The 57,671-nt window shown below is 42.6% G+C and carries 48 protein-coding genes and 3 other annotated features (2 of these 51 running past the window's edge); of the genes, 10 read left to right on the top strand and 38 right to left on the bottom strand.

Going from position 1 to position 57,671, the window contains the following annotated elements; translation table 11 throughout:
* The 12 genes from OTG27_RS18800 to kdgD form a co-directional block, all read right to left on the bottom strand.
* Positions 1 to 203: the start of a DinB family protein gene (locus OTG27_RS18800; RefSeq protein WP_063575346.1), read on the bottom strand. 253 nt of this gene lie to the left of the window's left edge; only the first 203 of its 456 coding nucleotides appear in the window; it begins with the start codon at positions 201 to 203; its stop codon lies beyond the left edge, outside the window.
* 1,122 nt (positions 204 to 1,325) lie between these two features.
* A complete protein-coding gene (locus OTG27_RS18795) occupies positions 1,326 to 1,976 on the bottom strand; it encodes a DsbA family oxidoreductase (RefSeq protein ID WP_098186289.1) in 651 nt (216 codons plus the stop codon).
* Between the two features lie 249 nt (positions 1,977 to 2,225).
* A complete protein-coding gene (locus tag OTG27_RS18790) occupies positions 2,226 to 5,261 on the bottom strand; it encodes an efflux RND transporter permease subunit (protein WP_268937737.1) in 3,036 nt (1,011 codons plus the stop codon).
* A 545-nt stretch (positions 5,262 to 5,806) separates the two neighbouring features.
* Positions 5,807 to 6,505: a polysaccharide deacetylase family protein gene (locus tag OTG27_RS18785; RefSeq protein WP_268937736.1), complete on the bottom strand. Its 699-nt coding sequence runs from the start codon at positions 6,503 to 6,505 to the stop codon at positions 5,807 to 5,809.
* Between the two features lie 101 nt (positions 6,506 to 6,606).
* Positions 6,607 to 7,053 (bottom strand): ASCH domain-containing protein, encoded by a 447-nt coding sequence (locus tag OTG27_RS18780; RefSeq protein ID WP_268937735.1) that lies wholly within the window; start codon positions 7,051 to 7,053, stop codon positions 6,607 to 6,609.
* A 111-nt stretch (positions 7,054 to 7,164) separates the two neighbouring features.
* Positions 7,165 to 7,485, bottom strand: a complete 321-nt coding sequence (locus OTG27_RS18775) for a hypothetical protein (protein WP_268937734.1) — start codon at positions 7,483 to 7,485, stop codon at positions 7,165 to 7,167.
* 123 nt (positions 7,486 to 7,608) lie between these two features.
* Positions 7,609 to 8,061 carry a GNAT family N-acetyltransferase gene (locus OTG27_RS18770; protein ID WP_063575340.1) on the bottom strand — a complete coding sequence of 151 codons (453 nt, stop codon included), beginning with the start codon at positions 8,059 to 8,061 and terminating at the stop codon, positions 7,609 to 7,611.
* Positions 8,062 to 8,235: 174 nt separating this feature from the next.
* Positions 8,236 to 9,771, bottom strand: a complete 1,536-nt coding sequence (garD, locus tag OTG27_RS18765; protein ID WP_191928657.1) for a galactarate dehydratase — start codon at positions 9,769 to 9,771, stop codon at positions 8,236 to 8,238.
* 143 nt (positions 9,772 to 9,914) lie between these two features.
* Positions 9,915 to 11,234: an MFS transporter gene (locus OTG27_RS18760; protein ID WP_187049943.1), complete on the bottom strand. Its 1,320-nt coding sequence runs from the start codon at positions 11,232 to 11,234 to the stop codon at positions 9,915 to 9,917.
* 217 nt (positions 11,235 to 11,451) lie between these two features.
* Positions 11,452 to 12,801 carry a glucarate dehydratase family protein gene (locus OTG27_RS18755; protein WP_268937733.1) on the bottom strand — a complete coding sequence of 450 codons (1,350 nt, stop codon included), beginning with the start codon at positions 12,799 to 12,801 and terminating at the stop codon, positions 11,452 to 11,454.
* 88 nt (positions 12,802 to 12,889) lie between these two features.
* Positions 12,890 to 14,353 carry an alpha-ketoglutaric semialdehyde dehydrogenase GucD gene (gene gucD / locus OTG27_RS18750; protein WP_268937732.1) on the bottom strand — a complete coding sequence of 488 codons (1,464 nt, stop codon included), beginning with the start codon at positions 14,351 to 14,353 and terminating at the stop codon, positions 12,890 to 12,892.
* A gap of 18 nt (positions 14,354 to 14,371) precedes the next feature.
* Complete coding sequence (kdgD, locus tag OTG27_RS18745) at positions 14,372 to 15,304, bottom strand: 5-dehydro-4-deoxyglucarate dehydratase (protein WP_268937731.1); 933 nt, start codon at positions 15,302 to 15,304, stop codon at positions 14,372 to 14,374.
* Positions 15,305 to 15,623: 319 nt separating this feature from the next.
* Between kdgD and OTG27_RS18740 the strand changes: the two genes are divergently transcribed.
* The 3 genes from OTG27_RS18740 (at position 15,624) to OTG27_RS18730 (ending at position 19,230) form a co-directional block, all read left to right on the top strand.
* Positions 15,624 to 16,985: an MFS transporter gene (locus OTG27_RS18740; RefSeq protein ID WP_063575335.1), complete on the top strand. Its 1,362-nt coding sequence runs from the start codon at positions 15,624 to 15,626 to the stop codon at positions 16,983 to 16,985.
* 33 nt (positions 16,986 to 17,018) lie between these two features.
* On the top strand, positions 17,019 to 18,377 hold the full coding sequence (gene gudD / locus OTG27_RS18735; RefSeq protein WP_268937730.1) for a glucarate dehydratase: 1,359 nt from the start codon (positions 17,019 to 17,021) through the stop codon (positions 18,375 to 18,377).
* Positions 18,378 to 18,528: 151 nt separating this feature from the next.
* The gene (locus tag OTG27_RS18730; protein ID WP_034309657.1) at positions 18,529 to 19,230 is read left to right on the top strand and encodes a FadR/GntR family transcriptional regulator; all 702 of its coding nucleotides are present in this window, start codon (positions 18,529 to 18,531) and stop codon (positions 19,228 to 19,230) included.
* 353 nt (positions 19,231 to 19,583) lie between these two features.
* On the opposite strand, the gene OTG27_RS18725 is transcribed toward OTG27_RS18730, so the two are convergent.
* The gene (locus OTG27_RS18725; RefSeq protein WP_034309660.1) at positions 19,584 to 20,342 is read right to left on the bottom strand and encodes an SDR family oxidoreductase; all 759 of its coding nucleotides are present in this window, start codon (positions 20,340 to 20,342) and stop codon (positions 19,584 to 19,586) included.
* 190 nt (positions 20,343 to 20,532) lie between these two features.
* Between OTG27_RS18725 and OTG27_RS18720 the strand changes: the two genes are divergently transcribed.
* Positions 20,533 to 21,147 (top strand): TetR/AcrR family transcriptional regulator, encoded by a 615-nt coding sequence (locus tag OTG27_RS18720; protein WP_268937729.1) that lies wholly within the window; start codon positions 20,533 to 20,535, stop codon positions 21,145 to 21,147.
* 30 nt (positions 21,148 to 21,177) lie between these two features.
* Here the strand turns inward: OTG27_RS18720 and OTG27_RS18715 are convergent, their stop codons facing one another.
* Both OTG27_RS18715 and OTG27_RS18710 read right to left on the bottom strand, forming a co-directional pair.
* A complete protein-coding gene (locus tag OTG27_RS18715; protein ID WP_268937728.1) occupies positions 21,178 to 21,879 on the bottom strand; it encodes an alpha/beta fold hydrolase in 702 nt (233 codons plus the stop codon).
* 248 nt (positions 21,880 to 22,127) lie between these two features.
* Positions 22,128 to 23,576, bottom strand: a complete 1,449-nt coding sequence (locus OTG27_RS18710) for a DHA2 family efflux MFS transporter permease subunit (RefSeq protein WP_096338160.1) — start codon at positions 23,574 to 23,576, stop codon at positions 22,128 to 22,130.
* A gap of 257 nt (positions 23,577 to 23,833) precedes the next feature.
* Here OTG27_RS18710 and OTG27_RS18705 point away from each other — a divergent pair, with 257 nt between their 5' ends.
* Complete coding sequence (locus OTG27_RS18705) at positions 23,834 to 24,727, top strand: TetR/AcrR family transcriptional regulator (protein ID WP_268937727.1); 894 nt, start codon at positions 23,834 to 23,836, stop codon at positions 24,725 to 24,727.
* Positions 24,728 to 24,870: 143 nt separating this feature from the next.
* The gene (locus tag OTG27_RS18700; RefSeq protein WP_268937726.1) at positions 24,871 to 26,544 is read left to right on the top strand and encodes a ribonuclease J; all 1,674 of its coding nucleotides are present in this window, start codon (positions 24,871 to 24,873) and stop codon (positions 26,542 to 26,544) included.
* Between the two features lie 46 nt (positions 26,545 to 26,590).
* Here OTG27_RS18700 and OTG27_RS18695 read toward each other — a convergent pair whose 3' ends face one another.
* The 4 genes from OTG27_RS18695 to asnA form a co-directional block, all read right to left on the bottom strand.
* Complete coding sequence (locus OTG27_RS18695) at positions 26,591 to 28,009, bottom strand: amino acid permease (RefSeq protein WP_095679120.1); 1,419 nt, start codon at positions 28,007 to 28,009, stop codon at positions 26,591 to 26,593.
* Positions 28,010 to 28,113: 104 nt separating this feature from the next.
* On the bottom strand, positions 28,114 to 28,746 hold the full coding sequence (locus OTG27_RS18690) for a LysE family transporter (protein WP_268937725.1): 633 nt from the start codon (positions 28,744 to 28,746) through the stop codon (positions 28,114 to 28,116).
* Between the two features lie 143 nt (positions 28,747 to 28,889).
* Positions 28,890 to 30,122: an MFS transporter gene (locus tag OTG27_RS18685; RefSeq protein ID WP_268937724.1), complete on the bottom strand. Its 1,233-nt coding sequence runs from the start codon at positions 30,120 to 30,122 to the stop codon at positions 28,890 to 28,892.
* A gap of 338 nt (positions 30,123 to 30,460) precedes the next feature.
* Positions 30,461 to 31,456 (bottom strand): aspartate--ammonia ligase, encoded by a 996-nt coding sequence (asnA, locus tag OTG27_RS18680; RefSeq protein ID WP_268937746.1) that lies wholly within the window; start codon positions 31,454 to 31,456, stop codon positions 30,461 to 30,463.
* Between the two features lie 233 nt (positions 31,457 to 31,689).
* On the opposite strand from asnA, the gene OTG27_RS18675 reads away from it, so the two are divergent.
* Both OTG27_RS18675 and OTG27_RS18670 read left to right on the top strand, forming a co-directional pair.
* Positions 31,690 to 32,316, top strand: coding sequence for a LysE family transporter (locus OTG27_RS18675; protein WP_098186220.1), 627 nt, complete (start codon positions 31,690 to 31,692; stop codon positions 32,314 to 32,316).
* A 222-nt stretch (positions 32,317 to 32,538) separates the two neighbouring features.
* Entirely contained in the window at positions 32,539 to 32,730 is a 192-nt protein-coding gene (locus tag OTG27_RS18670) for a hypothetical protein (RefSeq protein WP_268937723.1), read from the top strand.
* Here the strand turns inward: OTG27_RS18670 and thrS are convergent.
* From thrS to OTG27_RS18605, 13 genes are all read right to left on the bottom strand, one after another.
* Entirely contained in the window at positions 32,727 to 34,634 is a 1,908-nt protein-coding gene (thrS, locus tag OTG27_RS18665; RefSeq protein ID WP_374941274.1) for a threonine--tRNA ligase, read from the bottom strand. The genes OTG27_RS18670 and thrS overlap by 4 nt on opposite strands.
* Positions 34,635 to 34,693: 59 nt before the next feature.
* Positions 34,694 to 34,916, bottom strand: a binding site (T-box leader).
* Between the two features lie 31 nt (positions 34,917 to 34,947).
* Positions 34,948 to 35,170: a binding site (T-box leader), on the bottom strand.
* A gap of 31 nt (positions 35,171 to 35,201) precedes the next feature.
* Positions 35,202 to 35,423: a binding site (T-box leader), on the bottom strand.
* Positions 35,424 to 35,848: 425 nt separating this feature from the next.
* Complete coding sequence (locus OTG27_RS18660) at positions 35,849 to 36,448, bottom strand: DUF7010 family protein (RefSeq protein ID WP_268937721.1); 600 nt, start codon at positions 36,446 to 36,448, stop codon at positions 35,849 to 35,851.
* A gap of 292 nt (positions 36,449 to 36,740) precedes the next feature.
* On the bottom strand, positions 36,741 to 38,234 hold the full coding sequence (locus OTG27_RS18655) for an amino acid permease (RefSeq protein ID WP_082609300.1): 1,494 nt from the start codon (positions 38,232 to 38,234) through the stop codon (positions 36,741 to 36,743).
* A 121-nt stretch (positions 38,235 to 38,355) separates the two neighbouring features.
* Positions 38,356 to 39,681 carry a peptidase gene (locus OTG27_RS18650; protein WP_268937720.1) on the bottom strand — a complete coding sequence of 442 codons (1,326 nt, stop codon included), beginning with the start codon at positions 39,679 to 39,681 and terminating at the stop codon, positions 38,356 to 38,358.
* A gap of 11 nt (positions 39,682 to 39,692) precedes the next feature.
* Positions 39,693 to 40,874, bottom strand: a complete 1,182-nt coding sequence (locus tag OTG27_RS18645) for a thiolase family protein (RefSeq protein WP_268937719.1) — start codon at positions 40,872 to 40,874, stop codon at positions 39,693 to 39,695.
* A gap of 19 nt (positions 40,875 to 40,893) precedes the next feature.
* The gene (locus tag OTG27_RS18640) at positions 40,894 to 41,556 is read right to left on the bottom strand and encodes a 3-oxoacid CoA-transferase subunit B (protein ID WP_268937718.1); all 663 of its coding nucleotides are present in this window, start codon (positions 41,554 to 41,556) and stop codon (positions 40,894 to 40,896) included.
* Positions 41,541 to 42,239, bottom strand: coding sequence for a CoA transferase subunit A (locus tag OTG27_RS18635; RefSeq protein WP_307730120.1), 699 nt, complete (start codon positions 42,237 to 42,239; stop codon positions 41,541 to 41,543). The genes OTG27_RS18640 and OTG27_RS18635 overlap by 16 nt, the downstream gene beginning before the upstream one ends.
* A gap of 10 nt (positions 42,240 to 42,249) precedes the next feature.
* Complete coding sequence (locus OTG27_RS18630) at positions 42,250 to 43,617, bottom strand: aspartate aminotransferase family protein (protein WP_268937717.1); 1,368 nt, start codon at positions 43,615 to 43,617, stop codon at positions 42,250 to 42,252.
* 44 nt (positions 43,618 to 43,661) lie between these two features.
* A complete protein-coding gene (locus OTG27_RS18625; RefSeq protein ID WP_063575319.1) occupies positions 43,662 to 43,901 on the bottom strand; it encodes a ferredoxin in 240 nt (79 codons plus the stop codon).
* A 12-nt stretch (positions 43,902 to 43,913) separates the two neighbouring features.
* Complete coding sequence (ablB, locus tag OTG27_RS18620; protein ID WP_268937716.1) at positions 43,914 to 44,777, bottom strand: putative beta-lysine N-acetyltransferase; 864 nt, start codon at positions 44,775 to 44,777, stop codon at positions 43,914 to 43,916.
* A 65-nt stretch (positions 44,778 to 44,842) separates the two neighbouring features.
* Positions 44,843 to 45,109 (bottom strand): YokU family protein, encoded by a 267-nt coding sequence (locus OTG27_RS18615; RefSeq protein ID WP_048688594.1) that lies wholly within the window; start codon positions 45,107 to 45,109, stop codon positions 44,843 to 44,845.
* A gap of 2 nt (positions 45,110 to 45,111) precedes the next feature.
* Complete coding sequence (gene kamA / locus OTG27_RS18610; RefSeq protein WP_268937744.1) at positions 45,112 to 46,548, bottom strand: lysine 2,3-aminomutase; 1,437 nt, start codon at positions 46,546 to 46,548, stop codon at positions 45,112 to 45,114.
* A gap of 507 nt (positions 46,549 to 47,055) precedes the next feature.
* Positions 47,056 to 48,537 (bottom strand): sigma-54 interaction domain-containing protein, encoded by a 1,482-nt coding sequence (locus tag OTG27_RS18605; protein ID WP_268937715.1) that lies wholly within the window; start codon positions 48,535 to 48,537, stop codon positions 47,056 to 47,058.
* Positions 48,538 to 48,723: 186 nt separating this feature from the next.
* Here OTG27_RS18605 and OTG27_RS18600 point away from each other — a divergent pair, with 186 nt between their 5' ends.
* Complete coding sequence (locus OTG27_RS18600) at positions 48,724 to 49,209, top strand: GNAT family N-acetyltransferase (protein ID WP_268937714.1); 486 nt, start codon at positions 48,724 to 48,726, stop codon at positions 49,207 to 49,209.
* 239 nt (positions 49,210 to 49,448) lie between these two features.
* On the opposite strand, the gene OTG27_RS18595 is transcribed toward OTG27_RS18600, so the two are convergent.
* Entirely contained in the window at positions 49,449 to 50,438 is a 990-nt protein-coding gene (locus OTG27_RS18595; protein ID WP_268937713.1) for a LacI family DNA-binding transcriptional regulator, read from the bottom strand.
* A 138-nt stretch (positions 50,439 to 50,576) separates the two neighbouring features.
* Here OTG27_RS18595 and OTG27_RS18590 point away from each other — a divergent pair, with 138 nt between their 5' ends.
* Positions 50,577 to 51,425: an HAD-IIB family hydrolase gene (locus tag OTG27_RS18590; RefSeq protein WP_268937712.1), complete on the top strand. Its 849-nt coding sequence runs from the start codon at positions 50,577 to 50,579 to the stop codon at positions 51,423 to 51,425.
* Positions 51,426 to 51,506: 81 nt separating this feature from the next.
* Here the strand turns inward: OTG27_RS18590 and OTG27_RS18585 are convergent, their stop codons facing one another.
* The 5 genes from OTG27_RS18585 to OTG27_RS18565 all read right to left on the bottom strand — a co-directional run.
* Entirely contained in the window at positions 51,507 to 52,409 is a 903-nt protein-coding gene (locus tag OTG27_RS18585) for a peptidoglycan-binding protein (protein WP_268937711.1), read from the bottom strand.
* 945 nt (positions 52,410 to 53,354) lie between these two features.
* Positions 53,355 to 54,002: a 3-oxoacid CoA-transferase subunit B gene (locus OTG27_RS18580; RefSeq protein ID WP_191928637.1), complete on the bottom strand. Its 648-nt coding sequence runs from the start codon at positions 54,000 to 54,002 to the stop codon at positions 53,355 to 53,357.
* 16 nt (positions 54,003 to 54,018) lie between these two features.
* Entirely contained in the window at positions 54,019 to 54,714 is a 696-nt protein-coding gene (locus OTG27_RS18575) for a CoA transferase subunit A (protein WP_034309718.1), read from the bottom strand.
* 32 nt (positions 54,715 to 54,746) lie between these two features.
* Positions 54,747 to 56,132, bottom strand: a complete 1,386-nt coding sequence (locus OTG27_RS18570; RefSeq protein ID WP_268937710.1) for a GntP family permease — start codon at positions 56,130 to 56,132, stop codon at positions 54,747 to 54,749.
* A 619-nt stretch (positions 56,133 to 56,751) separates the two neighbouring features.
* Positions 56,752 to 57,671: the 3' portion of a sigma-54 interaction domain-containing protein gene (locus tag OTG27_RS18565; protein ID WP_268937709.1), read on the bottom strand. It continues 751 nt past the right edge of the window; only the last 920 of its 1,671 coding nucleotides appear in the window; its start codon lies off the right edge, out of view — the gene reads right to left on this strand; its stop codon occupies positions 56,752 to 56,754.

Raw genomic sequence — 57,671 nt, 5'->3', positions numbered from 1 at the left:
ATAACATATGGCTGTACTTCGTACTGAATCTTGATGAACCTGTTCATATTGTTCAATGCAGAATCGCAAAGATGTCCTAAAATCTCTTTTTTGGACCATTTGTGTGGCATTGGTCGATGATTTAATTCTTTTTCTGTCATCCGGTTGAACTCTTCTGGTATAAAACCAATCCAATGATTGATTCCATCTATTACATTTTTCAATTTGCACTCCCCCTAAGTTTTGCCTAAAGGATTTTTATTCGGCAAACAACCGGATAATACCTCCTTCTTTTGTTGAGTATAATCAACATCGTTCAATAACAGAACCAAAAGAAAAAACCGAAATCAACAAAAGGATTTCGGCTCAGACTATAGACTTTTACATGCAGTTTTTGATTCCAGAAATCCGCCCCCTTTCCGCCGACTGTCTGCCAAGCCTCCTCGACGCAAGCGTCTCCGGGGTCTCGGCTAGCCAGTTTTTCGGCAGGAGTGTCGCATATTTCTTCCATCCATTAAGGATGACAGGAAAAAAATATGAAGGATAAACTTGTCTTAAACATAGTTGGAGTGAGTCCAGCCTACAGTTTCTTCTTAACAAACGTTCCAGTTGATTTCAGAAATCCGCTCCCTTTCCGCCGACTGCCTGCCAAGCCTCCTCGACGCAAGCGTCTCCGGGGTCTCGGCTAGCCAGTTTTTCGGCAGGAGTGTCGCATATTTCTTCCATCCATTAAGGATGACAGATAAAAAATATGAAGGATAACCTTGTCTTTAACAAAGTTGGAGTGAGTCCAGCCTACAGTTTCTTCTTAAACAAACGTTCCAGTTGCTTTCAGAAATCCGCTCCCTTTCCGCCGACTGTCTGCCAAGCCTCCTCGAAGCAGCGTTTCCGGGGTCTCGGCTAGCCAGTTTTTCGGCAGGAGTGTCGCATATTTCTTCCATCCATTAAGGATTACAGATAAAAAAATATGAAGGATAAACTAGTCTTAAATAGGGTTGGAATAAGACGAGCCAGCAGTTTTTTCTTTTAAAACACAAAGTTGATTGGAACGGAAGGTACGAGACTCCTGCGAAAAGCGTGGCAAGGGAGACCCCGCAGGCGCGCCGAGGAGGCTCCCTGACCGCCTGCGGAAAGCGAGTGCCTGAAGTGGAAATCTAAAGTTTACACCGCAGAAAAAACTGTGGACAAATTGATTTCTATCTTTTTGATCAACCCTTTTATAAAACAGTAAAAGAAAAGGTTTTATAAAAGGGGTTCTTCTGTAAGTATTCTAATCAAGCCCTATTTTAAGTAGCTTGAAATGACCTTACTGTTGTAAATTCTCATTCCCTGACAGTAAAACGTTTTTAGCAATTCCCCTTACCATCACATTGCAAGCCATCAAATTCATTCCGTTTATTTTTTGCTTCTTCCTTCTCAATGACTTGCGCTAGCCTTTCTTTGCTGGCTAGTCCTTGAATGACTTCATCACCAATAATAAACGTCGGGACAGCCCTGATATCTGCTTCTTCATAAGCATGTTTGAGTGCTTGCTGGTGCACTTCCCGATACTTTCGGGACACTAACGCTTCTCTAAAGGCATCTATAGGAAGCTCTACTTCACCCGCTAATTTTGTCAATACTTCAATATCTTCAATATTTTGTTCCTCTTGAAAAAACGCGGTAAATACTCTGTTGTGGAATTCGTTCCCTTTTCCGTGCTCCTTTGCAAAATGGCAGCCTTCGAATGCCAAATGTGTATATGGATGCGGGGAGACACGGGGTAAACGCATATCAACCCCTAGCTTTTTCGCAACAGGAAGAATGTAAGAGTCCCATGAATTCAGCTTATCGGGTTCCTTCCATGGATCAATTTTCGTATATGGACTCGGACGCAATTCAAATGGCATCCATTCCACTTCTACATCCTTTTCCTTCACGATTTCGTCCAAAGGCCCTTTACCTAAAAAACAAAAAGGACAAATAAAATCAGAATATGCTTTAATTTTCACTGTCATCATATATTCCCTCACTTTTCAATATCAGTTAAACTTGTAACCGAAATAGTTACAATTCAGAGCAAAAAAAATCAATATAATTACATGGCATTCAGTAACTGTACAGTCGATTGCTTCCTGCGATTGTTTACCACCTGCTGTAATCATTTTAGTTACAGGGCAGAGGGAAGTCAACCATTATTTTTTAAAGAAAAAAAAGTTTGTAAAGAAAATGTCGCTTTCTCTACAAACTTTTTTATTAAAACTTCCTTACATCTCGAGTTGTTCGTTAACGGGTTCTCTCTTTTTCCTTCTCTGTTTTTTCGATTTTTTATAGTACAGCAATTCGTATATACATGGAATGACGATCAGTGTGAGCAGTGTGGAAACAGCTAGCCCGCCAATGACAACGATTGCCAAGCTTTGTGAAACCAAGCTTCCTGTTTCCGCCTTTTTATATAAAAGCGGCAGCATGGCACAAATCGTTGCTACAGCCGTCATTATGATTGGACGGAATCTTGTGGCTGTCGCTTCGACGATCGCATCACGGATGATCATTTTTTCTTCGTTTTGTTTGACTCGATCCAGAAGCACAATCGCGTTTGTCACAACAATTCCTATTAACATGAGAGCACCGAGCAGTGCTGTAATATCAACTGGAATTCGACTGATGACCAATCCTAATACCGCTCCAATGGCAGCGAATGGCAAGGAAAATAGAATCGCAATCGGTGCTTTGATCGATTTAAAGGTTATAACCATGATTAAAAAGACAATGCCGATCGATATTAACATCGTAAGGAATAAATCGGAAAAGTCATCTGTCTGCTGAGCACTGGCTCCGCCGACTAAAATCTCTACATCATCCGGAATATCAAGGCCTTTGTTCTCTTTATCTCCAAATATCTCGAGATTTATTTTGCTTGCAATATCGGACAGCTTAGCCGGATCGACCGTTGCCGTTAATTGGAGATATGTTTCTCCATCTTTATGGAACTGCGTTGTTGCGCTCTCTTCGCTCTTTAAAGAAGCAACTTTTGACACTGGGGCTAGACCCCCGTCTGTCATGATCGGAATGCTTTTTAAATCCTCTGGTTTTTTAGGATCCAAGATTGGTTCAAGGACGACAGGAGTTTGCTTATCCTGTAAAGTTATATGGCCGATAGGCGTTTTATTAAGCATGATACCCAATTGTTGGCCGATTTGTTCTGTATTGCCTTTAGCCGGATCTACCGTGAATGAATAAATGGTTTTCTTTTCATCCTGGTTCGTTGTAACCTCTTCGATTCCTTTAATGTCCTGAATTCTTTCTTTGACATTATTGGCCGTACGTTCCAAATCTTCTGCATTACTGCCGATCACATCTATCGTAATGTTCGTCTTTGATGCTCCCATCATAAAGGAAGAGGCTTGGGCCGTAAGCTTCGCATCAGGATAGTTTTCTTGTTCCTTTTCCATTTTTCTCAAGATTGCATCTACATTAGCTTTATCCTTTACCAGGATGCCGAAAATCGCTTCAGTAGGTGATGCGACTTCGCCATATTGTGCTGTCTCGGGAGAGTTTCCTAATTGCATGAAAATATTATCCACTTCATTCATACCCTGCATCGTTTCTTCGAGTTCAATCGCTTTTTCCTTTACTTTCTCATAGGGCTGATCATTTGGATAAGTTAATGTCACGGAGACATAGTCTGCTGAAGAATTATCAATCGCCCCTTTTGGCATGGCAAAATATGTACCAATGGAACCGACAAACAACAGCATCGCGACAATCAGGACAACCCATTTATGGTTTAGTGACCAAGTAACCAGCTTCGTAAAACGCTTGGCCGGTCGATGTTTTGGCAACTCCGTCCTTTTCAGCAATCCTGCGCTCATTAACGGAACAACCGTCAATGCCACAATTAATGAAGCCAGCAAAGAATAAGTGACAGTCAATGCAAAAGGAAGAAGAAACTCCTGAAGCCCTCCATTCAATAAAGCAACCGGCAAGAAAACGGCTACAGTCGTAAGAGTTGAAGCTGTGATTGCCACTCCCACCTCTTTCGTTGCACCCATCACCAATTCGACTGAAATCTTCTCCTGCTGCATTTTCCGGAAAATGTTTTCAATAACGACAATACTATCGTCCACCAAGCGCCCGATCGCTACAGCGACACCGCCCAGCGTCAAAATATTCAGCGTCACTCCCGACAATGACAGCAAAAATAACGTAAAGCCAAGAGATAGCGGTATGGATACGATTGTAATGAATGTAGATCGTATATTCCGTAAAAAGACCATGATTACAATCGTAGCGAATAGCGCACCCAGCAGAACTTCTTTTACCATCGTCTGAACGGACGTCTCCACCATATCAGCTGTAGATAAATAAATGGTCGATTTCTGGTCACTATACTTTTCATTAATTTCTTTCGCTACTTTTTCAACCTCTTTACTGATTGTGACAGCATTTGATTGACTGTCCTTGATAATGCTTAAATCAATGCTTTCCTTTCCATTAAAACGACTGATGAGGTTGCCATCATTCGCTTCTTCAACTTTTGCTATCTGTCCAAGTGCGACATTAGGAGTTACCTTCAGCGCTTCTAATTTTTCAATACTTGTTAAATCACCGATCACCTTGATGTTACTTGCCTTCCCATCAATCACTCTTTCGCCTACGGCCAGAGCTGCATTCTGACCGTTAAGGACGCTCATGACATCTTGAATGGAGACTTTCTTTTTAGCCAATTCTTCATTATCCACTTTGACTGAAAGAATGGATTGCGAAACCCCGAATGTCTGTACATCCGAAACCCCTTTAATATCTTTATACAAAGGCTCCAATTCTTTCTTGGCAAAGTCTATATTTTCAGCTGTTAACCCATCCTTAAAAGTAACTGATACAAATGAAATGGGAATCATTGACGTATTTAACTGTGTAACAGTAGGCTTTGCCATGCTTTGAGGCAATGCCACACTGCCTAAAGCTTCCTGAACATCCAGTTTCGCTTGTTTCATATCCGATCCGGCTTCAAAGAATAGATCTACTTTAGAAAAACCATCTCCAGTGGTGGAGTATATGGAACTCTTTCCTTTAACGCCCGTAACTGCCCTTTCAATCGGATCTGTAACTTGTGCTTCCATCGTTTTCGAATCGGTGCCCTGCCCCATTGTGATAATCGTAACTTGTGGATTATCGGCAGATGGTAAAAACTCCATCGGCAGTTTAAAATAACTGACAACTCCTATCATCAAAATAAATATGGTTACCAATGAAACGGCAGCCTTGTTCTTAAACGACCACTTAGTAAAAAACTCCACGCACTAATCACCCCTGAATAAAATTTAGAAGAAAATAATTCCATTTCAAATATTACCATAAATTACTAATGTTGGAGTGTTAATTTTTTATTGATTTTTATATTTTTTTATGTCCCTTGATGTGAAGAACTTTTTCCATAAAAAAAAGGCTGCGCAGCAGCCTCAAAGAAACAGACTCGATTATTTATACCCTCTGATAAAAAGCATAACGATAGCCAAAACCATTATCCCGATAAGTAATAACGGGCCTATGCCCGAGCTATACACGAAGTATACCGTGATGTGGCGAAAAAAGAGCACCACAAGAAATAGGAATAACAGGAAACACAAAATCATGATCAGAGCGGTGTTTTTATTCCGATACAAGTAACCAGCCCCATTTTAATAGCTTTATTTCCACTAAGGAAAAATTCATGCGAATTCAAGCCCTAACAACAACCTTCCGTTAAGAAACAATATGCAGCCCATGTTTTGTACTATTCTATATCAAATAAAAAAGGGCTGCCGCAGCAACCCGATTCTTCGAAAATCCTCTGGACCAAAAACTACATTTCCTGAAGTTCATTGACCGTCACAAACGTATACCCTTCGTTCGTTAACTCTCGTAGGATCCCTTCAATCGCTTGCAGCTCTTTACCCGTATCATCATACATCGGATGCATCAGGATGATTGAACCTGGTTTTATATTTCCCTTCACATACTTCACTTTGTCAGAAGCGGTAGTGTAATAGCTATCTGGTTCCAGATCCCAGGTAATGGTCTCTCTATCATTTTTATTTAAATAATAAGGAAAACCTATGACTTTTTTCCCGTTTGGAGGCCGTACATCAATTTCACCCTTATATCCGGCGTTCTGAATCAATTTATCCGTTTTCTCGATTTCCTCCTTTATATAAGAAGGCGATTTGAACACCATCCGCCTGTGCGAATACGTATGATTCCCAATCTGATGTCCCGCTTCCGCTATTTTCCCAGCTTCCTCCGGGTACTTTTCGATTTCGTTACCGATCAGGAAGAATGTAGCTTTCACATCGTATTTATCCAGCAACGGCAGGATTTCATTTACATTCTTCGATGGGCCATCATCAAAAGTCAAAGCGACCACTTTTTCATTCGTGTCGACATTATCCGTTAATCCACCGAACACCTGATAAGTTCTCGAATTCATTAATTTATACGTACCAAGCAACAGCAGGAAAACAACCAGGATTCCCAAGCCAATGAATATCAGTTTCTTTTTCATGCAAATACCTATCTTTCTATAAGTTTTTTAATCCAATGAACTATTATAGCAAATCATTGAACAAAAACACTTATTGCTCTATCCGACCGAGCCGTCCACACTCACTTTACATGTATCAACTCAAAACGCTCACACACCAGCAGCATATCTTCTTTAAAGGTGTGGCCGATTTTGTCCAGTTCTTCTTTAAAAAATTTCTCATGAGCATCCCACCAGTAAGTATAGGTACGATCTCCTTCCCCTTCTGCAATCGCAAACTCTTCACTCACTTCATTCATGGGCAATACTTCGACTTTCACTGTTTGTATGATGGCTAAGGGCAAATCCTCACTGCTTAAGATAATGCTGTAATCACCCACGGATGGTAGTGGTTCATTTTCCTCTCCGTAAAAAACATGCCCAGAGCATGTAGCCGTTTTTATCCCCTCCATCACTAACTGAGCCAAATGATCGGGATCTGCCCCGAATTGCCATGCACTGACAGACTGGGGTTTTTCATCTTTCCCTTGCCAATATTCATTCCAATATAATTCCGCTTTGACATTCATTCTATGATTCTCCATTCTGTTTTGCAGCTCCGCTGAGCATCACGAAAGGTTAAATTGGTTCAACTCCAACCAATCTTCAAGCAAAACTCAGTAACTCTACCAATGCAACTGCTAATATGATCTGCGTGGCCATTCTATTTCACCCGTTAACAACAAAGTGATGATGATTACCCAAAATATAAAGAAGGAGGAGGAGAAAACCAATGAGATGATGGAAATCATGTTTTTCTCCGTTTTCTTCAAAATTCCCATGACAGAGAGGACGATGCCGGCAGCCGTAAGGAAATATGTGATATAACCACCAGTCAAGTTTCCGATATTTCCTATTCTGATAGGTGTAATAAAAACAGTAAAAAAGCAAATGATTCCAATAATGAATGAAGTAAAACTAATTACACCGTACCTCTTCTGAATACAAGCTTCGTTTTCCATCGAGCTCACCCCTTTCATCAGTTTTTAAAGCCTATATACATCTATTAATATCTCACGCATAATTTTAACATATAATTCCAGAAGAATTGTTGTGCACAAAAAATGGGGACAAAAGACCGTGAATTAAAGCTTCATTTTCATGCCTTCATGAGTGGCTTTGAATCCTAACCGTTCATAAAATCGCAGCGCTTCTTCCCGCTTTTTATCAGTCGTGAGCTGAATGATATGGCAGCCCCGCTTCTTTGCACGGTCAATCGCATATTGAATCAACTTGCTTCCAATGCCTTTCCCCCGTTCAGTAGATGCCGTCCGAACTCCTTCGATCGTAGCTCTCCAGCCGCCTTGATGGGTAATATAAGGTGTGAACGTGATTTGCTGCACTCCAACGATTTCCTCACCAAGGCATGCAACGATCAATTCATTATTTTCATCTGCATCAATGGATTCAAATGCTTTTAGATAGCTTTCAGGAAGCGGATTTTCATATCGCTCCCTCTCCCTCCCCAATGCATCATCCGCAAGCATCCGTACGATTTCACTTAAGTCTTTTGCCGTCGCTTTCCTGAATGTGACCATGGTATCCCTCCTCATAATGTACTTCCGTATCACCTTGATGTAAATCATTCCTTCATTAATAACTTCTGCCAATAGTTCGGCGGTCCTCTTTTCTGGAGGAAAAATAATGCAACTGTAAAAATTGGCATCAAAAAAGGACCCCCTATAAAAGGAAGTCCTTCAATTCATTCACTATTAGGTAATTGGCGCAGGATTGAAAAGTGCCAAATCATTATGCAAGCCCCAATGTTCTGCCCAGGTTTTCTTTTTACCGCTGGCCACTTCCAGAATAAGGTGAAATATTTCCCACCCGACTTCCTCTATGGTTGCTTCACCAGTAGCGATCGTTCCAGCATTTATATCGATCAGATCTTTCCATTGCTCGGTCAATGTATTTCGTGTAGATACTTTGATGACGGAAGCCATTGCGAGATTATAAGGTGTGCCTCTTCCAGTTGAAAAAACTTGAAGGTGCATGCCGGAAGCTAGCTGAAGCGTTCCGCAAACAAAGTCACTAGCTGGTGTAGCAGCAAAAATAAGCCCTTTTTCCGTTGCCTTTTCACCTGGAGCCAGTACGCCTGAAATGGGGCTGCCTCCGGATTTGGCAATGGAACCTAATGATTTTTCCACTACATTGGCCAACCCACCCTTTTTGTTTCCTGGCGACGGATTGGCACTTCGGTCGGCATCACCTAAAGCAAGGTAGTTATCATACCAATCCATTTCCTTTATTAAAGCTCTCCCCACTTCTTCATTCACTGCACGAGGCGTTAATAGATGAATCGCATCCCGTACTTCTGTGACTTCAGAAAATAGAACGGTTGCCCCTGCCCTGACCAACAGATCTGTGGCATATCCTACGGCAGGGTTAGCTGTGACACCAGAGAATGCATCACTTCCTCCGCACTGGGTGCCGATGACTAATTCGGAAACCGGAAATGTCTCGCGCTCCCGGCGGTTCAACTTGATTAAACGTTCCTCGGCCATTTCCATAATGGATTGGACCATTCCCGCAAATCCCTGCTGATCCTGAAGCGATATGATATCTGAATCGTCCCCGCTTGGGTTTATTCTCATTGGAGACAGTTTTTCACACCCCAATCCAACTACCAAGGCTTCCCCGCCGAAATTCGGGTGTTTCGCAAGGTTCTGTATCGTGCGAATGGGAATGACCGCTTCCGGTGCATTGATAGCGACTCCGCATCCATAGTTGTGATTTATGGCGAAAACATCATCAACATTGGGATACTTCGGGAGTAGCTCTTTTTTTATCCGGTTCACGACGAAATCCAGCACGCCCACTACACATTGGACGCTTGTTGTAATGCCCAATATATTCTTGGTTCCAACGCTGCCATCTTCATTTCGGAACCCTTGGAATGTATACCCTTCAAGCGGGGGTAAAGTTTTCGGAATATCATTTGCTACCGGCAATTCCTTTAAATCCGGAGAAGACGGAAGTATCACCAGTGATTCGTCAATCCAACATCCCTTACTGATTGATTTAGCCGCATAACCGATAACTTCCCCATAGCGTATGATGGCTTCATTTTCGACTATGTCCATTAAAGCCACTTTGTGGCCTTGTGGCACTCTTTCTTTCAATTCAAGCCCACAAGGGAATACGGTTCCTTGATCCAAGCCTCCCGTATTAACCACGATGGCGACATTGTCGATCCCATTCACCTTAATATAAAGCGGTACCTCCGTCAGTTGCGTTTTCGTATCCACTTTATCAACCCTTTCAATATAATTAAGCTAGCATACTTGTCTGATATAAAGATTGCTTTTCCAATGGCTTCAATTATATTCCTCATGCTTTTAGGGAACTTCGTTACAACTTTAAACATAAGTATTTTATTTTCTTTCTACTGTTAATTTTTATCTATTAATACGATTCTTTCAGGTTTATTTACTATGAAAATGTAGGATAGAGCTCCTGCGAACAATACAACGGCAACAAAGATTAAGGCACCACTAAAGGAATTTGTTTTGGCTAAAATAAATCCGATGACAAGTGGTGTTACAATACCTGCGATATTCCCAATGGTATTAAAAATACCCCCAGTTAAACCAATAAGTTCTTTTGGTGCCATATCACCGACAAGGGACCATGTAAGACCTGCCAAACCTTTTGCGAAAAAGGCAATGGACATGATTAGGATAAGAAGAAAAATATTTGAAGTATAGTTAGCTAATACGATTGTACTAGATAAAAGAAACCCAGTGATAATCGGTGTTTTACGTGCAACAGCGAGCGATTTCCCCTTTTTCAATAATATGTCAGAAATGATACCGCCAACGATACCTCCAAAAAATGCTCCTATATAAGGTACCGAAGCAGCAAATCCTGTTTGAATTAGAGATAAACCCTTCTCCGTTACGAGATATGTAGGGAACCAAGTTAAGAAAAACCAAACAATTGTATTCAACGCATACTGACCAATATAAATTCCGACCATTTGTCTGTTTGTCAACAAAAGCCGGATATCAGACCAGTTCACTTTTCTTTTTTCTTCTTTATTCGCTAACCCTCCACCTGAATTAATATAATCGATTTCTGCTTGATTTACACGTGGATGGTTGTATGGTTCACGTACAAATGCAAACCATAATATTGCTACAAAAACTCCTGCTCCTCCTGCAACAAAGAAAACATCGTGCCAGCCAAACTCTTGTAAAATCCATGCCATGACCGGTGTGAAAAGTGCTAATCCAAAATATTGTGCAGAGTTATAAATCGATACTGCCCGTCCACGTTCATGTTGTGGAAACCACATCGTTGTCAATCTGCTATTTCCTGGAAAAGATGGAGCTTCAGTAATACCAACCAAGAATCTTAAAATGAATAGTCCAAGTAAGGTGCTAATAAATCCTTGAAAAAAGGTAAATGTGGACCATAATAATAAAGCAACACCATAAACTTTACGTGCTCCAAATCTATCTAGTAACCAACCTCCTGGAATGTTAAATGCGGTATAAGCCCAGTTAAACGCTGAAAAAGCAACTCCCAATTTCACTGCATCGAAAGCAAGGTCTTCTTTCATTACTGGAGCAGCTATACCCAACGCAGAACGGTCAATATAATTAATAACGGTCACGATAAATAACATTGCAAGTATGGTAAAACGCACATTGGTTTTTTTAGGATGTTCATTCTCATTGCGGATGCGTTGAGCAACGCTACTGTTCATTAAGCTTCCTCCTTTATCTCTATTTTTCAGAGAAATACGGTTTCAATTCAATACCTTATTTTTTCTCATTGAATTGTGAATTTAATAAAGTAAGGGCTTACAATTAATGTTTTTTAAGCAACTACCATGAGTAGAATGTTAATATGTTCATCTTTAATAGATTGAGATATTCATTCTTTTACTCATGGTAATTACCCATTCATTTAAATCGAAAAGTTTATCTCACCAGACATGGCTTTTTAGAGTTATATTTCCACTCTTTAATTAGATATTGCATAGAAGTTGAATCATCACGATCATGATAAGGCAGACTTCTATACAATTCATTTGCTTTCATAACTTTATCCATATTTATTTCCACACCTAAACCTGGTTTATCAGGCAGTTTAATCATTCCATCTATAATTTGTAATGGATCATCACATAATTCTTGGCCATCTTGCCAAATATAGTGTGTATCGATTGGTGAAATATTCCCTGGCGCAGCAGCTGCTACTTGTGTAAATGCTGCTAATGTAATATCAAAGTGATTATTGGAATGCGACCCCCATGTTAAGCCCCAATCGTTTAATACATGTGCCATACGGATACTACCATTCAATGTCCAGAAATGAGGGTCAGCTAACACAATATCGACCGCTCTAAGTGTTGCTGCATGATGAAATTGACGCCAATTTGTAGCAATCATATTTGTAGCAACAGGTAATCCGGTTGCAATCTTAAATTCAGCCATTATTTCACGGCTAGAGAATCCCGCTTCAGGACCACACGGATCTTCAATATATGCAAGTATATCTCCTTTACCTTTGCAAAGCATAATGGCTTCTTCTAATGACCATGCTCCATTTGGATCAAGATTAATTCTTGAATCAGGGAATGCTTCATGTAAAGCTTGAATCGCTTCCATTTCTTCTTCCCCTCGAAGTACTCCACCTTTTAATTTGAAACTCTTAAATCCATAACGAGCTTCAGCTGCTTTTGCTTGAGCTACAATTCCTTCAGCTGTTAACGTTTCAATTCGTCTAACACGATCCCAATCATCCTTAAATCGTGTTTCACGTAAATAATTAAGATCGAGTTTTTCCATATCTGCGATATAGAATAAATAGCCTAAGAAAGGAACTTCTGTACGTTGAATACCTCCATCGGCGAGCAATGCTGCAATTGGTTTATTAACAAATTTACCAAGCAAGTCCATCATGGCGCATTCAACAGCTGCTTCTGCTTGAACAACAAATTTTAAATTGGCTAAATTTAATCCTTGTAACCCTTCACCAGAGTCACCTTTAATACTCATACCACCTTTACGTATTGCAGTAATACAACTTCTATAATCGGCAATCTCTTGTCCTACTACAAATGGACGATAACTTTCTATCATTCTAGTAATATCATCGCCGCCATGAATCTCACCGATACCTGTATTCCCCGTTTCATCTTCTAAAATAACAATATTACGAGTAAAGTAAGGAGCATGACAGCCACTTAATGTGAGCAGGGCACTATCATACCCTGCTACTGGAATAACCTTCATATCTGTAATAATTGGCGATCCCTGCGATTTCATTATTTAACTTCCTTCCAGATTTATTAACTTCATAAGTTCTTTAATCATTAATTCGAAAGCGTTATCTATTGATCGCATTTACTTTATATTATTTGACAAACACCGTTTTAATGGAAGTAAAAAACTCTTTTGCTGCTTCTCCTTGTTCCCTGGAGTGGGAGCTGGAGTTTTTCATGCCGCCAAATGGCGCCTGTAATTCAACGCCTGCGCTCTCGGCGTTGACCCTGATCAATCCCGCTTCCATATCATTAACAAATGAAAGCAGATGTTTGATATTGGCTGTGAAAATTGAAGCACTAAGGCCATATTCCACGCTGTTCGCAAGGTGCAGGGCTTCTTCAACTGAATCAGCTTTCAATAAGGCAATCACCGGACCAAAAATTTCTTCCTGTACAATTGTCATATCTGACGTACAATTATCAAAAATCGTAGGTTCTACATAAAAGCCATTCGCCTGATGGCCTTCTTCAGCACGCTTCCCGCCAATTAGAAGTGCAGCACCTTCTTCCACTCCTTTTTCGATATAGGAAAGAACCGTATTCAATTGACTTTCGCTGGCACATGGTCCCATCCATGTCCCGCTGTCCAATCCATCCCCGATGGAAATGCCTTTCGTTTCTTTCACCAGCAGCTGCTTGAACTCTTCATATACTTCAGCTGCAACGATGACACGGCTTGTCGCGGTACATTTTTGCCCCGTTGAACGGAACGCACCTGTAATGACTGCTTCTACAGCCAGGTTAAGATCCGCATCCGCTGCAACGATCACCGGGTTTTTCCCGCCCATTTCAAGCTGGTATTTCGCTCCGCGTGCTAACGCCGCTTGTCCAATCCTTTTTCCGACTCCGTTTGAGCCGGTAAAGGTAATCCCGTTTATATCTTCGTGATCGGCGATGCCCTGCCCGATGACACTGCCCGGCCCTGTAACCATATTGACAACGCCCGCCGGGAAACCGGCTTCTTCAAAACACTCCATGATTTTCGCACAGGTGATCGCCGTCTCGGTGGCTGGCTTCACCACAATCGTATTCCCATATACGAGGGCAGGAGCCATCTTCCAGATTGGGATGGCGATCGGGAAATTCCAAGGTGTAATGACGCCGACTACACCAAGCGGAACGCGCGTCGTGAACATAAGCGCAGAACTGTCGGTGGATGGAATGACATCCCCCACCTTGCGCATTCCTTCTCCTGCATAGTATTTCAGGATCGCAATACCGCGTGCCGTTTCCCCTTTTGTTTCAGCAAATGTCTTGCCCATTTCCCGTGTTGCGCATTCTGCGATTTCATCGATCCGCTTTTCAAGAATTTGCGCTGCTTTATACAGATACTCCCCGCGCTCTGAACCAGCTAGTTTGCGCCATTTATCTTTCGCCTTTTTCGCTGCTTCCACTGCCAGGTCCAAGTCTTCCTTGGTGGATTTTTGTACATAACCGACAATTGCCTGTTTATCTGCCGGGTTTAAACTTTTTTCAACTTCATTTGAAATGGAAGCAACCCATTCACCATTAATATAGTTAAGATACGTTTTTGTTTGAACTGTAGTTATCATATATAATCCCCACCCTTATTAGATTGATTGAATTGGTGTTTCTTTTGGAAAACGATCTAAAGCATTCTCTAATATCGTTTGCATTTCTGCATAATGTTCTTTTTCCACCGGAAGAATCGGTAATCTGACTGTTTGCCCAACCGGCATTCCCATAATCTCCATACCTGCTTTAATGAGAGAAACGGCATACCCTTTTCGCTGACGGCGAATGTTGTTGATCGGCATGATGACCTGCTGGTAAATTTCATTGACCGTTTCTTGATCTCCGCTCAGGATGCCATTATAGAACTTTCGTGAGATATGCGGGATGTAATTGGATATCGCCGATGAATAGGAATCAAAGCCAAGTGGAACGTAGGCCGACATGGTAACTTCCGCAAGCGGCATTCCGTTCAGCCAGCCGAAACGTTTTCCGAAGGTTTGTGTAAGGAGTCCATTCAACTCCATATTGCCCAGACCGTCTTTGACGCCGACTACCTGCGGGACCTCAGCAAGCGCTTCCAAAGCTGAAAGTGAAAATGCCACATTATCACGCTGATATACGATGGAATTCAAGTCTGTACTCTCTGCGATGGCTTTGAAATAAGCCGACAGACCTGCCTGTTCTCCAGTAACGAGATATGGAGGTAATATTAAATAACCATCTGCCCCTTTATCCGCAGATATTCTGGCAAGTTCGAGGGAAGTTTGGATATTCCCGCCTACCCCCGTGTATACAGGTACTTTTCCAGCGGTGACGGATACGGCTACCTCAACCATCGCTTCATATTCCTCTTTACTTAATGATGGATATTCCGCTGCTGCACATGCCACGAAAATAGCTTCTAGTCCCTCATCTAATAAAAATTGGATATTTTGGGCGAGTGCTTGTTCATCAAGCTTATTACTCGTTGTGAATGGTGCCACGGGAAATCCGAGAATTCCTTTAGGTGCCTTGCGGATCTTATTCATTTTTTATTCCTCCTTGTGTATTATTGTTTTATTGTAAGACAAATACACCATCTGGTCAATCGTATTTTTTTTATTTTCTGAAAAATGAAGCACTACTTTATCCCTCGATAATTTCGCTTCTATATATACAAAAAAACACGATAATGAAGGAGCTAAAATGAAAAAACTTTTAAGAAAAAAAGCCATTGACAAACAATTTTATTTGTCTTACCATTGGACAAAACTAAATATTAAGAATTTTCACGAAGGAGGAAACAGTTAACATTGTAAGCGGTATCAATTAGAAAATATAATAAAATACGATTAAGGAAGTGAGTATATGAACGCTGAAGAAAAAGTTTTTCAACCATCTCCTAAACTGCCAAGTGCCCAGAAAAAAACACGCACACGATGGTTCATTGTCTTTATGCTCTTTTTGGTTACAGCCCTGAATTATGCGGATCGTGCGACGCTATCCATTGCGGGTACGGACATGTCTGGTCAGCTTGGTCTCGATTCAGTCATGATGGGCTATGTTTTCTCCGCTTTTGCTTGGTCTTATGTAGCTGGACAAATTCCAGGCGGATGGCTTTTAGACCGTTTTGGCTCGAAAAAAGTTTATTTTTGGAGTATCACGTTATGGTCCACCTTTACGCTTTTACAGGGGTTTCTCGGTTTTTTCGGTTCTGCGGGAACGGCTGTCATGGTATTGTTCGGACTGCGCTTCCTAGTTGGATTGGCGGAAGCCCCTTCCTTTCCGGCCAACAGCCGCATCGTTGCCACCTGGTTCCCAAGCCATGAACGCGGAACCGCGGCTGCCACTTTCAATTCGGCCCAGTATTTTGCAACCGTTCTCTTTGCACCGATCATGGGTTACATTACGTATAAATTCGGTTGGGAATACGTCTTCTTCTTTATGGGTGCTTTAGGGATCATCGTTGCTTTCATCTGGATGAAAACGATATATGGCCCAAAGGAACATCCTCGCATCAACAAAGCCGAGCTTGAATATATCGAAGCGGGCGGCGCCTTGATCAATATGGATCAAACCAGTACAAATAAGGAGGAAAAGAAAGGCGTCAACTGGAATCATATTAAGCAGCTATTATCAAATCGCATGCTGTTAGGTGTTTATCTCGGACAATATTGCATTACGACGTTAACGTACTTTTTCCTGACATGGTTTCCTGTGTACCTAGTACAAGAAAGGGGCATGACCATTCTTGAAGTTGGATTCGTCGCTTCCCTTCCGGCCATTTGCGGATTTTTTGGCGGCATTCTCGGAGGGACATTCTCGGATTTCTTGTTACGGAAGGGATTCTCATTGACTGTCGCCCGAAAAGTGCCAATTGTTGTTGGGATGATTCTATCGATGAGCTTGGTGGCAGCAAACTATGTAGATACGGAATGGGTTGTCATTTTCGTTATGGCCCTTGCGTTTTTCGGTAAAGGATTCGGGGCACTCGGCTGGGCGGTAGTGGCCGATACCTCACCAAAGGAAATGTCAGGTGTCAGCGGCGGGCTTTTCAACACATTCGGAAACATTGCCGGCATTACAACACCGATTATCATCGGATATATCATTGCCACGACAGGCTCGTTTAATGGTGCGCTAGTCTTCGTATGTGCCAATGCCCTTGTCGCGATTTTAAGTTATTTATTCCTGGTTGGTGAAATTAAACGTGTAAAGTTAAAATCATAATCAACTAAATATTCTGATATAGGGGGAAAAATCATGAACAATCAATTACTAAAGGATCACGTAAAAATCAGCACACCGGTAATTTCAGAAATGAGCGTCATTCCAGTTGCGGGCCATGACGGAATGCTTTTGAACTTGAGTGGTGCCCATGCTCCTTATTTCACCCGGAACATCGTCATTCTAAAAGACAATGCAGGTAATACGGGTGTAGGTGAAGTTCCTGGAGGTGAAAAAATCCGCCAGACACTCGAAGATGCTAAAGAATTGGTTGTGGGCCAGTCCATTGGGACATACAACAACATTCTAAATGCCATCCGCAAGCAGTTTGCGGACCGGGATGCTGGGGGGCGCGGCCTTCAGACGTTCGATCTTCGTATTGCCATTCATGCCGTAACAGCATTGGAAGCGGCACTTCTTGATTTAGTTGGCCAACATTTAGGTGTTCCAGTCGCAGCCCTTCTCGGCGAAGGACAGCAGCGTGATAAAGTGGAAATGCTGGGCTACTTATTTTATGTAGGCGACCGCAATAAAACAGATCTTGGTTATTTAAGCGAACCGGAAGCGGAAGATGACTGGATTCGCCTCCGTCATGAGGAAGCGCTGACACCCGAATCGATCGTCCGCTTGGCAGAAGCCGCCCACTCTCGCTATGGATTCAATGATTTTAAATTGAAAGGCGGGGTTTTGCGCGGGGAAGAAGAAATCGAAGCGGTGACGGCACTTGCTGAACGCTTCCCTGAAGCCAGGATCACCCTTGACCCAAATGGCGGCTGGCTGCTTGAGGATGCGATTAAACTTTGCCGCGATCAACATCATGTTTTGGCATATGCGGAAGATCCATGCGGAGCGGAAAATGGTTTTTCCGCCCGGGAAATCATGACGGAATTCAGGCGCGCAACGGGCCTTCCAACCGCTACGAATATGATTGCAACGGACTGGAGGCAAATGGGGCACTCCATTCAACTTCAATCCGTGGACATTCCTCTTGCCGATCCGCATTTTTGGACGATGCAAGGTTCCGTCCGGGTCGCTCAAATGTGTAACGACTGGGGCCTGACTTGGGGATCACACTCGAATAATCACTTTGATATTTCACTTGCCATGTTTACACACGTTGCTGCGGCCGCACCAGGAAAAATCACTGCGATCGATACCCACTGGATTTGGCAGGATGGGCAGCGTTTGACGAAAGAACCTTTTAAAATTGTCGGCGGAATGGTCGATGTTCCTTCCAAACCCGGACTTGGAATTGAAGTGGATATGGAACAAATCGAGAAGGCACATCAGCTTTATAAACAAAAAGGACTTGGTGCCCGTGATGATTCAATGGCTATGCAATACTTGGTTTCCGGATGGAAGTTCAATCCGAAATCACCTTGCCTTGTCAGATGATTTTTTTCCAACAATGCGTGCGTCTCTCTCATTAGAGCGGCGCATTTTACTTTTTTTGGACATAGGTCTACATGCAAATAAGTGTATTATATTATATAATTAGTCTTACAGTAGGAATACATATAGGATTTAACAGAAAAGGGGTTACACAATGGAAGAATCGTCAAAGAAATTAGGCGTACAATCGGTACATCGCAACACTCTTTCACAACAAGTCGTGGATCAAATTGTGCATCTGCTCGTCACTGGACAAATGAAAGCGGGCGACAAACTGCCTCCTGAAATGGAACTTATGAAAGAACTTGAAGTAAGCCGGCCTGTTTTACGTGAGGCGCTCAGTGCCCTTGATACACTAGGGGTCATAACAAGGAAAACGCGTGAAGGAACCTTTTTTAACGATAAAATCGGTACACATCCATTCTCTGTCATGCTTGCGCTGGCTACGGATAATTTACCAGCGATCATCGAAGCGCGAATGGCTTTGGAGTTAGGATTAGTAACAATGGCTGCCGAGAAGATCACAGACGAGCAACTGGAGAAACTGCAGGTTACGATTGACACGATTGCCAATAGTGAAGACAACGATTATGGAGAGGCCGATAAAGAATTCCATAAGATCATCGCTTTAAGTGCGAACAATCCCATCATTGAAGGCATGATCGATTCCTTATTGATCACTCATAATAAAATAAATAGCTTGATTCAATTCAGGGAACGGGAACTGACCGTGAAGTATCATAAAGCCATCTATGCTGCACTTGCAGCACATGATCCACATGAAGCATTCAGCCAAATGTACAAGCACCTTGATTACGTCCGTCAGAAAGTCCTTCAATATTCTCACGAACATTAATAGATTGTTTGCGAGGTACCGCAGCAAACTAATGGATCACTCAATGATTCTATTTCATAAGGAAAGTGGATTTTTTCAGGGAACCTATTTTGCTTCCGAGATTTCAGAGTTCAACTTATCTTTTAAATCCATTGATAGCATAATTCTTTTTGAGAAAAACTGGATAGCAGCGGAACTATCCAGCCCCCACTAATCCACTTCCGATTGAAATCACCCATTGAAGTCAGAACCTTCCTCATGGAAATTGCTGGCTAACCACAATCCCCCTCTAAATACCCTGCCTAGGCTCCACTCAAAAAAACATGCATCCCTGCTTACTGGCTGGAATGCATGGATTCTTTTTAATTCATGGTTTAGTATGCACTCCAACCAGCATCTGCCGTAATGACAGTACCATTAACAAAACTGGAATCGTCTGAAGCAAGGAATAATGCCACTTTAGCGATTTCCTCAGGTTTGCCGTTTCGTGGATTGATCGCCATACCCAGCTGTTGGCGAGAGAAGCCAAACTCATTGATATTCGTCATGCTGGAACCAATATTGGTTTCTACTCCGCCTGGTGCTATAGCATTGCAGCGAATCCCTTTATTGGCATACATGTAGCCCGTGTTTTTCGTGAAACCAACGACTGCATGTTTAGAGGCGGTGTAAGCAGCACCAGCCCGGGCACCGTACAAACCGCCAGCAGAAGCAATATTGATGATGACCCCTTTTTGTTTTTCTAAAAAGATCGGCATCACCTTTCTAGTCGAACGCATGACGCTTGTCGTGTTAATGGCAAAAATCCGATCCCATTTAGAATCTTCAATGTCCCCAGCAGGTTCCATGCCATCCATGATACCCGCGTTATTCACCAAAATATCCACCGTTCCATACGTACTTACCGTGGTATCGATCAAATGTTGAATATCTTCCTCCACCGCTACGTTCGTTTTAATGGCAAAGGCCACTCCGCCATTCGCTTTTATTTCTTCCACCGTATCGTTCGCACCATCAAGATTTAAATCCGATACGACGACTTTAGCTCCTTCTCGAGCATAATCTATGGCAATTTGTTTCCCCATGCCTGATGCTGCTCCTGTCACAACGGCAACTTTGTCTTGTAATTTCATTTGAACTCCCCCATTCATTCTAGTGAAGCGTTACTTATTGTACAGATGTTCATTATCTACCTTCCTTTATAGTATAATTAGTTTCAATAGGCTTATACAATCAGCAAATGCTGTCCTCAATGTTGAATAATGAACAGAAAGTAGTAACTATGTTTATTAAAAGCACAATAACGAACAAAGGATGAAGAAAATGACTGATAATAATACTGGGATTGATAGAAGGATCAGGAAATCCAAAATGGCTTTGAAAGAATCCCTCATTTCTTTAATGCAAAGTAAGGATTTCAGGGAGATATCGATTACTGATATTGTAGAACTCGCCGACCTTAATCGGGGTACATTTTATAAACACTATCAGTACAAAGAGGAACTTCTTGAAGAGGTCATGGAGGATGTGATTGCCGATTTGATCATATCTTACCGGGAACCTTATAAGAACGCTGAAACTTTCACCATCAATGAACTAACGGCTTCGGTCATCAAAATATTTGAACATGTCGCTAACCATGCAAACATTTATACCCTCATCCTAAAGTCGAAGGCATGGCCTACATTACTGGAACGGATTTGTAATGAGTTGAAGAAGCTTCCAGTGGAGGACCTGAAAGATTACCGGCCGAATCCTAAGATCAATAAAGAACTTGCCTCCAGTTACCAAGCATATGCGATATTGGGCATGATCATCGAATGGGTCAACACTGGCTTTAAATATAGCGCTGACTATATGGCTGAACAGCTGCTGGAAATCCTTAATAATAAATCGGTAAATGCCGTCTTTAAAATAAACCATTTAAAGCAGAAATAAGAGGGCTGCACCAGCAACCCTCCTTTCACCTTAAATCGCCTGCCCTTTGGAAAGAAACCTTTTTACAACAGACAAGAAAGCTGGTAAATCATCTTCATGGACAAAGTGTCCGGCATCCTCTATCGTCACCAATTCGCAATTCGGGATAAGCTCGGAAACCTCCTGCAATTTGTTTTGGGGAATATGGCTGGCCCCGCCCCCTATAACAAGCGTCGGCATCATAATATCGGTGAGGCGTTCCCACCATTCGGGATCGGGTTCATTAAGCTGCTGTAGAATCGAAGGCACTACCTGCCAATCAAACGGCAGTGGGATAGAAGGCCTGGAAGGAACCTCCATTGGTTTATCCGAGAAAGGAGGCGGCGTATCTTCGACAATCAACCTTTCTATCCTCGAAGGAAAGGTTTGTGAGAAAAGATAGGAAACCGTCCCCCCCATGGAATGCCCCATTAGCGAAAACCTTCCCAAATCAAGCGCATCTGCAAAAAGAAGCAAATCATCACGCATCGATTCAAAAGTATATGTATTCGTTCTCGCACTCCCACCGTGGCCCCGTTGATCTAAAGCTAAAACACGATAACTTTCTCCTAATGCGGCAGCCGCTTCATCCCATGATTCCGAACTTTTTCCCAGTGCATGAAGAACAACAAGCGGTGGAGCAGAAACATCCCCGCACTCCCGATATTGAAACGTGAGTCCATTCAACTCAATTTGATTAACCCTAATTTCCATCTCCGTTCACTCCCAGGATCGGATTCGCCATTTTGAACCCCGATCTATTTTTAAAAAAACCTCTAAAATACTATGTTGACTATAAGTGAATTATACGTTTATGCCTTCACCCATTTATTCATCCTTTGGCTTCATTCCGCAGCAGCATGAATTACATTCCGTTACGGGCCTTAACGTGAAAGGCAGAATAGAAAAAGCCCTATGCTGCCTGAACGATTCAGGTGGCATAGGGCCTTTTATTGTTTCATTTAAGCGGTTTGATCTTTTTTCACAGCAGGTTTTTCTTCAGCCGGCCAAGCACGCTTAATGAATAATGCCAGAATCAGCGCCACACCGGCAATGAAGGTAGATACAAAGAAGGAGAAGTTAATTCCATCCAGCATTGCCTGCATCCCGATTTGGGCTTTCATTTGGCCCATCATCTCAGCGGTGGGCTGGCTCGTTAATTTGCTCATCGCTTTCGTCATTAAATCTTCGGCAGTAGAAGCTGCACGGTTAGACATGACCGTAACGAGCAATGCCGTACCGATTGCCCCGGAAATTTGGTTCAGTGTGTTATTCATGGCTGTACCGTGCGGGTTCATGCGGGCTGGCAGCGCGTTCAAACCATTTGTCATGATCGGCATCATGGACATTGACATCCCGAAGGAACGAACGGAAAACAGGATTACAATTTCTGTATACGTGGTTTCCATTGATAATTTACTTAGCAAATACGTGGTTACCACGGTGATAAGCAAACCGATTGAAGCAAGGATGCGGGCACCGAACTTATCGAAAAGCTTACCGGTGACCGGTGACATGAGGGCCATTAATAACGCACCTGGAAGCATCAATAATCCAGAATCGAATGGTGAAATGCCACGTACTGTTTGTGTATACATCGGAATTAAGATCATCCCCGAGAACATCGCCATGTTCAGTACGATTGAGATCGTTGCGGATAAAGCGAACATCGGGTGCTTGAAGATATTGAACTCAAGCATTGGTGTTTCCATTTTAAGCTGGCGTGTTATGAAAAGGATCAGGGAGATGGCACCGACAATCAGTGTTCCGTATACTTCAAGGCTATCCCACCCCTTGCTGCCTGCCGAACTGAATCCGTAAAGCAAACCGCCGAAGCCTAAGCTTGAAAGGATGACCGATATTTTATCAATTGAGATATCGACTTTTTCCTTGTGGTCTTTAAGTTTAAAGAAGCCGAAAATAAGCACTAGTAAAGCTAGCGGAGTAATGAAATGGAATAGCATTCTCCAATCATAATGTTCGATGATCCAGCCTGAAAGCGTCGGCCCGATTGCAGGGGCAAACATCATGACCAAACCGAATAGTCCCATTGCCGAGCCCCGTTTTTCAACAGGGAAAGAAGTTAAAAGTACGTTCATTAATAATGGCATCATGATTGCCGAACCTGCAGCCTGAACCATACGTGCGCTCAATAATAGCGGGAAAACATGCGCTACACCTGCCACGATCGTCCCGATTGAGAATAGGAGCATGGCTGTCAGGAACAGATTACGCACCGAATATTTTTTTATTAAGAAGGCAGTTGTCGGAATCATGATTCCGTTCACGAGCATGTAGCCTGTTGTCAGCCATTGGACTGTGGAAGTCTCGATTCCCAGGTCTATTTGGATTGATGGCAGTGCAATATTTAAAAGGGTTGAATTCAGTATCGCTATGAACGCACCGACCATCAGTATGGCCAAAATGCCATACGAACCTTTTTTCTCATTTATTTGTGCAGTACTCACTTTTTATCTATTCCTCCATTCAAACTATTGGTTCATTTAATTAGACGAGCGGTATATTAAAAACTCACAAAATCAATAATATACCCCTAGTTCATTTTTTGCAATAAAAATTTACTGGTTTAAATAAGGGTTTGTGCTGTGATGAAAAATAGAGTACGATTAATTTTATACAAGCAGTATAATGAAAATCAGGTGATATAATGAACAATCGAAGGCAGAATGTCATCGATACGGCTCATAAGCTGTTTATTGACAAAGGCTACCAAGCGACGTCCATTCAAGACATTTTAGACGGCAGCGGTATATCAAAAGGTACATTTTATAATTATTTCCCTTCGAAGGGTGAATTATTTATAGCTATTTTCCGTTCCTTTTATACAAAGATACGTCATGAACGGGAAAAACTGTTGATTGGTCAAGATTCCGCCGATATTGAAATTTTCATCCGGCAGCTCGAACTGCAATTGATGGTGAACAAGCAAAGCAAATTGCTTATCCTGATCGAAGAAGTCCGTGTTTCCAATGATGAAGAATTAAAGCAATTCATCAATAAGACGCTATTGTTGAGCTTACGCTGGATGTATAACCGTTTTATCGATATCTTCGGTGAAAGTAAAAAACCCTATCTTTTAGATAGCGTCATTATCTTTCATTCCATGATGACCCACATGAATCATTTTAGTTACCGTGCTAATCCCGCCGGTACACCGGATATACAAATTATCCGCTACTGCATGAATCGCATTGTCCATTTAGTCAATGAAGTGGCTGAAAGCGGGGAACAGATCATTGATCCTGAATTAATGGATACATGGTTTCCAAAATTCACAAACCAGCTTGATGCTTGCCATAATGATTTGCTTCATTCCACCACGGAATTGAAAAAAGCGATAAACAAGGCTATTCCTTGCGATGAAGATCGAAGAAGAGCCATTGAATTGGTCGACTTTATCCAAGATGAGCTGATGCAGTCAGACAAACCGCGAGAATTTCTGATAGAAAGTCTGCTGGTCACTCTGAAAACCGGATATGCTTCACAGATCCAAGCATTGGAGACTTTTGAAGAAAGCATCCATTCTTGCTTGAGCCGATGAAGATTGAAGATACACACCTACCGAAAGCGGCAGGTGTTTTTTTTATGGCTTTTTGAATTAGCCTGATTTAAAAAAAGAGTTGGTTTTATAAAAGCGACCTAAGGAAACACTATCCTTATCATAATAAAGGGAGGTCTATCTACTTGAGTGTGAAAGAGAATACTTTGTCCATATTGGCTCTGGGCGGAGTGAATGAAATCGGTAAAAACATGTATGTGATTCAATATTCTAACGATATCGTCATTATTGATTGTGGTGCAAAGTTTCCTGATGAAAGTTTATTAGGAGTCGATTTGATCATTCCTGATATTTCCTTTCTTCAGGAGAATAAGGAGAAGATCCGCGCTTTGATTGTGACTCATGGGCATGAAGATCATATCGGCGGTATCCCTTATTTCTTGAAAAAATTGAATGTGCCCATTTATGCCACACGTTTAACACTTGGTTTGATTGAATTGAAGTTAAAAGAACATAACCTTTTGGCTGATACGGAATTAATCCAGATCGATTCGGATTCAAAGCTGGAATTCGGGGAAATGGTTCTGGACTTTTTCAAAACGAATCATAGTATTCCCGATTGCCTCGGAGTCACCATGCATACGCCGGAAGGCACGGTCGTTCATACAGGGGACTTCAAGTTTGACTTGACTCCGATGAATGATCAGTATCCCGATATTCATAAAATGGCCAAAATCGGGAGTGAAGGTGTCCTCGTTCTGCTATCGGAAAGCACGAACGCAGAGCGTCCCGGCTCCAGCCCCTCGGAGCATTTGGTTGGCAGCCATATTGAAGAGGCCTTCATGCAGGCAAAACAGAAAGTCATCCTTTCGACATTCGCTTCAAATGTCAATCGTGTTCAACAAGTTGTGAACGCTGCACAGAAGACAAACCGGAAACTAGCCCTGATTGGACGAAGCATGGTGAACGTCGTAACCGTTGCCATTGAACGCGGCTATCTCGAGGTTCCTGATGGGATGCTTATCCAACCACAAGAAGTCGATAGTTATGCTCCGGAAAGGGTCGCGGTTTTATGTACAGGAAGTCAAGGAGAGCCATTTGCCGCCCTTTCCCGCCTTTCCAGTTCGAATTATCGGGATATGAGCATATTGCCCGATGATACAGTGATTCTTGCATCCACACCAATACCCGGAAATGAACGGGATGTTTCACGTATCATCGACAACCTGTTTCAACTGGGCGCGAAAGTCATTTACGGTTCCGGGACTGTAACGGGCATGCATGTATCCGGACATGCTTATCAGGAAGAGTTAAAGCTTATGCTTACCCTGATGAAACCTAAGTATTTCATCCCGATTCACGGTGAGTATCGGATGCTGCACCAGCATCGATTGTTAGCTGAGTCTGTCGGGGTGGAGAAGGACCACACTTTCATCATCAATAATGGTGATGTGGTGGATATTGAAAACTCCGTTGCCCGTCAAACAAGAAAGGTGGCTGCCGGCAATACCTTTGTCGACGGTGTTGGCGTCGGGGATGTTGGAGAAATCGTTCTGCGGGACCGCAAACAGCTTTCCGAAGATGGAATGCTCGTCATCGTCATAACACTAAGCAAGACAGAAAGAAAAATAGTCTCAGGACCCGATACCATTTCCCGTGGATTTGTATATGTTCAAAATTCCGAGGACCTCCTAAAAAATGCGAATCGTATTGTCACGAAAACGGTCAACGACTTACAAAGTGAAAAAATATACCGGTGGAACATCATTAAACAAACCATTAAGAAGGAACTGGGGCAATATCTCTTTAATCAAACTAAGAAAAAACCAATGATCCTTCCAATAATCATTGAAATTTAGCTCCAAATTGAAAGGAACTCGACTTTGAATTAGTCGAGTTCCTTTTTTAATCAAGTCCTGATTTACTCGCTTTTGCGGCCATTGCCTTGTTCTTATTCCATACCTTGAACTTCATGAAAACGGCTGCAAGACCGATGATCACGATGAATAAAAGGCTGATGAAAAATCCTGGACGTATCTCTTTTTCAAGCAGTGTTCCACTTACTGCCGCTAAAATTAAAAGCAGTCCGAAAACCGCCGTAATCTTACTCCACATCTTATTTTCCAAGATTTTGAATGAAGAAAGAATGATGAATGCCCAGTTATACAAAAGCAATATACCAGCTGATGTTGTAATGTATTCATAAATCTTTCCTGGCAGGAGCAAGGCAGTGATGATCGATCCTAAAAGACCTAAGGCTCCAAGCCCCAGTGACGGCAGCGGAAGATCTTTGAATTTCTTGATCTTTTGCATGAATAATGCGGGTGCATTCCCATCATTGGATAGCGTTACCAATAAATTGGTTACACCGAATAGTGAAGCGGTCATCGTCGAGAAACCGGCAATGATGATCGCACCATTAAAAACGTGCGGGAAAAATGTCAGGTGATAACTGTCCAATGCCGAAACGAATGGGCTTTCTTTTTCACTGAATGCCCCTAACGAAATCATGGTTACGGCTAATCCCAATGAAACCACATATATAATGGTAAGGACCAAGAGCATGATCGTCCCTGCCTTTGGTGCATCTTCTTTCTTTTTAAGCTGCATCGCCATCAATCCAATGACCTCAATGCCGCCAAACGCATAAAAGGCATAGATAAGGGATGTCCAAAACCCCTTTAACCCTTTGGGGAATAATTCATTGAACGTATTCGGAAATGATGGCGGTTTCGCTCCAGCAAGACCGAACCAGCCGCAAACGGCACATATTGCAATGATGATAAACATTACGATTGCTGCTGTCTTAATTACAGCAAGGATGTTTTCCACCCTGTCGAACCCTTTTGTTCCCAGCAATACCACCACAATTGAAACAATGGCAAAACCGGATGCAAATAGCCAAAGCGGCACTTTCGGGAACCAAAATTGAGATAATAGCGAAAGTGCAGTAAGCTGGCTTCCCATGATCAATATATTGGAGGACCAATAATTCCAGCCACAGCTAAAGCCCGCCCATCGTCCAAATGCTTTATTGGCATAATAACAAAAAGAACCTTCTTGAGGATCGGCAGCCGTCATCTTGGCAAGCAGATTATAAACGATATAGGTACCCAGTGCAGCCAATACAAATGAAAATACAATGGACGGCCCAGTCGTTTTAATCCCTATGGTCGATCCGAGGAAATACCCTGTCCCGATCGTACAGCCTACGCCGACCAATGATAGCTGCCACCATTTCATGTCGCCCTGTTGTTCACCCGAAGCATTGGAATCTTGGACAGCCTTTCCTTTCGCTGAACTGCAATTGGCTTTTGTTGTCATAACATTACCCCCTTCCATCACTCATAGTGTTGATAATGCCACAATGAATTATGCAAGGAAGAAGTTTTCAAATACCTTATGTAATAATCTAATGCATTCTGCTTTTATGATAGGATGGCAGCAATGCCTTGGTAAGCAAAATAAATCCCAAAACCGACCAATGATAATCCAGAGATGATCGAAATGGCCATTAAGCTTTTTTCATTTAAGAACCTGCGAAATCCATTCGTTAATGCCGCTACAAAAAAGTCCCAGCAAGTAAGACCAAGAAAGATCATCCCGCTATAAATGAAAAGTTGGGATGTCCCATAACTTGCAGCCGTTTTAGCTAAAACAGATCCATATATCCCCAACCAAAATAAAATGGACAATGGACTGGTCACGGACATGATGAACCCAGTCAAAAAACAGGAAATTAAAGAATCTCTATTCCTGTATTCATTTAATAATATCGTATTAACCCGTAATACACTTTCCACCCCGGAATAAATAAGCACAAATCCGCCAAAAAGCCAAAGAAATATCTGGACGATCGGGATTTCTAAAAACCGCACCATTCCTACATATACTAAAATCATGAACAAGGCATCTGCGATCATCGACCCTGCCCCAACGATCCAGGCGTGCCAAAACCCGTTCTTGATTCCTTTATCGATACGAGCAGAGTTCACCGGGCCGATCGGTGCTGCAAGGGTAAGTCCTAAGAAAAAGTAACTTAGCAGTAAATGTACACTCAAAAAGCATCACTCCTTCGAGCTAGTTCATGACTTGTACATTTTATGTGACAACCCTCTGCCTATAACCACATGCCAAAAAAATTTCCCGATTCACAAAAAAAGCCGTGGTAAAGCCCGGCTTTTTGGAGATGTATTGAAGCCGATCAGGCAGCAGCTTCTTTTTTGTCCGAACTAATGAATTTCATAACAATCAATACGATGCCTATACCGATGATCCCAGAAATGATATAGGTCATATTGATATGATTTTTCATGACAAGGGACATGACCGGAGGGCCTGCAGCAACGCCGATGAACCTTGATGACATGTAGAAGGAGGTTATCGTCCCCCGCTGTTCCTTTTCTATATTTTGAGTGATGATTGCGTCGAGTGTCGGCAATAAAGCACCAATTGCTATGCCCACCAAGCTTGTTATTATCAATAGAAGGACGACCCTGTTTTTAGTAAAACCGACAAATACAAGGCTGATTGAAAGGACAGCTAAACTGATCATGATGATCTTTTTCATGATTGGCAATTCCCCCTTGATTTTTTTCCCTGCAACATAAGAAGATACGCAAAGAAAAAATAGGGGGATCGCTATCACTAAACCTTTTTTGATACCATGCAAATCATGGATTTTTTCCAGATTATCAGACAAAAAGAAAAGAACACCGAACAAAACCAACATGACAAAGACACCAATCAGGAAAACCGTATATAACCATTTTCCTTCCTTCTTGAATATTTTTTTCGTATCATGCCAGAAATCCTTGAATTTCTTCGGCTCATCCTTCTCCTTTGGTACCTTTATAAAGAAAAAGACCAAAACAATAGATATTAAACTGAAGAATGAAATCGAGAAGAATGGTAAAAACCAGATAAATGCAGCAAACAGGGAACCCAATATTGGACTAAGCACTTTCCCAAAGGTATTCGAGGTTTCTATGATTCCCAAACAAGAACTCGTTTTTTCATCATCATCTTTGTATAAATCCCCCACCAAAGGCAAAATGATTGGTGAGGCCCCAGACGCCCCAATCCCTTGCAATACCCTCCCAATGATGATCCATGTATAGGGATCTTCCATTTTCCATGACGCATAACCAGCGATCAAACCACCTATAAGGGCTAGGATCAAGCTTGGCAGAATGACCATTTTCCTTCCGAATCGATCTGATAAATAACCTGCAATGGGAATTAAAAAGATGGATGCAACGGAATAGCTTGTTATCACCATACTTGATTGAAATGAAGATATCCCCACCTTTTCCTCGAAAATGGGCAAAACCGGGATAAGCATTGAATTTCCAAGTGTCATAACCAATGGAATCGATGCCATACTGATCAGGCACCACACGCTTACATCTTTATTTTGCTTCTCATGACCTTCCATACTTACACTCCTCATCCATTATAAAAGCAACTTATTGCATAAAAGGTGACCATTTGTGAAACCAATTTGTTTTGCATCATATATTAGATGTCTTAAATTATTATGTTATAGTGCAGAAACATTTATTCAGTTGCGCTTCTCCCAAAATTACCCCATTCCCTTTAAAACAAAAAAACCATTCTGTTTAAGAATGGGCTTTCTTTTTGCTTGTACAAATTTGCACGTTGATTGGAACGAAGGGCACCCGCTCCAATCAACAATGTTAATGAATTTGGATAGAACTCCATTTGCCTACAGTCTAACCATTCTGTTTAAAAATGGGTTTCCCGCTTTCGTCTTTATAAAAGAATAATATTCCTTTTTTCACATTCCTCTACTATTTGGTCATTCCATACCGAAACCTGAACCTCGCCAATATGTGCTTTCTTCAACAAAAACATGCATAATCTGGATTGCCCTATTCCCCCGCCTATTGAATACGGAAGCTTTCCTTCCAATACGGCCTTATGATAATCGAGTACCTTACGATTCTCGTTTTTGGATAATCTTAATTGTTTTAACAATGACCTTTCATCTACTCGAATGCCCATTGAAGAAACCTCAAAAGCACATTCCAAGAGTGGGTTCCATAAAACGATATCTCCATTTAGATCCCAATCATCATAATCCGGTGAACGTCCATCATGCTTTTCCCCCGATTGTAACGCTCCGCCAATTTTCATAATGAAGATTGCACCATATTTCTTCGCAGCCACGTTCTCTCTTTCCTTCGGAGTAAGATCCGGGTATAAATCCTCCAACTCCTGGGTCGTAATGAAGTGAATGTCCTCTGGTAACACAGGCTTAAGCAGATGATGGAATTCAAACATATAACGTTCGGTCGATTTAATGGCACTATATATTTTTTTCACTTCGGATATTAATGTATCCACGTTACGTTGTTCTTTCGTAATGACTTTCTCCCAGTCCCATTGATCCACAAATAACGAGTGTAAATGATCCAGTTTTTCATCACGTCTTATTGCATTCATATTCGTGTAAATGCCTTCATCACAAGCCAAACCATACCTAGAAAGAGTGATTCTTTTCCACTTTGCCAAAGATTGAACCACTTCTATTTGTTTATCCTTAATATCCAGAGCATCAAAGGTAAGAATCCGCTCCACACCATTTAAATTGTCATTGATACCATTACCTTCATGTAAAACGAAAGGGGCTGATACTTTAATAAGGTTTAACGCATTTGAAAGTCCTTCTTCAAAATGATCCTTCATTTCATTTATTGCAATATCAGTATGCATGATATCAAGAATTGTTTTATATTTATTCGGCATTGATAATTCAGGCATAATTCTCCTCCAATTCCGCTTTGAATAGCGCATGCACTAAAATAGGCGTCTTTCCATTTGACTAAATTACATTATGAAGGAGTTTTCTGTGTTGTTACAAAAATACCAGGTCAGACAAGGCGGACTAAACTCAAGAAATAGAACTAAAAAGGTGGTACAAGTCCAAATGTTTGAATACATTCAAATAAGCGAAGATGTATAAACGATGAGGTGATGAATTGGGTGTTTTTTTCAGCTTTGTATTATTAGGTTTATCACTGGCGGCTCCTATCGGTCCCATAAACGCTGCTCAATTGGACAAAGGAATCAAGAAGGGTTTTTGGCATGCCTGGGTATTTGGCTGGGGTGCCATTTTAGCGGATTTTGTTTTTATAGCCCTCGTCTTCTTCGGTGTCGTCCACTTTTTGGACAACTCCTTCATGAAGACATTTTTATGGCTTTTTGGATTTTTCGTCCTGACCTATACCGGAATCGAAAGTCTGCTAAGTGCAGGCAAGATTGAAGTGAATGCACGAAAAGCGAAAGATTCCCTTTTTTCTTCATTCCTGACAGGATTCATCATGTCCCTTTCGAATCCTTTATCCATTTTGTTTTGGCTGGGGATTTACGGATCCATTCTCGCAAACTCCGCTTCAAAATATGATATGGATCATTTACTTTTATACAGCTCAGGAATCCTTATCGGCCTCTTAATCTGGGATTTCGTAATGGCCATCATCGCCAGCACCTTCAGACGCTTTTTATCCAAACCCATTCTAATGGGCATCTCGATCATTTCGGGGATATCCCTTATAGGGATCGGCATATACTTTGCCATCCAGGCAGCAAAGGTTTTATTTACATAAGTATTTACTCGTGAGTTCGCATTAAATAGATAAATTAGGCCGCCTATTTTAATGTCCTTCTTTGTCCATGCTGGACACTTATCCCTCATTGTTGATAGCCTGAAAGGGTAAACACAAAGGGAGGATTTCTAGATATAGTTTGATTACACTACTTAGGATTAACCTGCCCCGACGACGGGCACGGCGGCCCTGGGGGTAACTGTTTTCAGCAGTTCATTCCTAGTGTTGGCTGGTTATGGATTTGTAGATAAAAAGAAACAGCCGATTTATTCGGCTGTCTTTTTTATTCCATTTACTCGTGAGATTCGGGCTTTTACTCGTGAATTCCGGCCTTTTACTCGTGAGTTTCTCGCTTTTACTCGTGAATTCCGGCCTTTTACTCGTGAGTTCCAATTTAAGCTGCTTTCTTGTTAGATGCTGCGTTCTTTTATTTGCTGGACCATTTTCTTGATGAACATTTCTATTGTGACATTTTCAAATTCTTGTTCCCCGTATTTCCGGACATTTACTTCATTTACTTTCTCTTCTTTATCTCCAAGGACCAGCATATATGGGATTTTCCCCAGCTGCGCTTCCCTGACTTTATACCCCAGCTTTTCATTCCGATCATCGATTTTCACTCTTATGCCTTGATTCTTCAGTGCATTTTGAACCTGTAAACAATAATCCAGATGAACGTGTGAGACTGGGATGATCTGTACTTGCACCGGGGCGAGCCATACCGGAAAAGCACCGGCAAAATGTTCTATGAGGATTCCAAAAAATCGATCGATCGATCCAAAGATGGCACGATGAATGACGACCGGACGGACTTTTTCATTATTTTCATCGATGTAAGTCAGATCAAATTTGTCGGGCATTTGAAAATCAAGTTGGATTGTTGCACATTGGTGGCTTCGTTTTAATGCATCTTTAATATGAAAATCAATTTTCGGTCCATAAAATGCCCCGTCTCCTTCATTTACTTGATATTGTATCCCGATGCTTTCCAGAACATTTTTCAGGGCTGTTTCAGAAGCTTCCCAAAGGGAATCATCGCCCATTGAATCCTCCGGACGAGTCGAGAGCTCAACGGAATACTCGAATCCGAAAGTGCGATACACCTTATCGATCAGATGAAACACTTGTTTAATTTCACTTTCGATTTGATCCTGCCGTACATAGATGTGGGCATCATCCTGACAAAATGTACGGACACGCAGCATCCCGTTCAATGCACCGCTATATTCATGACGGTGGACTTGACCGAATTCGGCCATCCGGATGGGTAAATCCCTGTAAGAATAAAGACTGTTTTTGAAAATAAGCATATGACCCGGACAGTTCATTGGCTTCATCGCGAATTTTGTTTGATCCACCTCAGTGAAGTACATATTCTCGTGATAATAATCCCAGTGGCCCGATTGTTCCCATAACCGCTGGTTCATCATCAAAGGAGTCCGAACTTCGGCATAATCAGCTTCAGTCTGAAGCTCCCGCGAGAACTTCTCCAATTCATTTCTAACGATTTGTCCTTTCGGTAAATAAAATGGCATTCCAGGGGCTTCCTCCGAAAACATGAATAATTCCAACTGCTTCCCTAATTTACGGTGGTCGCGTTTGGCCGCTTCTTCCAGGAATTTAAAATGATCCTGTAAATCCTTATTCTTTCGAAAAGCCACGCCATACACCCTTTGGAGAACTTCATTTTGATTGTCTCCCCGCCAATAGGCACCAGATACACGAGTCAATCTGAATGATTTTACAAATGATGTGGATGGAAGGTGCGGCCCTCTGCAAAGATCGATGAATTCCCCCTGTTGATAGAGCGTTAATTTTTCACCATTGGGGATGTTCTTTGCTATATCCAACTTGAAAGACTCCCCTCTGCCCTCGAATAACTTCACAGCTTCTTCATAAGTCACTTCTATCCTTTTAATTTCCAGATTTTCACTTATGATATGTTCCATCTCTTTTTCAATGGCCTGCAGATCTTCTGAGCTCAAAGCATGATCTAACTTAAAATCATAGTAAAAACCGTCTTCCACGACTGGTCCCATCCCTAATTCCACATTTTTGTATAATCTTTTCACAGCCTGTGCCAAAACATGCGCAGATGTATGTCGCAATACGTGTAATCCTTCATCCGAATCGAGAGTCAAGATCGACAGTTCACCATCCTGAATAAGCTTGTGACTTAAATCAACCAATTGCTTATCCAGTTTTCCAGCTACTGCCTTTTTCCTTAAACTTGGGCTGATTGAGCCTGCCACACTTTCCACTGTGATCCCTTGCGGATACTCCTTTTGCTGCCCATCCGGGAATTGTACTTTAATCATTTTTTCATCCATCACATAAACACCCCTTTTTAATAATAAAAAAACGCACACATCCCTATGCAAGGGACGAGTGCGTTTACCCGTGGTTCCACCCAATTTCCCATAAGCAAAAAACACTCATGGCTCTGGAGCTTGTAACGCAGCTTAGACGATATCAGTTACTTTTTGTTCACCGATATAGCTCAAAGGCGGTAAATCAATTTCCTAAGCCAGGAAGTTCGCAGCTGCCCTTCCCTCTCTGCAGGCCGTAAAAATGATTCATGTCCTTATCATCGCCATATTTTTATATAGAAAAAAACGCACACATCCCTATGCAAGGGACGAGTGCGTTTACCCGTGGTTCCACCCAATTTCCCATAAGCAAAAAACACTCATGGCTCTGGAGCTTGTAACGCAGCTTAGACGATATCAGTTACTTTTTGTTCACCGATATAGCTCAAAGGCGGTAAATCAGTTTCCTAAGCCAGGAAGTTCGCAGCTGCCCTTCCCTCTCTGCAGGCCGTAAAAATGATTCATGTCCTTATCATCGCCATATTTTTATATAGAAAAAAACGCACACATCCCTATGCAAGGGACGAGTGCGCTTACCCGTGGTTCCACCCAATTTCCCATAAGCAAAAAACACTCATGGCTCTGGAGCTTGTAACGCAGCTTAGACGATATCAGTTACTTTTGTTCACCGATATAGCTCAAAGGCGGTAAATCAATTTCCTAAGCCAGGAAGTTCGCAGCTGCCCTTCCCTCTCTGCAGACCGTAAAAATGATTCATGTCCTTATCAATGCTTCTAAAATTTTATATTGTTATATATATTACAATATATTCCCATAAGTGACAACCTCAATTTTTTTCATTTCATTACTAACACCAAATTGGTATAATTAGTAAAAAAGGGGTTTCTATGAAACGTTTAAGCAATTGGTCAATCGTATTTGCAGTGATTGGTATCCTATCATTTTCCTGTTCCCTAGCTTTTCAAAAGCGTCCGAGCTGCTTATGATTTCAGGATTCGGTGCGTTGCTAATTGGTTTGTTATGCAGCTTAGGGGCCATGTATAAAAATGAAAGAGGAATGTCGAAATTTTTGGCTGTGGCTGCATTCTTTCTTTTAAGTTTCATTCTCGTTTGGAATGAACCATTTCAAATTGTCAGGCTCTTGACCTGGATGAAAAATTAAATGAAAAAACCCGTTCACCATGACGGGTTTTTTCATTGATTCATTCTTCATCGGCTATCGTTCGGCTTGAATTCTTTATTCCTAGCCATAGCGTAAGTCCAGTGGTCCAGAGTATTAGCGCGCATCCAAAGCCGAGCAATGATAACGGTGCAAGGATTTGGTGCTCCCCAACCATGACGGTGTCTGGCACAATCATCCATGTAATAAGCGCCAATAAACAGAGAAGCACACCTGTTGCATAATAAACCTTGATTTGGAAAAGTGACGCCAATGGTAAAAAATGAATCCCGACAATAATGGCGATGACTCCCGGTATAAGATCGGTCTGATTGATCAAGTTACAGATGGCAATGGCAATCCCAATCAGCAAACCTTCGGCAATGAAGACCATATTAAACAAAAATCCGATACGCTTAAGACGTCTTGCCCCATCATCTGAAACTTGATTGGACATTTTTTGTGAACCATGTATTAATGAAAAGCCAACGATGACCATGATGATTCCCACGAATATGGCTGCGAGTTCCACGTATGGAAATCCCCACCCCTGCAATCCCATTACACCGGTACCCGCCCAAAGTGTTCCGAAGACCGCCATGAAAATGACTCCAATTCCAGAACCGCGAAACGTCTCTTTCATCATCAGTTTCCTTTCATCCACAGTATAATCGTACATAGAATAATATTGCACCACTTCCCCAATTATTCAGCTATAAAAAAATCATTTGAGATGAGATAATTGCCGTTTCGTAGATATAATTCGATTTTCGTTGATATATTCCGTTTTTCGCAGATATATTCCGTTTTTCGCAGATATATTCCGTTTTTCGCAGATATATTCCGTTTTTCGCAGATATAATTCGATTTTCGATACAAATCTTCATAAAAAAACCTGAGTCCCCAAAGGGGAGCTCAGGTTTTTTCCATTGGTATCAAGCCACATCTGATTTATCGAATTGACAATCTTTTAATGCTATTAATTTGGTCTTATGATAAATCTTGTATCCTAGCCAGACTCCCAGGAATATCGGTAATCCGATATAGGAGACAGCGACTCCATACCAGTCGATGCTGCCGCTTAGGAATGCTCCATAGTTCTGTCCTGCTATGACGAGTATGCACAGGGTGAATGAAAGAATCGGACCGAATGGAAACCATTTTGCTTTATATTTGAGTTCGTTCAGGTCACCACCCTGTGCAACATAGGCTCGTCTAAAGCGATAATGGCTTATGGCGATTCCAATCCAGGCGATGAAGCCAGTCAGCCCGGATGCATTCAATAGCCATGTAAATACATGGTCCCCGAAAATGGAGGTCAAGAAGGCGAATCCCCCAATTATGGATGTCATGATCAAGGCATTCATCGGGATCCCCCTGCGGTTGACTTTGGCCAGGAATTTGGGAGCTTGATGATCTTTTGCCATAGACCATAACATCCGCGTTGATGCATATAGCCCCGAGTTCCCGGCGGACAGTAAGGAGGTTAACACGACCGCATTCATGACGGATGCCGCGAATGCCAGCCCTGCCCGTTCAAAGACAAGCGTGAAAGGGCTTACAGAAATATTTTCGACATTTCCGTTCAACAAGCTTGGACTCGTATACGGTATTAAGAGACCAAGTATCAGGATGGCCCCGATGTAAAATAATAGGATGCGCCAAAATACTTGGCGGATTGCATTCGGAACATTTTTTTCGGGTTCTTCACTTTCCCCGGCAGCAATACCAACCAGTTCTGTGCCTTGAAAAGAAAATCCCGCGATTAGAAAGATTGAGATGATCGATAAAAATCCTCCCTTGAATGGTGCCTCATCCATGGTGAAGTTTTCAAATCCGATCACCTTTCCGCCAAAAATCCCCAATATGGTCAATAAACCAATAATGATGAAGCAAATGATGGCAATGACTTTTATTAGTGCAAACCAATATTCAGATTCACCATAGCTTTTAATGGATAGTGCGTTGAGGGTGAAGACGATTCCAAGAAATAAGGCACTCCAAATCAGGCTGGGTACATCAGGGAGCCAGAATTTCATGATGATGGCTGCTGCAGCTATTTCCACGGCAAGGGTGACTGCCCAGTTAAACCAGTAATTCCAGCCAAGTGCAAAGCCGAATGCGGGATCAACAAAGCGTGTGGCATAGGTGGAAAAGGATCCCGACACAGGCATATATGTCGCCATTTCCCCTAAGCTCGTCATCAGGAAATAAACCATGATCCCAATGCAGGCATAGGCAGCGAGGGCACCGCCGGGCCCTGCGCTCTGGATGGTTGCCCCGCTCGCCAGGAATAATCCGGTTCCTATTGAACCGCCAATGGCAATCATGGTCATATGTCTTGCTTTCAGTTGCCTTTTAACTGTCGGTTCTTGATTATCAATGGGATTCCTTTTAACTGTCGGTTCTTCATTATCAATGAGATTCATGTCCATAAGGTTCCTACCTCATTTTCTTTTAAAGTTAAAAGTTCAAGAATAAAAGAGTTTTTTAACAACCGCTTTGTGAAAGACTTAATCGTTCGCTTCACTTGCTGGGATGCCATCCATTTCAATTGCCATTTCCCGGTATAGTCTCTCTCTTCCCGGATTGGGTGACCCCATCCTGCTCAGTCTCCATTCCACACCATTGAATTAGAGTGAGCGCAATGATTTCGGCTGTGGAGAACACGTTGTCGAGCAGGATGTATTCATTTGGATAGTGGGCAACCTCGGTTACTCCCGGTCCGAAAACGATTGCTGGCGTTTCACCGACATGTGTCAGCAATCCCCCGTCCGTTCCCCAAGGGGAGGCTTCAATGACCGGGTCCTGTCCGGCAACCTGACGATATTGATGAACAAGTGCATTCATCAGTTCATGCTCTACATCAATTGCCCCTGGAACCCAGCGTGCCCCGAACCATTCCAATACGGGCGGGTTTTCCTTGAACCATTGGTCCGCTTCCCCGAGTTGCAGCAACCAGGCTGCCATTTCGTCTTTCGCCTGCTCCATCGTTTCCTCCGGCGCCACACCCATCCTTCCTTCGACTTTCACAAGGTCGGGAACGGATGACGGCCAATTACCGCCTTCAATGACGCCTAGATTGATTGGAATCGGAATGGGCGTGTTCTGATAAAGCGGATCACTGATACGTGCATTTCGCTTTTCTTCCAAGGCACGAATATGATTGATGACGGTCATGCTTTTTTCAATCGCACTAACGCCTTCATACCTTGTTCCGCCATGGGCTGACCTGCCTTTAACATGGATTCGGAACCACATCGAACCCTGCTGTTTCGGGAAGATCCTCATATTCGTCGGTTCAGGGATCAGGGCGGCATCGGCTTTATATCCCCTCAGGACAGCCGCTAATGTTCCGGCACCGCCGCTTTCTTCTTCAATCACACTTTGAAAAATGACATCTCCTTTTAATTGGATGCCATTTTCCTTCAAAGCCTGCATCGCCAGGATCAGCGAAACATTTCCCCCCTTCATATCGGTTACGCCGCGTCCAAACATCCTTCCATTCTTAATCGCTCCGCTATATGGGTCTTCGTCCCACTGATCGCGGTCTCCGTCCGGAACGACATCGATGTGTCCGTTCAAGATGATGGAACGTCCGCCTCCAGTCCCTTTCATGATACCAACCACATTGGGGCTGTTGGAAAATTCACTGCGTGGTGAATAGAAATGAGAATGCTTTTTCAGCTCCCCGCCATCAGGTTCCCAACTATCGATCTGCAAACCCATTTCCTGCAGCTTTTGGGCGACGATGGCCTGTGCCCCTGCTTCATTTCCTTGTGTACTCGGAGCTTGTACCATTTTTTGCAATAGATTCGTTCCTTCTTCCCGATGATCCTTGATCCATTGGTTTATCCGTTTTTGTATATCCGGCACGTTTATCCTCCTTAATTACACATATTCTCATAGATTACTGAAAGTCCCATTCCGCCTGCCATACACAACGTTACCATTCCGTACTTAACTTGTGAACGCAACATTTCATGCATCAGTGTGACTGTCAATTTTGCACCTGTTGCTCCTACAGGGTGACCAAGTGCAATTGCCCCCCCATTGACATTGACAATATCCGGATTCAAATCTAACTCTTTGATCACTGCAAGTGCTTGGGCAGCAAAGGCTTCATTAAGTTCAATCAGTCCGATATCCCGTAAAGATAGACCTGCTTTTTCCAATGCCTTTCGAGTAGCGGGTACTGGACCAATCCCCATAACTCCAGGTTCCACTCCTGCACTGGCAAAAGCCTTTATTTTCAAGAGCGGTTTTAATCCCTTTTCTTCTGCTTGCTGCTTGGACATTAAAAGTACAGCTGCAGCCCCATCATTCATAGGACAGGCATTTCCTGCCGTAATGGTTCCTTCATTTTTGAATACTGCTGGAAGACTGGCTAGTTGATCTAGATGAATGTCTTCGCGTACCCCTTCGTCATGGTTGAAGATTTGAAGACCTTTTCGATCCTTGATTTTAAGTGAAATAATTTCTCTATTAAAGCGACCCTCTTCTATAGCTTTCCAAGCCTTCTTGTGGCTTTGATAAGCAAATTGATCCTGTTCTTCACGTCGGATACCATATTTTTCAGCCAAGCGCTCGGCAGTGATTCCCATATGATCATTTTCCAAGGAACATATTAATCCATCTGCCAGCAGAGCATCCTCCATCGTTACGTTTCCAAATTTACCGCCCCATCTATTTTTCACGATATAAGGCACATTGCTCATGCTCTCCACTCCGCCGGCAATAATGACGTCTTCTTGACCAGCAGCGATAGTTAAAGCGGCGTTGGTAATGGCCTTTAAACCTGATCCACATGCTTTGATTACAACGTGTCCCGGGACACTGTATGGGAAACATGCCAGCTGCGACGAAATTCGTGCCGAGTTAAGTCCGCCTCCGTGGACATAGCCGTGTCCGAAAATCACTTCATTGACTTTTTCTTTACCCAAACCGGAATTTTCCATTAAACCTTCCAATACTTGACGGCCCAATTCGGTAGCTTTAACATTCCTGAGTGATTTTCCAAAAGTTCCAACTGCAGTTCGTGCCCCAGCAACGATGACAACCTCATTCAAGCTTTTTTCCTCCTCTTACCTATTCAATGGTGTTGACGGCAACATGGATTTTCAAAGATGCCTCTGTATTCCTTAGCACATCATCCACTGTATATGGCGCCATGACTTCCTTTAGCACCAATCCCTCTTCAGTAACTTCCATGACTGCCATATCCGTAATGATTAAATCCACACTCTTTCTAGCCGTCAATGGCAGCGTACATGTCTTCAAGATCTTCGATTCACCCTGCTTATTCACGTGATTCATCAGGACGATCACCTTTTTGGCTTTCTGGGCAAGCTCCATTGCCCCGCCCATACCCGGCACCCGCTTTCCTGGGACGATCCAATTCGCCAAATCCCCTTTTTCACTAACTTCCAGGGCTCCAAGGATAGTGATGTCGATGTATCCTTTCCTGATCATCCCAAATGCCGTTGCACTGTCAAAGTAAGAAGCTCCCATTACAGTGGTGATCGGGAAACCTCCCGCATTACAGAGGGCAGGATCTTCTTTTCCGGGATCAGGACTTGGACCTGTACCGAGAACCCCATTTTCCGCATGGAACAGCACATGGATATCTTGAGGAATATGATCTGCCACCAAGGTTGGGATGCCGATGCCTAAATTGACGATCAATCCGTCATGGATTTCCTTGGCGGCGCGTTTCGCGATGCGATTTCGTACATCTACTGCCATGCCCATTTCCAATTCACCCCTTTTGTCGGAATCACCATATCTACATAAATGCCTGGTGTGGCAATACATTCCGGATCCAATTCGCCTGCAGGAACGATTTCCTCCACTTCCGCAATCGTAAAGGCCCCTGCCATCGCTACCAGCGGATTGAAATTACATGCAGTCTTGTCATACATTAAATTCCCAAGTGAATCGGCCTTTTTGGCATGGACGATGCTGACCTCAGCCGTCAAAGCGGTTTCCACCAAATATTCTTTTCCTTCTATCACAATCTTGTCCTTGCCTTCTTCGGCTATCGTACCAATCCCGACATCGACAAAAATCCCGCCTAAGCCTACACCGCCGGCACGAATCCGTTCGGCTAATGTACCCTGCGGTGAAAATTCGACTTGCAGCTTTCCTTCAGTCATGAGCTTGCCGGCATTAGGATTGGATCCGATATGCGAGGCGATCACTTTCTTTGCCCTTTCAGCGGTCACAAGCCGGCCAATGCCGATATCAGGGAATCCAGTATCATTGCCAATCAACGTCAATTCCTTAACGCCCTTGTCAAGGATACCCTGTACAAGTGTCGGAGGAGTCCCCACTCCGCCAAATCCGCCATACATGAGTGTGCATCCATCGGAAATATGCTCCAGCGCTTCTTCCATGGTCACAATTTTGTTTTTCTTCGTAATGACCTGCTTCATACCGTTCCTCCTAAATAGCCTGCATGTCTTCAATCAAACCTTCCACGTGCAATTCTTGCTGCAACTCATCGAGGGAAGCTTCCAGTATCATGACGAGGCGGTCGATTTCTTCATTCGTAATGATTAATGGCGGAGATAAAATAACCGCATCGCCAGCGATTCCTTCAATCGCACCTGCAGCAGGATAGATTAACAACCCCTTCGCAAAAGCCTTATTGACAAGCCTTGTAGTCAGGCCGATTTGCAAGTCGAATGGAGTTTTTGAAATCCGATCGGAGACAAACTCAAGCCCAAGGAGCAGCCCTTTCCCTCTTACATCACCAATGATGTCGAATTTCTCAGCCAATCCTTGCAGCTTCTTAAACAGATATTGACCTTTCTTTTCCGCTGCCTGAACCAGGTCATTTCCCTCAATGTAGGAAAGCACTTCCAATGAAACGGCAGCAGATAGAGGGTTTGCACTATATGTGTGTCCAGCCATGATTGATTTCGAGCCTTTTAAAATGGGCTCCATGACACGGTCAGTAACCATTGTGGCTGCCATTGGAGTATAGCCTGCGCTCATTCCTTTACCCAATGCGATGATATCCGGAGTGACTCCCCAGTGTTCCATCGCGAACATTTTTCCTGTCCGTCCGATTCCCGTCATTACCTCATCGGCAATAAAAAGAATGTCATAGTTTTCGCAGATTTCCTTAATCCTTTGATAGTAGCCATCCGGCGGTGTTACAGCACCAGCGGATGCCCCGATTATCGGTTCTGCAATGAAGGCGGCGATATTCTCGGATCCGACCCTTTGAATGGCTGTCTCCAGTTCATTTGCACACTGAAGCTTGCATCCGGAAGTTTCATTATTATAAGGACAGCGATAACAGTATGGAGCCGAAATGCTAGGGAAATCCTCCAATAGCGGCACAAAACGCTTTCTTCTTGGTACATGGCCGGACATCGATAAAGCGCCCATCGTGATCCCGTGATAACTCGTCCACCTGGAGACGATGCGGTTTTTTCGCTCAAACCCTTTTTCTTGCCAATGTTGAATCGCGATCTTCATCGCCGTTTCGGTCGCTTCCGATCCACTATTCACGAAAAATGACCAATTCAAATCCCCTGGAGCCAACTCACTTAGCTTTTTGGCCAATGCCTCTGCGGCTTCACTCGTAAAATGAGACCTATATGCAAAAGAAACTTTGCGGGCCTGCTCCGTCATTGCCTCGACAACATCCAATACGCCATGGCCAATACTTGCTGTGACCGCTCCTGATGATCCATCTATATACTGATTTCCATCTATATCATAAAGATAAATTCCATTCCCATGAGAGATAGTGGGATAGTCATGATCTAAAGTAGGCTTAATCAAATAATTGCGTGTCATGTCATCTCTCCTTTTAACGTTCGTACACATTATCTATTAATCTATTACGTTCTTAAAAGACTAAAAGGCTCATCCTGAATCAGGATGGATTCTGTAGGGCAGCCTTCCATGGCATCTTGCATGTCATCATGCAAGGTTTCAGGAACCTCGGCAATCCCTTGATTATCGTCCAAGATGACGAAAGCGATCCCTTGATCGTCATAGTCATAAATCTCAGGACCTGTTGAACCGCACGCCCCGCACGCAATGCACGTTTCTTTATCAACCCATGTGTATTTAGCCATAGAAAAATCCTCCTACTTGAGGGATAAATCTTTACCCCAAATATTCATGTCCTCATACTTATCCCAAATATTGCAATTCTTCGTTAATCTGCCGCCATATTCATAACCCAGCTGATGAAAGACGGCGTTCATGCCCATTGACAATGATCGGGCCAATGAATATGAGCAATAAATGTTTTTCTTGAATAATTCTTGTTCCAATGCCGAGATGAGCACCTTCATGAAACCATGCTTTCGATGCTGGGGAATTGTTGCACAGTCCGTTATTTCAGCATTATGATACATTTCATTCACTTCAGCGGATGCAGCACTCACGATGGTTCCTTCATATTCGATAACACTAAAGATCGTCCCTTCCTCCATCACTTTCTTGATATATCGTTCATCATTCATCGGTGTAGGGTAGGTTTCAAAAATGGCACCATATAGCTTCGCCAGCTCTTGTGCATCTTTCTCCGCAGCAGACCGGAGGATATAACCGTCAGGTATTTGCAGGGATTCAATCGGTCTAGAAACCTTGGTTACATCTTGGATGACCATATCTTCCTTGACCCAAAAGTCGCTAGTCCGCCTTTCATCCGTTAAATAGAAGGCCATGAAATAGGCATCATTCCCTTTGAAATACTTGTTCAATATTCCTTCCAGCATGAATCCCTGACCTAACGCCGCTGGTAAATCTTCATTCCTTGCTTTAAGTATCACTTTTGTAAAGCCCTGCTCCTTTGCGATGGCAAGGGCCCGATCGATCGCTTTTTTGATATTTCCCCGATAATCATCCATGCGCAAGCGCTGATTGGCATGATCATGATAGAGCTCCATCGTATAACAATCCCCGGTCTCCATTTGGGTGAAAAAAGGCAGCTTTTGAACAGGCATCATGTATCCCCCTTATTTAAAGAATTCGGGAGAAGAGATGCCTAACATCCGCTTCTCCCGGCATTCTATTTCCAATTGAATAATTTTTTGACAGGTGCCTGAAGAAGCTGTTCATACGTAAACTCATCAGGATATTCACTCACATCATATATGGATAAGGCTTCATCCACCTTTTGATTCATTGAATCAGACACATAGATTCCGCATTCAGGACAGTTTATAGCCGGAACTTGAAGGACTTTTATTGAGCGTTTCCCGTCAGGCATGATCCAGTAACAATCCTTCTTTTCACTTTCTTCTACGTTTGGGGTATTGCACCATAAGCAGTCCATCTTCATTCCTCCTTGCCATCAGATTTCACCGAGCCGCTAGCGGCCAAGGCATTCTTTTTTTCTTGGGCCAACCTTAATTTTTCCTTCATTTCATCCCGTTTATCACGGCGATCCTTCAAAGAAGCATGTTCATCAGTGCTTTCATACGCTTTTCTCTTGTCAAGACGACGAAGGCCCTCTGGCACCAAGTTGAATTTCTCATCCGTCATGAGCGCGGAAATCCCGACGGCTTCTTTCCTATCCGCAGTACCATATACTTCATCAAAGTAAGCATCCGCACTGCCGGCAACATAGTTCTTCGGCTCCGGATAGCTAGTGATAACTCCTTCAAAGTTCCGTAAAACGACTTTATCCGGACTTTGCGAAAGAAGGTAATTCGGGGTCAAGGCAATCTTTCCGCCGCCGCCAGGAGCATCCACCACAAAGGTTGGCACTGCATATCCTGATGTATGGCCGCGCAGCGCTTCAATGATTTCCAGTCCTTTTGAAACCGGCGCCCGGAAATGGCCAATCCCTTCAGATAGATCACATTGATAAATGTAATAAGGTCTTACCCTTGCTTTAACACAGTCATGCATAAGCTTTTTCATGATATGGACACTATCGTTGATACCAGCGAGGATGACTGCCTGATTACCAAGCGGCACACCTGCCATCGAGAGCATGTCACATGCTTTTTTCGCTTCATCCGTCAGTTCAAGTGAATGATTGAAATGCGTATTCAACCAAACCGGATGGTACTTTTTCAGAATATTACATAAATTTTCCGTAATCCTCTGCGGGAAAACGACCGGTGCACGTGTGCCGATCCGGATGATTTCCACATGCGGGATGGCGCGCAGGTTACTCAATACGTATTCAAGGATCTTATCATTGATCAACAGGCCGTCACCGCCAGAGATCAGGACGTCCCTCACTTCCGGAGTGTTCCGGATATATTCAATCGCCCCGTCAAGCTGTTTCTTGGGAACACCCATGCCAACCTGACCTGAAAAACGGCGTCGTGTACAATATCTGCAGTACATGGAGCATTGGTTCGTTACAAGGAATAGAACGCGATCCGGATAACGATGCGTCAATCCTGGAACAGGGGAATCCTCATCCTCATGCAGCGGATCCTCCAAATCATATCTAGTCTTGTTCATTTCTGCCGAAAGCGGTACCGACTGTAAACGAATCGGACAGCGAGGATCATCGGGATTCATCAATGAAGCATAATAAGGAGTAATGTTCAACGGAATCGTTTGAGTCGAAATCCGGACTCCTTCCTCTTCATCCGGTGTCAGGTTGACGACCTTTTTCAGATCATCCAGTGTTTTAATTGTATTGGTCAATTGCCAGATCCAATCATTCCACTGCTCTTCCGTTACATCCTTCCACAATTCGATATCATTATAATGCCTGCGTCCACCTAGGTATTCTTTATGTTTTACATCCATTCCCATCAAATTCATTTAAAATGCCCCCTTATTGTAAGAACTTATATATATACTCTCGCAAGAATGATGCCAACATTAATAACAAGGAAATCATAAGCAAATGGGGGTAAAACGAGCTTAAAACCGCAAGATATTTTTCATTATGCATAATTTTTTGCAGACAGATTCTTTGCGCCAAGCAATAAAAAAGAAGGCTCTCTTTACACAAGAGCCCTCCAGTTTGTAGACAAAAGGAGTTCTATCCAAATTTTTAAACATAGTTGATTGGAGAGCGAGTGTGCGAGAATCCTGCGGGAATAGCGAGTCCAAGGGAGAGCCCACAGGCGTAAATGCGCCTCGGGCGGACCGCCCGCGGAAGGCGAGTGCCCTACGTTCCAATCAACGTCCAAATTTGTAAAAGCAAAAAAATGTAGACGAACTCGATTTTCATCGAGCTTGTCTACATTCTGAAAGTCTCTTTAGATTACATCATGATATGACAGTGATAGCGTTTCCAAAAAACTAAATTCACTTGGATTCCTTCGACCCTGCCGTATAAACTTTTTCAATGCCGTACTTGTTTAGCTTATATTGCAGTCCCTGCCTTTTAATATTGAGGGCTTCTGCCGTTTTGCTGATATTCCCGTTATATTTCTCGAACATATTGATGATCATTTCCCTTTCCATTTCTTCAAGAACGACAGGTAAATCAATCCTGTTTTTCAAAGGGGAAGGCTGGCTCTGCGCATTTGCTGCAGCATAATTTCCTGAAGGGAAAAGATAAGCAGGAAGATGATGTTCATCAATCATATCTTCCCCAGCGTCCATGACGTTAAAGGTTAACTCGATGGCATGTCCCAGTTCACGAATGTTCCCGGGCCATGGATATTGAAGAAGCCGCTGCATCGCCTTTTGACTGATCCCGCGCACTTCCGTAAAAAATGATTTGTTGAATTTTTGAATGAAGTGATTGACGATTTCCGGAATATCCGTTTTACGCTCGGAAAGAGAAGGCATCTGGACCGTTACGACATTGAGGCGAAAAAACAAATCCGAACGAATGATTCCCCGCTCCAACGCCTCTTCCGGAGAAATGTTCATCGCAGCTATGATTTTCACATTAATCTTTTGCTCCTTCGAACCTCCAACACGGCGCACTTCACCTTCCTGAAGCACCCGCAGCAATTTTGCCTGCAGACCGAGGTCGAGGCTATTCAGCTCATCAAGGAAAAGAGTACCGCCATTTGCCTGCTCAAAAATGCCCATGCGATCCATCGCTCCGGTAAAAGCCCCTTTCGTCGTGCCGAACAGGAGCCCCTCCATCAATTCCTTTGGAACGGCCGCACAGTTTTGCGCGATGAAAGGCTGATTTCGCTGAGCACTTACATTATGTATACTTTGGGCGACCAGTTCCTTCCCTGTCCCTGTTGGTCCATAAATCATGACTGGGGAATGTGTACGGGCCGCTTTTTTCGCCAAGGAAATCGCTTGCTTAAAAGAAGGACTATTGCCGATCAAATCACTAAAATGATAGGTCGCCGTCCCTTCAGAAAACTTATTTTTCCTATGCGTCTCGGCCAGCTGGGAACGCAAATCGACAATTTGGTCATACATATTCATGACCTTCGTAATATCCTTTGCGATTTCCACTGCCCCAATAATTTCACCATCCTCATACAAAGGATACGTACTATTGATCGACGTTATTTTTTTCTCCTTTAAATTTACATATGTTTGAATGGACTCAATCGTTTCATTGCCTTTTTCCAAGGCCACATGCAGCGTACTGGATTCATCTGTCAATGAAGGATAAAGCTGAAAAATATTCTCCCCCAGCACCTGCTCCCGATCCAGCCCGTCGATATGCGCCATCATTTCATTGTAAAAGACCGTATCCCCATCCTTATTCACAATATGGACACCCACATTGATCACATTCAATATCCATTCAAATTGAGTGGAAAACTGATTTACTGAAGATTTCATTTCTTCATCTCCGTTCTCTGCCATTTGATAGAATCACCTGTAAATTATAGCATTTAATGGGAAACATTCATCTCTTTATTCTTATTAAAATCAAACTTCAGCACAAAGGCAATAGAATAATAAGGTCAAATAAAGGAATCTCGCATTAAGCCAAGAAGATTATAAAAGAAAATATAATATTTAGGGGTGAGTCGGATTTCGGAAACTAGATTGGAAATTAAACCGTGGGAAGATAAAGACCTTCCATTACTATTTCAACTAAATGCCCCAGAAATGATGGAACATCTTGGCGGACCAGAAAGTAATGAACAAATCTTGAAGCGTCATCAGCGGTATCTACAGATTGGTGATAAGGGATGCATGTTTAGCATCATCCCGTTTCCAGAGGCAAAGGCAGCCGGTTCCGTTGGCTACTGGCAAAAAGTGTGGAACGATGAATTCGTGTACGAAATCGGCTGGAGCGTCCTCCCTTCCTTTCAAGGAAAAGGAATCGCATCTCATGCCGTCAAGGCACTGATGGAGAAAATCAAAGCCGAACGAAATTACAAATACATTCACGCATTCCCTTCGATCACTAATCCTGCATCTAACGCAATTTGCCGCAAGCTCGGCTTCAACCTCATCTCCGAATGTGAATTCGAATACCCGCCAGGAAGCTTTGTGCAATGCAATGATTGGTGCTTGGAACTTGATTGAATTCCATAGATGAATAGCAGATTTGTGTATAGGAAGGATCATTCCGTGGTAAGTCGAATTATGTTAGGTTTAGGGGAATTATTTCCCGGGAAAGTCGAATTATTCTGGGGTTGGTGAGATTATTCCCGGGGTAGGACGAATTATTCCCGAGGCAGGGCCGATTACATCCCTTAGAATTCTTGAGTATTTGTCTGAAAGGATAATGAACTGAATAAGGAGCTTTTATATCTTTATGAAGGTTAGGTTGATTCTCTGATTTTAAGTTCTGTAGGCAATTTAATAATGTCGCGCTTTAATTTCAAATCTTCATTTAAATATTTTATCAATTCTATTACAGTGCGTTGTCCCAGTTCCATAATCGGTATATTGATTGTGGTTATGGTCGGGGTTGTGACTTGGCAAATAGATTGATTATCATAACCAACTATGGCTAGGCATTCCGGTATTTTGTAGCCCAACACAGTTGCCTTTTTAATAATTCCTGCTGCTACCTGGTCATTTCCAGTAAATAAGGCAGTAGGTTTTTCTTTTAATTTTACTATTTCATCACAAATACGGAATCCATCTTCAATATTAAATCCATGTCCAAATATCCAATCGTCATTATGTAGTAAATTATTATCCGCTAACGCTTTTATAAATCCTTCTTTTCTTTGACCCTGAGCCTGACTATAAGTAGTATCGTAACAAAAACCTATTTTCCTATGGCCTTTTTCTATTAAATGCTTAACCGCTTTGTAAGTCGCTTCGAATTCATCATATCCAATAATCGGTATAGAAGCGGAATGATGGTATTCATTACACAGTAAAATAGGGCCGTATTTCAAATAAGGCTTGATTGCATTCCATTCATTTTCTAACGCTCCTAAAATAACCCCATCTACTTCTCTATTCTTTAATTTCCCCATAACATCCAATTCATTTTTCGCATCATAAAATGTTTGAAAAATGAGAACTTTATAATCATTTTCCAAGGCTGCTAGAGATACTCCTTTAACCAATTGGGCAAAGAATGGATGATCGAAACTTGGGACTGATATTGCAATGGTTTGGGTTTTATTTGTCCTAAAATTCCGGGCTAGTGTACTCGGTGCATAATCAAGCTCTTCCATGACCTTTAAGATTTGTTCCCTCTTTTCTTTCGATACATATGGATGATTATTTAAGACTCTGGATACCGTTGTTTTAGAGACATTACATATCTTGGCAATCTCGCTAATTCTCGTCATTTAATCCCATCCTTGTAATAAGTGGTTGACATGTTATCGATTTCAGAAGTTATGATTAAACCGTTCCTAATATATTAACAAAATTTATCTGAGTTGTATTTTTAAAAAGTTATATCTTTAGCGAATGGAGGGATTGTCATGTTTTTGAATAAAAAGGGCGGGTTTCAGTTATTGCCAAAGGTTGAAGACCCAAAATACATTGTATTCTGTGATTTCGATGAGACCTATTGCCCTCATTACATGAGTCACGAGAGACAGGAAGATTTATATGAGCTTGAAAATTACTTAGAAGCAAAAAGCATGGATGACGAACTTGTCTTTGGCTGGGTCACCGGGAGTAGTATCGAATCAATATTACATAAAATGAAACAAGGTGGATTCAGGTTTTTCCCGCATTTTATTGCCAGTGACTTAGGAACCGAAATCACCTATTTCTCGGAGAATAACTTTTTGGAAAGTGATCCAGATTGGCATTCGCAGATTAATATCGAAGAATTTAATAAGGGGAAAGTCGATGAAATTTATAATGTTCTACTTAACGGCAATATACCATTGATTCCTCAGACTCAAATGGGAAGTTCACGCTACAAAAGAAATTATTATTATCAAATACAACAGGAATCCGTCGACAAGAAGAATTTAGCTTCCATCCAGAGGGTGGCCAAAGAGTATGGGATAGGGATAAATATCAATCGTTGCAATCCCCTTGCCGGCGATCCTGAAGATAGTTATGATATAGACTTCATTCCATTAGGCACTGGAAAAAATGAGATTGTCCGTTTTATGCTAGACAAATTCGGGCTGAATCGGGAGCATGCCTTTGCTTTCGGGGATAGCGGCAATGATTTGCTCATGTTAAAAAGTGTTAAACATGGTTACCTTGTTGGGAATGCAACTCAAGAAGCAAAGGAAGCTCATACTAAAATAGCGACAGGTACGTACTCCAAAGGAATATTAAGAACTTTGCAATCCATCATTACTATTTGAGTGGAAGTATAAGTAATGAGGAAAAGGTAGTTGATGCGCTCTTGCACAGCTTTACTTTCTGCTAACGGTATGGATTTTCCATCAAGCAAACAATTCATTCCATGTTACTTTGCCTGCAAGCTTATCAGCGGAAATCCTGTTTGCTTTCTGGTATTTATATAATGCCGCCTCGGTTTTTTCCCCGAATTCTCCGTCAAGAGTACCGGGGTTAAATCCTTTCATATATAACGCTGCTTGTAGAATCCATGTGATATTGCAGCTAGCTCCTTTTTTTATAGTGATGACCGCAGTCTTGGTTTTAGGTCCCCATTTTCCATCGACAACTAGCTTTTTATTGAATTGCTTATTCAGTTCCACTTGTAAACCTTTTATAAGGGCCGATCGGGTTTTGGGACCATAAACGCCATCTACGGCAATAGACGTTTTATATCGGCTATTTATCGTTTTTTGTATGGACATTATATGCCCATCTCCTTTGCTGGTCTTTGGAGAAGTAATATGAGGTTCTTTTCCTGCTTGTAACTGTGTAAAAGATAACCCGCCTGTCATCTCCAAGTGGGGGTAATCCTTGAATGAACTCCAATCCCCGCCCCAGATAAATCCTAATTCTTTACCTATGGCAGCCACACGCTGCCATTTTGAGTTCACTGTCCATATCGCTTTCTTGCCATCATCACTCACAATGAAGAAATCAATAGCCAGTCCAAAATTATGATAGGATTGCCCAGGCTTAGCGTTCGTCACGATCGGTTTAGCTAGATTACTATAGTTTTTGCCTTTGTAGCTGTAAACTCGCCCTTGACCAAAAAGGTTGGCTTGCTCTTCCAAAGAGCGGTAACCTGCACTTATCTGTACAGTGATTCCTTCATTATAAGCACGTTCCACCATTTCCAATGCTGCTGCCTTCACAATAGGATTCATCCCTTTGCCCATCTTTTTCACTGACCGCTCCAATAATGTCCGTAATGCTACTTTCACTTTCATCCCTCCTTTTAGGTTCCCATCAAAGTTTATATAAGACTTTTTAACGGAAAAGTAGCAGAGTTGGTAAAGTTTGTTCTCATTTAATAGAGAATAGAAGTGATATGTTATTTATCCGCTCCTTTTCCGCCGACTGCCTGCTAAGCCTCCTCGATGCAAGCGTCTGTGGGGTCTCCGGCTAGCCAGTTATTCGGCAGAAAAATTAGCCATAAAAAAACCCCGTAAATATTAGTTTTGTGTCTAACATTTACGGGGCAGTTCAGAGTAGCCTACAGTTTTTTCCGCTGATTTCAGAAATCCGCTCCCTTTCCGCCGACTGTCTGCCAAGCCTCCTCGACGTAAACGTCTCCGGGGTCTCGGCTAGCCAGTTTTTCGGCAGGAGTGTCGCATATTTCTTCCATCCTTTAAGGGTTACAGTATAAAAACATGAAGAATAATCTAGTCTTCAACATGTTTCAAGATGAGCCACTGCGGTTTTTTCTAAAGGCTAGCATTGAAAGTTGATGATTTACTTTTTAAAATCTTGTTCGGGGTGAGCAATCCGATACTCCTTTTACCGAAAATTTGATGGAACCGCCAGACTGTAGACGAATGGAGAGAATTGCCAGTTTTCCTACAACATTTCCTAAAAAAGAAGTCCAGTTGATTGGAACGGAAGGTACGAGACTCCTGCAGGAAAACGTGGCCAAGGGAGACCCCGCAGGCGTGAAGCGTCGAGGACGGACCGCCCGCGGAAAGCGAGTGCCTGGAGTGGAAATCCATACACATCCCCTCCTTCAGAAATCCCCTCCCTTTCCGCCGAATGCCTGCCAAGTATTAATAACTGTGGTGAAAAGGCCTTTCGTTCTTCAAATAGAAAGATAATTCCCCCAAAAAAAGACGGCTTCCGTTCGCCCGTTTGCGAATGAAAGCCGTCTAATCATGTATTATTTTATTAATCTCTTAACCTTACGCTTTGATTTCAATAGAGGGGCTTATTGTAAAGTCAGCCTCTGTTTTACTTTTCACTTCATCAAGTGTTACCCCATTTTGCAATTCAATCAGTTCCATGCCAGTGTCTGTAAATTGAAAAACGGCCAGTTCGGTAATCAGGCAATGGACGACTTTTTCTCCCGTCAATGGCAATGTACAGCTTTTTTTCACTTTGGATTCCCCATGCTTGTTCACATGGTCCATGATGACGACAATTCGTTTTGCGCCTTGGACGAGGTCCATCGCTCCTCCCATTCCTTTTACCATCTTCCCAGGAATCATCCAGTTTGCCAAGTCCCCATTCTCGGAAACTTCCATCCCGCCTAAAATGGCTAGGTCGATGTGGCCGCCGCGAATCATTGCGAATGATTCAGCGCTATCAAAAAATGATGCCCCCGCTTTTGCCGTTACCGTTTCTTTTCCTGCATTGATCAAATCCGGATCAACTTCATCCTTTTGGGGATAAGGCCCGATTCCGAGTAAGCCATTTTCCGATTGAAGCATGACATTAAAGTCATTTGGAATCATGTTGGCAATCAAGGTCGGCATTCCGATCCCTAAATTCACACACATCCCATCTTTGATTTCTTTAACGGCCCGTTCTAAAATTAGTTGTCTAGTCATTCGATACTCCTCCTTTTTATGCGTTAGCAGTTGTAAGTCTTTCAATTCGTTTTTCATAGTCATTTCCTACAAGCACTTTTTGTACATAAACCCCTGAAGTATGAATTTCATCTGGATCGAGCTCCCCTGTGCCCACAAGCTCCTCCACTTCGACAAGTGTGACTTTCCCTGCGGTGGCAACGACAGGGTTAAAATTCCTTGCCGTTTTCCGATATACAAGATTACCGAAATGATCTGCTTTCCAGGCTTTTACAAAGGCAAAATCCCCGACTATTCCTTTTTCCATAATGTATGTGCGGCCATCAAACTCTTTATGTTCTTTACCTTTTGCGACTTCCGTCCCTACTCCTGTAGCTGTATAAAAGGCAGGAATTCCCGCTCCGCCCGCTCTTAAACGCTCGGCCAGCGTTCCTTGGGGAACTAGTTCGACCTCCAGCTCGCCACTTAAAAATTGCTGTTCAAATAATTTATTTTCCCCAACATAAGAAGCGATCATTTTTTTGATTTGTTTATTTTCAAGCAATAGACCAAGACCCCAGTCATCGACTCCGCAATTGTTGCTGACAATCGTCAAATCCTTTACACCTTTGTTACGCAAAGCAATGATTAGTTTCTCTGGTATTCCGCTTAATCCGAACCCGCCTACGATAATGGTTGCTCCATCCTCGATTTGTTGAATAGCGCTATCAAAAGATGTTAATAATTTACTCATTTTCCATCATCTCCATTCTTAATACTATTCTATTAAATAAACAGTGATGTTGCAAAAGCTATGATGAACACGGTCACTGTTTTCAAAATCGTAATCGCAAAAATATCCTTGTAAGATTGACGATGTGTCAGTCCAGTAATGGCAAGCAAGGTAATGACGGCACCATTATGCGGGAGCGTATCCATTCCGCCAGATGCCATGGATGCTATCCGATGAAGCATTTCCGGGGTGATTCCGACACTTTGGGCCACCTGCAAATAGTGACTTCCCATCACTTCTAGCGCAATCGAAAGTCCACCTGATGCGGATCCGGTAATCCCTGCCAGCACATTGACGGCAATAGCTTCGGATACGAGCGGATTACCGCTTGCATTGAACACCCAGTTTTGAATGACCGAGAATCCAGGAAGTGTTTTCACCACATTCCCAAAACCAACTTCAGATGCAGTATTGAATATGGCAAGCAATGATCCCATTGCCGCAGCTGTTAATCCACTTGCCAATTTGACCTTGATGCGTCCAACATTCAGAAGCATCGCTGCAATGATGCCGATTGTCAAGGCAACAATCAAAGACCAGGATGAAGTGACTGTGCTTACATCGGCAATGTTGAAAGTTTCCTTTAACATCGAAGCATCATACCAGTGCTTAACCGAAATGGCACTGCGGCTGAAAGCAAAATTAAACGCTACGACAAGGATGAGCGGTACAATGGACAGCCAAAAGTTAGGCAGGTTTTGCTGTTCTGCACTTTCCGGCTCATTGATATGTCCTTCCCCGTAGCCTTCACCATTTGCCACCGCTTGTTTACGGCGACGCTCTAACCAGATCATTCCTCCAGTGAATACCATGATCGCGCCAATAATCCCCATGATTGGAGCTGCATACGTATCTGTTCCGAAATAATTCGTAGGAATGATATTTTGAATCTGAGGTGTTCCAGGAAGGGCATCCATCGTATAAGTGAAGGCGCCCAATGCTATCGTTCCCGGCAATAATCTTTTTGGAATGTCTGCTTCTTTAAAAATTGCCGCTGCAAATGGATAAACGGCGAATGCCACTACAAACAATGAAACCCCGCCATATGTCAGCGCCGAGCACGCCAGCACTACAGCAAGAATGGCCTGCTTGGAGCCTAGTGATTTTACGATGGTCTTGGCGATGGATGCAGCTGCACCGCTCATCTCCATGACTTTTCCAAATACGGCCCCTAATAAAAATATTGGAAAGAACGCTTTTATATAGTTAGCCGCAAACGTCATATATGTTTCTGTATAACTCGGCAGCAAATGTCCGCCGGATATAATGACCGCCAGTAAAGTAACAACCGGCGCTATGATAATGACCGGATAGCCCCGGTAGGCTAAAAAGATTAAAAGTCCCAGCGCCACCACAATGGCTAAAATTTGAATCACCAATTCAATTCCCCCTTTTCTCCCCTTGCCCCCAAATAATTCGGAAGCCGTTAAATAGGACTAGCAATCTCCTAAATTTCATATTTTTAATTTTTCCGCTTTTACCATTCAAGCCTTCCTTCCCCAAGTCAAGCTGAATGATCCCTCTAAATATCTCCTAAACATTGAGAACGCTTTCAATAATCCCTTTTCATTTTACGTGGAAACACAATATAAAATGACAGATGGGCCATTCACTAAAGTAATTATGCAATTATTGTGCCAACTTAAATACAAGGAAAAATCTCATCTTTTAAAGCTTTTTCAAACATTTCCTTCCCTAAAATCACTTAAAACTGTAAAGGTTTCAGTACACACAAAGATAAACTCCAAAAAAGTGTAAGACTTTTCTTACAACTATTAAATTCCCTTGCGTTTTATGTACGGATTTCCTAACACACGCAAATATTTACTAGTAAAAGCTTGGGGAGGGGACTTCAGGCATTCGCTTACATTCGGCGGAAAGGGAGCGGATTTCTGAAAGCATCTTGCACGTTTTAAAAATAAAAAAACTGCAGGCAAACTCGAATTCCTTCGAATTTGCCTGCAGTCTGACCCCTTTGCAAAAGGGTCCTTTCTTCAATCATAAACCATATTTATTCATTTTTTCATACAGTGTTGTTCGGCTCACTCCGAGTCTCTTTGCCGTTTCTGATTTATTGCCGGATGTCATTTCCAAACAGGAAACGATCGCCGCCCGTTCGGTTTCATCCATTACTTCAGCCAAGGTGCGGATCGAGACGGCTTCTTTATGACCCGTTATTTCTTTAGGGAGATGCTTGGAACGTATCATTTCCCCTTCTTCAACTATATTCATTGCGCGTTCAATGATATTCTCCAACTCACGAATATTCCCCGGCCATTTATAAAGACGAAGCAGGCGCAATGCTTGATCGCTCATCCCTCTTACACGTTTCTTCATGAGATTCTGGTACTTTTCAACAAGATGATTTACCAGTATTTCAATGTCCTCCGGTCGCTCCCTTAAGGAAGGAACATGGATTTGCAGGACCTTCAATCGGTAATACATATCAAGCCGGAACTCCCCTTTCGAGACCATTTCCTCCAGATTACGGTTCGTTGCAGCGATTACCCGTACATCAATCGGAATACTTCCCGTCGAACCGACCCTCTCAATCTCTTTCTCTTGTAAAACACGGAGCAGCTTCACCTGCATATGCAGTGGCAGCTCACCGATTTCATCCAGAAAAATCGTACCGCCTTCAGCCGCTTCGAACTTACCCGCTTTTCCGCCTTTTTTTGCACCAGTGAAGGATCCCTCTTCATAGCCAAATAGCTCTGACTCCAGCAGTTCCGCCGGGATGGCGGCACAGTTCACTTTGACAAACACACCCATGGCCCGTCTGCTGTCATTATGAATGGAATGGGCAAACAGCTCCTTACCTGTTCCGCTTTCACCCAAAATCAATACATTCGAGTCGCTTTTAGCGGCAATTTTGGCCTGACCTTTCACTTCCATGAAAGCTGGGCTTCTTCCCATCA

The sequence above is a fragment of the Peribacillus sp. AS_2 genome (assembly GCF_026891895.1).
In the GTDB taxonomy this organism is placed as follows: domain Bacteria; phylum Bacillota; class Bacilli; order Bacillales; family DSM-1321; genus Peribacillus; species Peribacillus frigoritolerans.
This window is presented reverse-complemented; position numbering and strand designations above follow the sequence as displayed.

What these genes read in the sequence shown, in the direction of transcription:
- OTG27_RS18795 (WP_098186289.1), bottom strand. Translation starts at nt 1,976, where the DNA reads ATGACAGTGAAAATTAAAGCATATTCTGATTTTATTTGTCCTTTTTGT.
- OTG27_RS18785 (WP_268937736.1), bottom strand. Translation starts at nt 6,505, where the DNA reads ATGAAAAAGAAACTGATATTCATTGGCTTGGGAATCCTGGTTGTTTTC.
- OTG27_RS18780 (WP_268937735.1), bottom strand. Translation starts at nt 7,053, where the DNA reads ATGAATGTCAAAGCGGAATTATATTGGAATGAATATTGGCAAGGGAAA.
- OTG27_RS18775 (WP_268937734.1), bottom strand. Translation starts at nt 7,485, where the DNA reads ATGGAAAACGAAGCTTGTATTCAGAAGAGGTACGGTGTAATTAGTTTT.
- OTG27_RS18770 (WP_063575340.1), bottom strand. Translation starts at nt 8,061, where the DNA reads ATGGTCACATTCAGGAAAGCGACGGCAAAAGACTTAAGTGAAATCGTA.
- OTG27_RS18760 (WP_187049943.1), bottom strand. Translation starts at nt 11,234, where the DNA reads ATGAACAGTAGCGTTGCTCAACGCATCCGCAATGAGAATGAACATCCT.
- OTG27_RS18755 (WP_268937733.1), bottom strand. Translation starts at nt 12,801, where the DNA reads ATGAAATCGCAGGGATCGCCAATTATTACAGATATGAAGGTTATTCCA.
- gucD (WP_268937732.1), bottom strand. Translation starts at nt 14,353, where the DNA reads ATGATAACTACAGTTCAAACAAAAACGTATCTTAACTATATTAATGGT.
- kdgD (WP_268937731.1), bottom strand. Translation starts at nt 15,304, where the DNA reads ATGAATAAGATCCGCAAGGCACCTAAAGGAATTCTCGGATTTCCCGTG.
- OTG27_RS18740 (WP_063575335.1), top strand. Translation starts at nt 15,624, where the DNA reads ATGAACGCTGAAGAAAAAGTTTTTCAACCATCTCCTAAACTGCCAAGT.
- gudD (WP_268937730.1), top strand. Translation starts at nt 17,019, where the DNA reads ATGAACAATCAATTACTAAAGGATCACGTAAAAATCAGCACACCGGTA.
- OTG27_RS18730 (WP_034309657.1), top strand. Translation starts at nt 18,529, where the DNA reads ATGGAAGAATCGTCAAAGAAATTAGGCGTACAATCGGTACATCGCAAC.
- OTG27_RS18725 (WP_034309660.1), bottom strand. Translation starts at nt 20,342, where the DNA reads ATGAAATTACAAGACAAAGTTGCCGTTGTGACAGGAGCAGCATCAGGC.
- OTG27_RS18720 (WP_268937729.1), top strand. Translation starts at nt 20,533, where the DNA reads ATGACTGATAATAATACTGGGATTGATAGAAGGATCAGGAAATCCAAA.
- OTG27_RS18715 (WP_268937728.1), bottom strand. Translation starts at nt 21,879, where the DNA reads ATGGAAATTAGGGTTAATCAAATTGAGTTGAATGGACTCACGTTTCAA.
- OTG27_RS18710 (WP_096338160.1), bottom strand. Translation starts at nt 23,576, where the DNA reads ATGGTCGGTGCGTTCATAGCGATACTGAATTCAACCCTTTTAAATATT.
- OTG27_RS18705 (WP_268937727.1), top strand. Translation starts at nt 23,834, where the DNA reads ATGAACAATCGAAGGCAGAATGTCATCGATACGGCTCATAAGCTGTTT.
- OTG27_RS18695 (WP_095679120.1), bottom strand. Translation starts at nt 28,009, where the DNA reads ATGACAACAAAAGCCAATTGCAGTTCAGCGAAAGGAAAGGCTGTCCAA.
- OTG27_RS18685 (WP_268937724.1), bottom strand. Translation starts at nt 30,122, where the DNA reads ATGGAAGGTCATGAGAAGCAAAATAAAGATGTAAGCGTGTGGTGCCTG.
- asnA (WP_268937746.1), bottom strand. Translation starts at nt 31,456, where the DNA reads ATGCCGAATAAATATAAAACAATTCTTGATATCATGCATACTGATATT.
- thrS (WP_374941274.1), bottom strand. Translation starts at nt 34,634, where the DNA reads ATGATTAAAGTACAATTCCCGGATGGGCAGCAAAAGGAGTATCCGCAA.
- OTG27_RS18660 (WP_268937721.1), bottom strand. Translation starts at nt 36,448, where the DNA reads ATGAAAGAGACGTTTCGCGGTTCTGGAATTGGAGTCATTTTCATGGCG.
- OTG27_RS18655 (WP_082609300.1), bottom strand. Translation starts at nt 38,234, where the DNA reads ATGAATCTCATTGATAATGAAGAACCGACAGTTAAAAGGAATCCCATT.
- OTG27_RS18640 (WP_268937718.1), bottom strand. Translation starts at nt 41,556, where the DNA reads ATGGGCATGGCAGTAGATGTACGAAATCGCATCGCGAAACGCGCCGCC.
- OTG27_RS18635 (WP_307730120.1), bottom strand. Translation starts at nt 42,239, where the DNA reads ATGAAGCAGGTCATTACGAAGAAAAACAAAATTGTGACCATGGAAGAA.
- OTG27_RS18630 (WP_268937717.1), bottom strand. Translation starts at nt 43,617, where the DNA reads ATGACACGCAATTATTTGATTAAGCCTACTTTAGATCATGACTATCCC.
- OTG27_RS18625 (WP_063575319.1), bottom strand. Translation starts at nt 43,901, where the DNA reads ATGGCTAAATACACATGGGTTGATAAAGAAACGTGCATTGCGTGCGGG.
- ablB (WP_268937716.1), bottom strand. Translation starts at nt 44,777, where the DNA reads ATGCCTGTTCAAAAGCTGCCTTTTTTCACCCAAATGGAGACCGGGGAT.
- OTG27_RS18615 (WP_048688594.1), bottom strand. Translation starts at nt 45,109, where the DNA reads ATGGACTGCTTATGGTGCAATACCCCAAACGTAGAAGAAAGTGAAAAG.
- kamA (WP_268937744.1), bottom strand. Translation starts at nt 46,548, where the DNA reads ATGGATGTAAAACATAAAGAATACCTAGGTGGACGCAGGCATTATAAT.
- OTG27_RS18605 (WP_268937715.1), bottom strand. Translation starts at nt 48,537, where the DNA reads ATGGCAGAGAACGGAGATGAAGAAATGAAATCTTCAGTAAATCAGTTT.
- OTG27_RS18595 (WP_268937713.1), bottom strand. Translation starts at nt 50,438, where the DNA reads ATGACGAGAATTAGCGAGATTGCCAAGATATGTAATGTCTCTAAAACA.
- OTG27_RS18590 (WP_268937712.1), top strand. Translation starts at nt 50,577, where the DNA reads ATGTTTTTGAATAAAAAGGGCGGGTTTCAGTTATTGCCAAAGGTTGAA.
- OTG27_RS18585 (WP_268937711.1), bottom strand. Translation starts at nt 52,409, where the DNA reads ATGAAAGTGAAAGTAGCATTACGGACATTATTGGAGCGGTCAGTGAAA.
- OTG27_RS18580 (WP_191928637.1), bottom strand. Translation starts at nt 54,002, where the DNA reads ATGACTAGACAACTAATTTTAGAACGGGCCGTTAAAGAAATCAAAGAT.
- OTG27_RS18575 (WP_034309718.1), bottom strand. Translation starts at nt 54,714, where the DNA reads ATGAGTAAATTATTAACATCTTTTGATAGCGCTATTCAACAAATCGAG.